Annotated in this window: 50 protein-coding genes, 2 pseudogenes and 2 CRISPR repeat arrays (1 of these 54 running past the window's edge); of the genes and pseudogenes, 27 read left to right on the top strand and 25 right to left on the bottom strand. The window is 37.0% G+C overall.

All coding sequences use genetic code 11. The features are described from left to right. Positions 1-155: 155 nt before the first annotated feature. Positions 156-526: direct repeats of the CRISPR family, unit length 32 nt; unit sequence ATTTCAATCCACGCACTCATATAGAGTGCGAC. 169 nt (positions 527-695) lie between these two features. The 9 genes from cas2 to BN1066_RS07015 all read right to left on the bottom strand — a co-directional run bounded on the left by cas2 (position 696) and on the right by BN1066_RS07015 (position 11,108). Then, positions 696-986 carry a CRISPR-associated endonuclease Cas2 gene (gene cas2, locus BN1066_RS07055; protein ID WP_077318733.1) on the bottom strand — a complete coding sequence of 97 codons (291 nt, stop codon included), beginning with the start codon at positions 984-986 and terminating at the stop codon, positions 696-698. Between the two features lie 9 nt (positions 987-995). Further along, complete coding sequence (gene cas1c, locus BN1066_RS07050; protein ID WP_077318732.1) at positions 996-2,027, bottom strand: type I-C CRISPR-associated endonuclease Cas1c; 1,032 nt, start codon at positions 2,025-2,027, stop codon at positions 996-998. Further along, positions 2,024-2,680 (bottom strand): CRISPR-associated protein Cas4, encoded by a 657-nt coding sequence (gene cas4 / locus BN1066_RS07045; RefSeq protein WP_077318731.1) that lies wholly within the window; start codon positions 2,678-2,680, stop codon positions 2,024-2,026. Before cas4 ends, cas1c begins: the two co-directional genes overlap by 4 nt. Beyond that, positions 2,670-3,515, bottom strand: a complete 846-nt coding sequence (gene cas7c / locus BN1066_RS07040) for a type I-C CRISPR-associated protein Cas7/Csd2 (protein ID WP_077318730.1) — start codon at positions 3,513-3,515, stop codon at positions 2,670-2,672. The genes cas4 and cas7c overlap by 11 nt, the downstream gene beginning before the upstream one ends. After that, on the bottom strand, positions 3,512-5,395 hold the full coding sequence (gene cas8c, locus BN1066_RS07035) for a type I-C CRISPR-associated protein Cas8c/Csd1 (protein WP_077318729.1): 1,884 nt from the start codon (positions 5,393-5,395) through the stop codon (positions 3,512-3,514). Before cas8c ends, cas7c begins: the two co-directional genes overlap by 4 nt. Then, positions 5,392-6,111: a type I-C CRISPR-associated protein Cas5c gene (gene cas5c, locus BN1066_RS07030; protein ID WP_077318728.1), complete on the bottom strand. Its 720-nt coding sequence runs from the start codon at positions 6,109-6,111 to the stop codon at positions 5,392-5,394. Before cas5c ends, cas8c begins: the two co-directional genes overlap by 4 nt. Positions 6,112-6,498: 387 nt before the next feature. After that, positions 6,499-6,780, bottom strand: a complete 282-nt coding sequence (locus BN1066_RS07025; protein ID WP_077318727.1) for a transposase — start codon at positions 6,778-6,780, stop codon at positions 6,499-6,501. A 230-nt stretch (positions 6,781-7,010) separates the two neighbouring features. After that, on the bottom strand, positions 7,011-9,407 hold the full coding sequence (locus tag BN1066_RS07020; protein ID WP_077318726.1) for a CRISPR-associated helicase/endonuclease Cas3: 2,397 nt from the start codon (positions 9,405-9,407) through the stop codon (positions 7,011-7,013). 382 nt (positions 9,408-9,789) lie between these two features. Beyond that, positions 9,790-10,153: a CRISPR direct-repeat array (repeat unit 32 nt; unit sequence GTCGCACTCTATATGAGTGCGTGGATTGAAAT). A 64-nt stretch (positions 10,154-10,217) separates the two neighbouring features. After that, positions 10,218-11,108, bottom strand: coding sequence for a LysR family transcriptional regulator (locus BN1066_RS07015; protein WP_425445269.1), 891 nt, complete (start codon positions 11,106-11,108; stop codon positions 10,218-10,220). A gap of 115 nt (positions 11,109-11,223) precedes the next feature. On the opposite strand from BN1066_RS07015, the gene BN1066_RS07010 reads away from it, so the two are divergent. The 20 genes from BN1066_RS07010 (at position 11,224) to yhbH (ending at position 33,177) form a co-directional block, all read left to right on the top strand. Continuing rightward, positions 11,224-12,243, top strand: a complete 1,020-nt coding sequence (locus BN1066_RS07010; protein WP_077318725.1) for a YeiH family protein — start codon at positions 11,224-11,226, stop codon at positions 12,241-12,243. 398 nt (positions 12,244-12,641) lie between these two features. Continuing rightward, positions 12,642-13,199 carry a maltose acetyltransferase domain-containing protein gene (locus tag BN1066_RS07005; protein WP_077318724.1) on the top strand — a complete coding sequence of 186 codons (558 nt, stop codon included), beginning with the start codon at positions 12,642-12,644 and terminating at the stop codon, positions 13,197-13,199. Between the two features lie 510 nt (positions 13,200-13,709). Beyond that, the gene (locus BN1066_RS07000) at positions 13,710-14,009 is read left to right on the top strand and encodes a phospholipase A2 family protein (RefSeq protein WP_179104310.1); all 300 of its coding nucleotides are present in this window, start codon (positions 13,710-13,712) and stop codon (positions 14,007-14,009) included. Between the two features lie 260 nt (positions 14,010-14,269). After that, positions 14,270-15,436 carry a TraB/GumN family protein gene (locus BN1066_RS06995; RefSeq protein WP_077318723.1) on the top strand — a complete coding sequence of 389 codons (1,167 nt, stop codon included), beginning with the start codon at positions 14,270-14,272 and terminating at the stop codon, positions 15,434-15,436. A 358-nt stretch (positions 15,437-15,794) separates the two neighbouring features. After that, positions 15,795-17,249, top strand: a complete 1,455-nt coding sequence (locus BN1066_RS06990) for a DASS family sodium-coupled anion symporter (protein WP_077318722.1) — start codon at positions 15,795-15,797, stop codon at positions 17,247-17,249. Positions 17,250-17,580: 331 nt separating this feature from the next. Beyond that, positions 17,581-18,306 carry a GntR family transcriptional regulator gene (locus tag BN1066_RS06985; RefSeq protein WP_077318721.1) on the top strand — a complete coding sequence of 242 codons (726 nt, stop codon included), beginning with the start codon at positions 17,581-17,583 and terminating at the stop codon, positions 18,304-18,306. A 540-nt stretch (positions 18,307-18,846) separates the two neighbouring features. Next, complete coding sequence (gene phnG / locus BN1066_RS06980) at positions 18,847-19,269, top strand: phosphonate C-P lyase system protein PhnG (RefSeq protein ID WP_077318720.1); 423 nt, start codon at positions 18,847-18,849, stop codon at positions 19,267-19,269. A gap of 25 nt (positions 19,270-19,294) precedes the next feature. Further along, entirely contained in the window at positions 19,295-19,894 is a 600-nt protein-coding gene (gene phnH / locus BN1066_RS06975) for a phosphonate C-P lyase system protein PhnH (RefSeq protein WP_077318719.1), read from the top strand. Further along, positions 19,895-21,010 carry a carbon-phosphorus lyase complex subunit PhnI gene (locus BN1066_RS06970; RefSeq protein WP_077318718.1) on the top strand — a complete coding sequence of 372 codons (1,116 nt, stop codon included), beginning with the start codon at positions 19,895-19,897 and terminating at the stop codon, positions 21,008-21,010. It abuts the gene before it with no gap. Beyond that, entirely contained in the window at positions 21,003-21,866 is an 864-nt protein-coding gene (locus tag BN1066_RS06965) for an alpha-D-ribose 1-methylphosphonate 5-phosphate C-P-lyase PhnJ (RefSeq protein ID WP_077318717.1), read from the top strand. The genes BN1066_RS06970 and BN1066_RS06965 overlap by 8 nt, the downstream gene beginning before the upstream one ends. After that, positions 21,859-22,698: an ATP-binding cassette domain-containing protein gene (locus BN1066_RS06960; RefSeq protein ID WP_077318716.1), complete on the top strand. Its 840-nt coding sequence runs from the start codon at positions 21,859-21,861 to the stop codon at positions 22,696-22,698. Before BN1066_RS06965 ends, BN1066_RS06960 begins: the two co-directional genes overlap by 8 nt. A gap of 13 nt (positions 22,699-22,711) precedes the next feature. Then, on the top strand, positions 22,712-23,896 hold the full coding sequence (gene phnM, locus BN1066_RS06955; RefSeq protein ID WP_077318715.1) for a phosphonate metabolism protein PhnM: 1,185 nt from the start codon (positions 22,712-22,714) through the stop codon (positions 23,894-23,896). A gap of 17 nt (positions 23,897-23,913) precedes the next feature. Continuing rightward, entirely contained in the window at positions 23,914-24,636 is a 723-nt protein-coding gene (gene phnL, locus BN1066_RS06950; protein WP_077318714.1) for a phosphonate C-P lyase system protein PhnL, read from the top strand. Next, positions 24,626-25,435, top strand: a complete 810-nt coding sequence (locus BN1066_RS06945; protein WP_077318713.1) for a PHP domain-containing protein — start codon at positions 24,626-24,628, stop codon at positions 25,433-25,435. The genes phnL and BN1066_RS06945 overlap by 11 nt, the downstream gene beginning before the upstream one ends. Before the next feature lie 404 nt (positions 25,436-25,839). Further along, positions 25,840-26,877 carry a PhnD/SsuA/transferrin family substrate-binding protein gene (locus BN1066_RS06940; protein WP_077318712.1) on the top strand — a complete coding sequence of 346 codons (1,038 nt, stop codon included), beginning with the start codon at positions 25,840-25,842 and terminating at the stop codon, positions 26,875-26,877. A gap of 350 nt (positions 26,878-27,227) precedes the next feature. Continuing rightward, positions 27,228-27,992, top strand: a complete 765-nt coding sequence (phnC, locus tag BN1066_RS06935) for a phosphonate ABC transporter ATP-binding protein (protein ID WP_077318711.1) — start codon at positions 27,228-27,230, stop codon at positions 27,990-27,992. 13 nt (positions 27,993-28,005) lie between these two features. Further along, on the top strand, positions 28,006-28,791 hold the full coding sequence (gene phnE, locus BN1066_RS06930; protein ID WP_077318710.1) for a phosphonate ABC transporter, permease protein PhnE: 786 nt from the start codon (positions 28,006-28,008) through the stop codon (positions 28,789-28,791). Further along, positions 28,791-29,648, top strand: coding sequence for an ABC transporter permease subunit (locus tag BN1066_RS06925; protein WP_077318709.1), 858 nt, complete (start codon positions 28,791-28,793; stop codon positions 29,646-29,648). The genes phnE and BN1066_RS06925 overlap by 1 nt, the downstream gene beginning before the upstream one ends. Positions 29,649-29,928: 280 nt before the next feature. Then, a complete protein-coding gene (locus BN1066_RS06920; RefSeq protein ID WP_077318708.1) occupies positions 29,929-31,824 on the top strand; it encodes a PrkA family serine protein kinase in 1,896 nt (631 codons plus the stop codon). A gap of 192 nt (positions 31,825-32,016) precedes the next feature. After that, entirely contained in the window at positions 32,017-33,177 is a 1,161-nt protein-coding gene (gene yhbH, locus BN1066_RS06915) for a sporulation protein YhbH (protein ID WP_077318707.1), read from the top strand. 56 nt (positions 33,178-33,233) lie between these two features. Here the strand turns inward: yhbH and ymzB are convergent, their stop codons facing one another. From ymzB to BN1066_RS06890, 5 genes are all read right to left on the bottom strand, one after another. Beyond that, positions 33,234-33,581: a protein YmzB gene (ymzB, locus tag BN1066_RS06910; protein WP_077318706.1), complete on the bottom strand. Its 348-nt coding sequence runs from the start codon at positions 33,579-33,581 to the stop codon at positions 33,234-33,236. A 522-nt stretch (positions 33,582-34,103) separates the two neighbouring features. Beyond that, on the bottom strand, positions 34,104-35,000 hold the full coding sequence (locus tag BN1066_RS06905) for a metal ABC transporter permease (RefSeq protein ID WP_077318705.1): 897 nt from the start codon (positions 34,998-35,000) through the stop codon (positions 34,104-34,106). Further along, entirely contained in the window at positions 34,997-35,866 is an 870-nt protein-coding gene (locus tag BN1066_RS06900; RefSeq protein WP_077318704.1) for a metal ABC transporter permease, read from the bottom strand. Before BN1066_RS06900 ends, BN1066_RS06905 begins: the two co-directional genes overlap by 4 nt. 1 nt (position 35,867) lies before the next feature. Then, positions 35,868-36,620, bottom strand: a complete 753-nt coding sequence (locus tag BN1066_RS06895) for a metal ABC transporter ATP-binding protein (protein ID WP_077318703.1) — start codon at positions 36,618-36,620, stop codon at positions 35,868-35,870. Positions 36,621-36,630: 10 nt separating this feature from the next. Continuing rightward, positions 36,631-37,563, bottom strand: a complete 933-nt coding sequence (locus BN1066_RS06890) for a metal ABC transporter solute-binding protein, Zn/Mn family (RefSeq protein ID WP_077318702.1) — start codon at positions 37,561-37,563, stop codon at positions 36,631-36,633. A 534-nt stretch (positions 37,564-38,097) separates the two neighbouring features. Between BN1066_RS06890 and BN1066_RS06885 the strand changes: the two genes are divergently transcribed. Both BN1066_RS06885 and BN1066_RS06880 read left to right on the top strand, forming a co-directional pair. Then, a complete protein-coding gene (locus BN1066_RS06885) occupies positions 38,098-39,507 on the top strand; it encodes a SpoVR family protein (RefSeq protein ID WP_077318701.1) in 1,410 nt (469 codons plus the stop codon). A gap of 1,119 nt (positions 39,508-40,626) precedes the next feature. After that, the gene (locus BN1066_RS06880) at positions 40,627-41,223 is read left to right on the top strand and encodes a YpjP family protein (RefSeq protein ID WP_077318700.1); all 597 of its coding nucleotides are present in this window, start codon (positions 40,627-40,629) and stop codon (positions 41,221-41,223) included. Positions 41,224-41,365: 142 nt separating this feature from the next. Here the strand turns inward: BN1066_RS06880 and BN1066_RS06875 are convergent, their stop codons facing one another. Beyond that, positions 41,366-42,067 (bottom strand): NAD-dependent protein deacylase, encoded by a 702-nt coding sequence (locus BN1066_RS06875; protein ID WP_077318699.1) that lies wholly within the window; start codon positions 42,065-42,067, stop codon positions 41,366-41,368. A gap of 489 nt (positions 42,068-42,556) precedes the next feature. After that, positions 42,557-43,624 (bottom strand): YkvI family membrane protein, encoded by a 1,068-nt coding sequence (locus BN1066_RS06870; RefSeq protein ID WP_077318698.1) that lies wholly within the window; start codon positions 43,622-43,624, stop codon positions 42,557-42,559. 564 nt (positions 43,625-44,188) lie between these two features. On the opposite strand from BN1066_RS06870, the gene BN1066_RS20150 reads away from it, so the two are divergent. Next, positions 44,189-44,377 (top strand): CNNM domain-containing protein, encoded by a 189-nt coding sequence (locus BN1066_RS20150; RefSeq protein WP_342745595.1) that lies wholly within the window; start codon positions 44,189-44,191, stop codon positions 44,375-44,377. A 522-nt stretch (positions 44,378-44,899) separates the two neighbouring features. Further along, a complete protein-coding gene (locus BN1066_RS06865) occupies positions 44,900-45,160 on the top strand; it encodes a metal-sensitive transcriptional regulator (RefSeq protein WP_077318697.1) in 261 nt (86 codons plus the stop codon). A gap of 767 nt (positions 45,161-45,927) precedes the next feature. Here BN1066_RS06865 and BN1066_RS06860 read toward each other — a convergent pair. Next, entirely contained in the window at positions 45,928-46,779 is an 852-nt protein-coding gene (locus BN1066_RS06860) for a polysaccharide deacetylase family protein (protein ID WP_179104308.1), read from the bottom strand. Between the two features lie 585 nt (positions 46,780-47,364). Between BN1066_RS06860 and BN1066_RS20680 the strand changes: the two are divergent. Next, positions 47,365-47,540, top strand: a pseudogene (locus BN1066_RS20680) (transposase); the annotation flags it as partial. A 245-nt stretch (positions 47,541-47,785) separates the two neighbouring features. Here BN1066_RS20680 and BN1066_RS21095 read toward each other — a convergent pair. Further along, positions 47,786-48,423 (bottom strand): annotated as a pseudogene (locus tag BN1066_RS21095) (HD domain-containing protein). A gap of 86 nt (positions 48,424-48,509) precedes the next feature. Here BN1066_RS21095 and BN1066_RS06845 point away from each other — a divergent pair. Next, complete coding sequence (locus BN1066_RS06845; RefSeq protein WP_077318695.1) at positions 48,510-48,845, top strand: L,D-transpeptidase; 336 nt, start codon at positions 48,510-48,512, stop codon at positions 48,843-48,845. Positions 48,846-48,852: 7 nt separating this feature from the next. Here the strand turns inward: BN1066_RS06845 and BN1066_RS20140 are convergent, their stop codons facing one another. The 6 genes from BN1066_RS20140 to BN1066_RS06820 all read right to left on the bottom strand — a co-directional run bounded on the left by BN1066_RS20140 (position 48,853) and on the right by BN1066_RS06820 (position 53,502). Beyond that, positions 48,853-49,026, bottom strand: coding sequence for a hypothetical protein (locus BN1066_RS20140; RefSeq protein ID WP_179104307.1), 174 nt, complete (start codon positions 49,024-49,026; stop codon positions 48,853-48,855). A gap of 570 nt (positions 49,027-49,596) precedes the next feature. After that, positions 49,597-50,709: a sensor histidine kinase gene (locus tag BN1066_RS06840; protein ID WP_245799720.1), complete on the bottom strand. Its 1,113-nt coding sequence runs from the start codon at positions 50,707-50,709 to the stop codon at positions 49,597-49,599. Beyond that, positions 50,693-51,379 (bottom strand): response regulator transcription factor, encoded by a 687-nt coding sequence (locus BN1066_RS06835; protein WP_077318694.1) that lies wholly within the window; start codon positions 51,377-51,379, stop codon positions 50,693-50,695. Before BN1066_RS06835 ends, BN1066_RS06840 begins: the two co-directional genes overlap by 17 nt. Positions 51,380-51,493: 114 nt before the next feature. After that, a complete protein-coding gene (locus BN1066_RS06830; RefSeq protein ID WP_077318693.1) occupies positions 51,494-52,102 on the bottom strand; it encodes a redoxin domain-containing protein in 609 nt (202 codons plus the stop codon). A 12-nt stretch (positions 52,103-52,114) separates the two neighbouring features. Then, positions 52,115-52,858, bottom strand: a complete 744-nt coding sequence (locus BN1066_RS06825; protein WP_077318692.1) for a cytochrome c biogenesis CcdA family protein — start codon at positions 52,856-52,858, stop codon at positions 52,115-52,117. A 236-nt stretch (positions 52,859-53,094) separates the two neighbouring features. Next, positions 53,095-53,502 carry a hypothetical protein gene (locus tag BN1066_RS06820; RefSeq protein WP_077318691.1) on the bottom strand — a complete coding sequence of 136 codons (408 nt, stop codon included), beginning with the start codon at positions 53,500-53,502 and terminating at the stop codon, positions 53,095-53,097. A gap of 675 nt (positions 53,503-54,177) precedes the next feature. Here BN1066_RS06820 and BN1066_RS06815 point away from each other — a divergent pair. Further along, positions 54,178-55,053 carry a LysR family transcriptional regulator gene (locus tag BN1066_RS06815; RefSeq protein WP_077318690.1) on the top strand — a complete coding sequence of 292 codons (876 nt, stop codon included), beginning with the start codon at positions 54,178-54,180 and terminating at the stop codon, positions 55,051-55,053. A 282-nt stretch (positions 55,054-55,335) separates the two neighbouring features. Here BN1066_RS06815 and BN1066_RS06810 read toward each other — a convergent pair whose 3' ends face one another. Continuing rightward, positions 55,336-57,671: the final stretch of a DUF4073 domain-containing protein gene (locus BN1066_RS06810; RefSeq protein WP_179104306.1), read on the bottom strand. The gene runs 3,442 nt beyond the window's last position; 2,336 of the gene's 5,778 nt are visible here — the last part of the coding sequence; the start codon falls outside the window, past its right edge; its stop codon occupies positions 55,336-55,338.

Below are 57,671 nucleotides of genomic sequence, written 5' to 3'. Positions count from 1 at the left end.
GTCTTTATAAGACGCCAGACGAATAGCTAACGAAAAGCACAGAAAAAAGGGTGTAGATCCTACCCTTTTTTCTGTGCTTTTCTTTTATTTTAACCAATACGTATCTAAATAGAGTGCGACTAAGGGTAAAACCTACACAGTGCAGCAAGTAAAGGATTTCAATCCACGCACTCATATAGAGTGCGACTAGCTCTTGGATGGCCAAGAAATACGGAAAGCTTTCAATTTCAATCCACGCACTCATATAGAGTGCGACTCAGCGCTGTTTATGCATCCAATCAGACGGTAAAACATTTCAATCCACGCACTCATATAGAGTGCGACACCCCGATGTACTAATCGATAAAGTTGTCGAGTATACAATTTCAATCCACGCACTCATATAGAGTGCGACGTAAAAGAACACGATACTTTACTTTATCCGTGTATTTCAATCCACGCACTCATATAGAGTGCGACTTAACAGGCAAGGACACTAAAACCATAATATATGGATTTCAATCCACGCACTCATATAGAGTGCGACTGCGATTTTGGCCAAAAGTAAACCAAAATCGCCAAATTTCTTAACATATTTAACCTTAACTTAACAAAAATTAGCCGTTTAAACAATGTATAACTTGCCACGCACCTAATTTCTTCCAAATATTCAGGTGCGAATCCCCCAGGAAAATCATGTGCACTTCACATTCGCACTAAAAGATTAGAGGTTCATCTAAGTTAACTGATTCTTTTGTACCTATATGCTCTACCTTTGTTTTATAATTATTACCTAAACGATAAAATCGTAAGCTATCCTTCTCTTCATCAATTAAATCCTTTAATTTAATTTTTAAAGCAGTAAATTGGGTATCGTCAACTATACATTCAAATACTGAGTTTTGCACTCGCTGCCCATAATTTTGACAAACCTTAGAGACTTTTCTTAACCGCTTGTTCCCACCATTACTTGAAGTATTCACATCATATGTAACCAATACTAACATAATTTTCACCTACTTCCATAAAAATGGTGGATATTCTTCTAGATCATCTCGTAAATATCTTGCTAATAATAAAGATTGGGAATAAGATACCAATCCCCATGTTATTTTTTCACCTAAATATGGATGTGTAATCTTTTCTTGCTTCTTCGTTTGCCATGCCGATAAAAACTTTTTTCTTCCTTCATCCGTCATTATTACGGAACCATTTTCTTTCAGCAGAAAATCTTCTTTTCTTATTGCCCTTTTATTAATTAACGAAAGAACAAAACGATCTGCGTAAATCCCTCTAAGTTCCTCCATCATATCTAAAGCTAACGAGGCTCTCCCTGGACGATCACGATGCAAAAAGCCGACATATGCATCTAAGCCTACTGTTTCTAATGCTTGAGCCATATCATTCGCAAGTAGGGTATAAGCAAATGACAATAATGCATTTACATTATCCAATGGAGGCCTTCTAGAACGAGTGGTAAAGAAAAAATCTTCTTTTTGTTGAAGTATCATCTGATCAAACAACTTATTATAATTAAATGCAGCTTGCCCTTCCCATCCCCTTAAAATTTCTAGATCTTGACAAGCTCTTACTTCTAGCATAATATTAGATAATTGTTTTGATACTTCTTTAAACGTTTCTACATCAATTCGTAAAGTGTGATCTCGTGTCATTCTTTCAATCATCCATTTATGGTTAAAAATCTTTCCTAATATAAAGTTGCGCGCTATAATAGCAGATTTATTTTCATCTTCAGATAGTTTATATTGCTTTTTTCTTAATACCACATTCCCTTTGCTTTCCCCTATTACCCTAGCAAGGAAGTTGCCATTAATCGTTAGAAAAACCAAAGAAATATTTCGTTTGGCACAATAGCCCATTAAAGCCGGACTTGCTCCCGTATATCCAAATGAAACGATAGATTCCAAGTTATGAAGAGGTAACCTAGCTACCTTCTTTTGCTCCTTTAATAAAACAATATTGTCGCCATCCAAAGATAAATACACATCAGGTTGAGTAATGAACAGCGTATTCAGAAGCTTCCTCATTGTGCTATTTTCCCTTCGATATAACTTTTTACCGACCTTTTATTCATCAATTTTGGTAAACAAATATGCTGAAGCGAGCAACTTTTACAAAAAGATCCTGTCTTTACTCTCGGTGTATATCTTTTTTGATAATAGTCATGCATTTCATTGGTTATATCTATGACTCTTTGCCTGAGATAATCAGTAAAAGGTACCTCTATTCTATGTTTTATTTCATGATAGTACATATATCCTTTGTCAATTTCACACACTAGCATTTCTTCTAAGCACATGGCTTGTGCGGTTAACTGTAAAATATCGGCATCGTCTTTCTTTGGCCTTCCTCGTTTATATTCTACAGGAAAAGGAAGGTATCTTCCTTTTTCCCCGTGAATTTCTACACCATTGGTATCTTGAATGAACTCTACGACATCGCAAATGCCATTCATTCGCAAGTCATTTGATTTAACGGGCAGTGCTCTAATAATCAGTTTGTTGCCTCGTTTTTCCCGTATCATTGGCTGATCAGCCTTCTGATGAAGATATTGTCCTTCAATTGTCTTTACATTTTCTTCCCATTGCTGTTCAATGTGGATAAGCGCCCATTGCCGTCGACAAAATTGAAAATGTTGAATGCCAGAAAGCATCAACCATTCTTCATCTTTATTTTCCATCTAATACCTCTACAGTTAGACCATCTAATTCATCTACTGCAATGGAGTAGTCATCATAGCTTTTAGGCGCTTCCGCTTTCGATTTAATTTTAATGGAACGATGTACTTTAGCAGACGAATATTGACCTAGTTTTGAATTATGTTCCCACCAATAAACATGATGAACCTCCATACTACCGTCCGGTCTTGCAGAAGAAGCATCATTTTCAAATAAATGCACGAGCGCTTGCTTCAATTTTTCAGCATCTTCTTTTGTAAAACCTGTTTTCTCAGCTAGTTGTGTATTAATACTTCCGTAAAATACATATAAACCAAAATCAACTCGATGTTTCATCCCCATTGTATCCGACCCTTTTTTATCACCCGTTACTGAATTAACACTTTTGGTAATTTGCATACTTGTAATATCAATCGGATCAACACTTATTGCTGTATGAATAGATACTGGTCCCCGAACACCTACTGAGACATCAGAACCTTTAAAAGCAAAGACTTGCCCAAAGCTTCGTACATCAATCCACTCTTCGCAAGCTAATTTGGCAAATGTCTCATTATCTTTTGCTTTGGAAGCTTTATTAAGTTCTGGATGAGCATCCGCACGCTCTTTCAAGCTTTTATAATGATCTACTTTATAATCATTTGATTGGACAAAAACCTTTTCTCCCATATCAATAAAACGGTTTCTAATCTTTCGTTTAATCGCAACATCCGATATTTCTCCATGCCCGTCATAATTTTGTCTTGGTCGGTTTCCGTTTAATGGGTCCCCATTCGGATTAGCATTCTTCACTGATAATACTACCGCAAAATCAATTTTATGATCTAATGTCGTCATTTCCCATTCTCCTCGTTATTGTTTTCTACTTTCTTTTTTTGATATAAATCTCTGCGTTGACTGTAAAAACCCAATAAATATTTCCCTGACAATGGTTTATCATTAAAATCCTCAATGGATAATCGTGAACCAACATCATCGATTAAACTAGCTAAATAATTACCCTTTTTCCCAAGTCTAACTTGATACGGTTGTAAACTTTCTTGTAATGTTTTCCACGTACGTGCTGGGTGCTGTGAAAATGAGTTCATATAACGAATTGCGTTTGTTGCTCGTGTTTCATCCTGGTCAAGTGCTCTTCTTTCTAAAACATCTGCAAGCGCCAATAGACGACCAAATAAATAATCACGATCATTAATTTCATTATCTAAAGCCACATCTAATCCCTCCCCTTTATTAATTAAGGCACAAGCTATGCTTAATGTTTTTTCCCACTCCCATTTTTCCATTGCCACCGGGTTAGAAGCACGATAAAATGCACTTCTGATAATATCTAGGGGTATTTCCCGATTATCAACAATGCATGGAATCATTCTCGAAATGAAGTCTTTGACAATCTTATCACTGGCTCGCGGACCATAAGCAGCAAACGCAATATCTTTTGTTGCTGGAGCTCCAAAAAATTGGATGTATTGATTTTCATCATTTTTACGATACCGATGCTCCCAGACACAGGTAGAATGCCAGTATTCTAGTCTTTGTAAATACAATTCTTTGTTCATATTCCGATAATATAAAACAGCTAAACGACCAGTAGTTGCTGAATCTAAGATCAAAATATTGACATTTGATTTCAGCGATAAATCATGTTTATAACCTGCAAATGCTTTAGCAACCTCATTTGCAAAATGTTGTAACGTATTTGATCTAATCGCTTGTTTAACAACTACATCCCGATGGATAGAGTAGGTATCCATCATTGGCGTCAATGTATTTAACTTGTCATTTCCCCATACAAGAAAAACGCGTTCATCTATCATGTACCCTTGACGACGAATAAGCCATTTTAAGGCATTGTGGGCTTTTTGCGAAACATCATAGCTAATATTTGCCGCTTCCTCACTTTTTTTGAACCTTCCTCTGAAGGTAAATCCAGTTTTATCATTTGCGGATATTAGCTTTGCTTTATCAGCAGCATGTCTTATTTTATTAGCATGTCTTTGCGTACTTGCCTGCATATTTCCCGTTACAAAACAAATATCTTCTTCAGCAACTTGTCCATTGTAATAACTAATAAACGATTTATATACTTCTTTATCATCCCAAACATTTGTTAAACGCTTATCGGGAGAATAGACATTAAAACGAATAAACGCACTCTCTTGTCCATCGCTAATAACAGAGAAAATTTTCGGTTTTTCCCCATGAATTGCTTCATATTTTTTATGCCATTTACTAATGAGATGGTTGTTTTCATCCAAAAAAATAACATTGTCTACAACTAAATCTTTGATTAATTGTCTCTTTTTTAGATACTTATAAATACTCTTTACTTTTGGATGGCCGTAAGAAGATGTTGCCCAATCCTTTAATTGTTCTATGTAGTAAGAAAAAGGCTCTTCTTTTTTTATTTTTCCTCCATACTTTACAAAATCCCCCGCAACATAATTTAATTTATCATGTAATGGATATGGAGCAATCTTTGATCCTGATCGACTTGCAGAATCTTCTGTACACGGAATTAATGTATTTACTTTATCAAGAACCATTGCCGAATGAAACTCCCCATCTTCTGTAACGGTTACCTCAATATGTGCATTTTGCGTTGTATGAGAAACGGGTAATAAAGTGAAATTTTTTTGATTACTTGTTTTCTCAACCTCACCTACCCGATCTAAATTAGATTCATAGGTTTCATATAGTTGATAGAGCCAGCTCATTTACTCACCTCCTCTGTCAATTCTTGTAACAGCTCCTCAGCTGACTGTATATTTGCTTGATTAAACTGCTTTGGCTTCATTTTTTTTATTGGTCGTATATGCTTACAATCCTCAGGCCTTGGAAACGTAATTGTGCCATGTTTCATAACGGGACTCCAGAGACGTACTTCCATCTGATTATTTCCTGTTTCATCGGGATAATTAATGCCATGAACCATCGTGCCAAAATGGATCTCCGCATACTCATCGTAAAATCCTTTCCCTGCTCCAAAAACACATGGTTCAACATATGCTTGACATTCCCTGGCTCCCAGGAATACATCTCGTCTGCCTCCTGCTTTTAAGGCTCGTTTTAAAATATTATGGTGCTTATGTTCGTTTCTATCATAAACCAAATCGGGACGGTTCATATTAAATTCAAAATGAGCCCTTACCTGGTATCTTACATTTTTTAAATAGGTATAGTTTGCTAATGTATTCCCACCATTATATTCAATCGGACGAATACCTTTTGACTCCATTTGAATTGGATTCATAATTCGCACCTCATCGACAATCATCAATAACGTCGGTTTCCAATAAATCGATTCAACAATACCTTTTAAGGCTTGATAGGTAGGAACTTGATAGGTTAACTTCTCTCCTCCTATCTTTGTAATTGGATCTGTAAAAAGAGCGTAATTCCCTGATACTTCAAACTCAATCCCATTTCGCATCGTCTCACCCCCTTTCACTATATTAATTCTAAAACTAACCTTTTCTTGATGCACATATTTTATTAATTAACTTTTTTTGAGAGTATGTGTAAGTAGAATTAACTTATTAATGAAAATAGAAAAATAAGACCCTTTTTATTAATGTTAGCTAAACAAAATTCACAGAAAAGGAGACTGCCCTATGAATCATCTTACTACAGATTCAATAAAGCAATAGCAAAAAACAGGATATAAAAGAAGCTTTTCGTCGTCATCTGGAAAAGCTGTCTATAGCTTCTAAATGAACTAACCATGTCTCTCAGTAAGAACGAAAAAGAATTCATTCCGTTAATTCCCTAAATGGCTTTTATGATCGTACTTTTAAAATAGAATACAGGAACTTATACCCTATTTTCTTCCTAAAATCAATGCTGCTTCTTTTAATATATAATTTTCTAATTGTAAACGTTGATTTTCTTTCTGAAGTTCGATTAATTCATATTTTTCTGGGTTCCCGGTTTTATATCTCCTACAAACCCCCATTTTCTGATAAATTTTAATCCAATTATTAAAGGTAGATGGGTTTAGGTTATATTCTTTAATAATATCCTTCTTAGGTTTACCGTTTTCATAAAGTTTAACTATTCGAGATTTAAATTCATCTGTAAATCTTCTTCTGATCTTTGACATCTAAAAGCCTCCTAAACTGTAATAAAATGAATAAGCTTTTTATAATTATTACACACAATTCTTGGAAATTCAATTAAAATTAAACAGTATATGAACACGTTTTTTATATCAATTAAATATGCTATAATAAATTTGTCGCAGTTAAGCGCGGATTGAAATATATATTGTTTTATTTGGGAAGTAACCTATCATTGTTTTTAGCAATACAAAGATAGGTTATTTTTACTCATCTATCCTATATTAAAACCAAACTCCTTACTATAAGCTCCTTCTTCTAATGCAAGAATTTTACCTTCAAAGAAAGGTACCAGACCATCGTTTTTCATTAATAACTCTAATTCACATGTATACAAATTAACCGTGTAGTACTGAGCTCTCTTCATGCATCTAGATAAATCCTCCATGGATATATTTCCGCTTAATTCTATTATAATATCTTTTCCTTCTCTATAAGGTACAATAACCGAAGTCGTATGATCATCTATTACCTGAAAATATTTCGCAGCTGTCCGATAGCTGTTTGTTATAAATAATGGAATCTGCTCGTTATGTTTACTGATATAAGCTTCCACATAACCTGATTCATGCTTTGGAGCCATTAACAACTCCATCATATCCTTATTTAAAGATGGGATATAATAATCTAAGTCATTAGAAAGCTCCGCATAAAGTTCTTGAAAATAACGTTCCATGGCTTTTGGTGATAACATATTACCACCATGGGCATTCTCATCCCGTTTCATATCAATTAAGATTCGCCTCGTTATTTGCTTTCCCACATCAATTTCTTTTAAAAATTTGAGCTGTTCTTCTTGGTGATCGATAACATATACTTGTTGTATATCTTTTTCTCCATGCCGATTACAGCGTCCGGCAGCTTGAGCAATTGAATCTAAACCAGCTAATGAACGGATGACACAATCAAAGCTAATGTCAACCCCGGCTTCGATTAATTGAGTACTAATACAAATAACAGGCGTTTTTGCTTTTAATTTGTTTCTTACTTCATGCAAAATATGATTTCGGTGAGCGGCGCACATAGATGTACTCAAGTGATAAACAGCTACTTTATCATCCATTTTATGTTCCAACTCTTGATATAGCGTTTTCACAACCGTTTTTGTGTTTAAGATCACTAACACATTTTGAACCTGGTTTATCTGTTCTTTAACAAAATCAGCTAATTCACTAGTAGCCATTCCTCCGTCTGTCGCTTTGTCGATAATTTCCACTCGTTTAAAAGCTTTCACCACATCGTCAAGGTTTTCTACTATTTCCGCATCCGTATTTATTTCTAGTTTATTTTTAACAAAATCCAAAGCAGGTTGTGTTGCAGTACAAAGGAGAAGACTAGATTTACCATAAGCTTTTAAAAAGTTAAGTGCCTGATTGAATAAAGAAATACATTTAACAGGTACTTTTTGCACCTCATCAAATACAATTACGGCCTCACTTAAATGATGCAAGCGGCGAATATGTCTACTTCCTTTGGCATAAAAAACATTTAAAAACTGTACCATCGTTGTGAAAATAATTGGTGCATCCCAATTATCCTTAGCTAACTTCAGTTTTTGTTGTTTTGTTACAACACCATCTTGATGCTCATCATTATCTTCTTCATCAAGAATGATATTAGAATGATGTTCTAAAACGTTTTCATTATCTTTTACTATTTTTCTTACTTCTTCAGCGTTCTGCTCAATAATCGTGGTAAATGGAACAACATATATAATGCGTTTTTTATTATGTAATAATGCATGCTTTAAAGCGTAGCGTAAACTGGCTAAAGTTTTCCCGCCGCCTGTAGGTATAGAAAGAGTATAAATACCAGAGGGATTCTCTGCAAACCTATCGCAATGTTCCGACATGCTTGAACGCAATTGATTAATTGGCGTATTTGCTTTTTCATGATGTTGAAAGGAGTTTATTTTGTCTTGTAATCTATCATAGTAATTTTGGAATAGTTCTTCATGATCTATAGAGGTTTGGTGTTTATTTTCTTCAAATAACCTTGTATTAGTGCGATCAGCATCAATTAATGTACTAAAAATAAACTTGGTTAAAAACATCAATTGTTTTTCACAAGATTCAGGAGGCTCATTTTGAATAAATAATAGTAACTCTTTTGTAGCTTGATCGACATAATAATGGAAATCACGTTCACTCATAACATATGTAAAAAAATTCTCAACCATATAATCATACTCAGGTATTTCTTTATCTCGGACGCGTGTTAAATATTTAGAATCTAACTCAGGTGTAAAAAAATCATGAAGATAGGAATGATGTGAGATAATAGCGTTTCCTACTACTTCTGCAACAATTGCTTTTTCAGGAACTATATGATCTTTATGAAACAAATCAAATAGTAGTTTTGCTCCCGCAGTAGAATGGTCTACACTCCCTCTCTTTGGAGGTGCATCGGGATGATGAACAGCTTGAATGATATATTCACGAAACGCATTACTGTACTTACCAAAATCATGTAACACACCTGCAAGTCCACATAAATATTTTATTCCCATAGGAGCACCATATTGCTCAGCCAACTCTTTTACTTCTATTAAATGGTCTTTTACCGTTTGAACGTTGTTGTCACTTTGACGAATATGGGCAATAAAATCCATTTTATCACAACCTAACCATCAATTTACTAGAATAATAAAGAAAATAAAGCTATACTACTTGAGTTGATTGTACCACACCTGATCAATCATGACTACAAGAATATGGGTATTTTTCCCTATTAAATTTAAATCTCTCTAATTTGTAAAAAATATTGAAATTAATTATTAATATAATACAATATGGGTAGATTGATATTAGATAAAATTTCTAGGTGTGAATGTGAAGTGCACATGATTTTACGGGGGGATTCGCACCTGCATATTTGGAAGAAATTAAGTTCGTGGCAAGTTATACATTGTTTAAAGGGCTAATTTTTGTTAAATTAAGGGTAAATATGTTATGAAATTTGGCGATTTTGGCTTACTTTTGACCAAAATCGCAGTCGCACTCTATATGAGTGCGTGGATTGAAATCGTTGAAGCGATCAAAAGCAATTGTGGTGAGTTTGTCGCACTCTATATGAGTGCGTGGATTGAAATATGAAATGAGTGTGGCACAAGTAAGAATAAAAGCTGGTCGCACTCTATATGAGTGCGTGGATTGAAATAATAAATCCAACGCTATTTCTAGCATGGTTGTTACGTCGCACTCTATATGAGTGCGTGGATTGAAATCACCTCTGTCCTTTGACTCTCTTTATCACACGGAGTCGCACTCTATATGAGTGCGTGGATTGAAATCAACACAAACTTTTTCTTTTGCTCCATATCTTGGTCGCACTCTATATGAGTGCGTGGATTGAAATCATCACCAATGCGAGTATCAGGAACAAAGCGCACGTCGTCGCACTCTATATGAGTGCGACATCACTATTCATACGGCCATTTCTTCTTCAACATGTTGAGAAAAGCTTCTACATTTTGCTTGCTTTTCATAATAGGAGAGAAAACATAGGAAAAAGTTCTTGTAAAATGAATACGCTGTAAGTTTAAAATTGCCAATTGCTTTAATGCAACATCCCGCTCTATAACACTGTGGGACAGTAGAGATAAGCCCATCCCTTTTATGACCGTTTCTTTAACTCCCTGATTACTGCTGATCGTTAGGATGGACTTTGTTTTCAATCCATTAGAACGAATAACATGTTCAAGGTATTCACGTGTACCCGAACCTTCTTCACGAGAGACCCATGGTTGATTCTGTAGGTCAGCGATCGTAACTTGTTTCTTGGCCGTTAACGGGTGATGGATGGAAGCAACAACATATAATTCATCTTGCATAAATGGATGTACAGTTAACTCTTTATTATTCGTTTGTCCCTCAATTAAGCCAATATCAACGTGAAATAATTGTACATGTCGTACAACTTCTTCTGTATTACCTATTATCACTTCAAGTTCAAGCTCTGGATAGGCATTATGTACATCTACTAATAAATTTGGCAAAATGTATTCCCCAATCGTGAAACTGGCACCAATTTTCAACTTGCCCTTGACGATTTGATGATGCGCTAAAATATCTCGTTTTGTTTGTTCGTAGATACGAATAATTTGTTTCGCCCTGTCGTATAACAACTCTCCCGTCGGTGATACTTGGAATGACTTTCGCGAGCGGACTACCAGCTTTGTTCCTAGTTCCTGCTCCAGATTTTTCATATGTAAGCTCACACTTGGCTGTGATATATGCAACTTTTCTGCTGCTTTGGTAAAGTTTTTAACTTCCACAAGGGTGACAAATGTTCGCAATGCATCGTAATACAATAGAGCCCCTCCTAATTATTAAATATATTAATAATAACAATTACTTATATGTATTTTACTAATAAACCAGCATTCGATAAAGTAAAATTAACGATAGATAAAGGAAGTGTTTGTAATGGGAAAAACGGTTGAGAACAATAGAGAAGACCGTTTGGCTTTTCTCAAAGGAATTGGGGTTACACTGTTCATAGCTATTTTAGCTAAATATGTAGCCCAATTGCCTTTGTTATCTGTTATGGGGCAGCTTGTCATTGCAATTATAATTGGAATGGTTTGGAGATCAACCATTGGGGTAAACGCGCATTGGCAATCCGGAATAACATTTTCAAATAAAAAATTACTTCGACTCGGGATTGTTCTATTAGGAATGCGATTAAATTTAGCAGACATCTATAACGCAGGGATAAAAGTGTTTATGATTGCGGCTGTTTGTCTTGTATTTACATTACTCGTAGTTTATGGCTTAACGCGTTGGTTTGGGGTTGGGAAACGACTTGGGATATTAACAGCATGCGGAACTGCAATTTGTGGTGCCGCTGCAGTGGTAGCTGTTAGTCCACAAGTTAAGGCAAAGGATGAGGAAACAGCTGTGGGAGCAGCTACTATTGCTGTTTTAGGAACGATCTTTACATTGATTTATAGTGTTATTTATTCCTTATTGCATTTATCTCCAACGGCTTATGGCGTTTTTACAGGAGCTACGTTACATGAAATAGCACATGTTATTGCCGCTGCTGATGTTGGCGGCAGTGAAGCGGTTGATCTGGCGGTAATTGTTAAACTTACGCGCGTCGCACTATTAGTTCCTGTCGTTATTGTTATCGGCTACTTATTTCAACGCAGTGGAGAAACAACGAATAAAAAAGTATCGCTGTCCATTATACCGTGGTTTATTTTAGGATTCCTGGCAATGAGTGGATTTAATACACTTGGTATTGTATCAGAGACGATAGCAAACCATATTGTTACGGTTGCTTATTTATTTATTGCAATGGCAATGGCTGGGCTTGGTTTAAATGTTGATATTAAGACTTTTCGAAGGTTGGGCATGAAATCATTCCTAGCAGGGGCTATCGGTACAATCCTATTAGTAATCCTAGGATATACGCTCGTTATCGTTTTTCAATTAAATTAAAGTTTACTCCGGATGCCGTATTTCTCTCCTTTAAAAAACCTGCTTTTTATTTTACGAACTGTATGAGAGAAACAGCGCCTAAACTCCTGATTCGTTGGAGGTGACAGGACAAGGAATGCTTCTTGAATAAGCATCGCGATTTTTCAAGGACAGACTTGCTACGGCAGCAATACAATGCGGTTTCTCAAAGGCAAGAAAGATTTCCGATTAAGCATTGCATCCTGAAAAGGAAATTTCTTTTCAAGGACAGAGTAAGCTTCGCAGGAATATATCGCAACTTTTCAAGGAAGCCTAGAATTATAGCCTTTGTTCTACTTCCTGGCAGTGGGGCACTACGGAATGAGTTTCACTTCTGTTTATGCTATTCTTTAACTATCATAAACAGAAGGAGCGTAACGATGAAAACAGAGAAGGACAAAATGATTGCTGGAGAATTATACAATCCATCAGATAAAACATTAGTAATTGATCGAGAGGTATGTCGGAGAAAAACACGCTTATATAATCAGACATTGGAATCGGAATTGGCAGAGCGAGAGAAAATGATCAAAAATTTATTTGGATCTACAGGACAGCATATTTATGTAGAACCTACATTTCGCTGTGACTACGGATATAATATTCATGTTGGTGATCATTTTTACGCAAATTTTGATTGTGTTATGTTAGATGTCTGTGAAATTAACATAGGAACTAACTGTATGTTGGCACCAGGTGTACATATTTATACAGCCACACATCCATTAGACCCGATAGCAAGAAACTCGGGAGTTGAATTTGGTAAGCCGGTTACCATTGGAGATAATGTTTGGATTGGTGGTCGCGCTGTTATTAATCCTGGAGTAACCATTGGTGATAATGCGGTGATTGCTTCTGGTACAGTTGTAGTTAAGGATGTTCCTGCGAATTCAGTAGTTGGAGGAAATCCTGCTCGTGTAATTAAACGTATAGAATAACAAGGTAGGCTTCTACCACCTTGTTTTAGTTCTCAGCGATAAACGATTTATCCTCTACTTTGTTGGTAATTCCGGTAAGTGCCAGACCTAATGCAATCATACTGGCTGAAAGGATTGTAATCTCCGTGTAGTCAATTTCCTGATGTAGTCAGAAAGCTCCAAAGGTAGCACCAATCCTGTTCGCTAAATTAAATACAGAAGTGGCTATTATTTCAGATAGGGACGGTGCTTCTTCTCCGCCAAGCATATTTTTTGAATGAAGAATAGGTGTTGTTTCAAAAGTTCAGGGTGCAGCAAATAAAAAACACATTACAAATTTTAATATCGTATATATATATTATTGTTTCGATCAAAAATGAAAACGATAAGCGTATTTCACGTTGCTATTAGAGTTATCACTTAAGGAGGTTCATGATTGTAGATGGATCTCATAAAATTACGTAGCGACAAGATAACTGTATAGGACACCCCTGCCTCTTTTTGAATATAGTATACGGAGGGGTGTTGGTAATGATGAAGCAACGTGGAAATATAAATAAAAAAGGTTTTTGCTTTCCACCAGGCTACAGATGGTGTGGACCTGGTTGTAATGGCCCCGGCGCGCCAATTAATGATGTAGACGCTCTTTGTAAAGCGCATGATGAATGTTACCGACGCTTACGAGATCCTTGTAAATGTGATCAAGAGTTTATGAATAAATTGCAAACTAAAATGAATGGAAAGACGGAAAAGGGAAGACATGCACGTATACTTTATAACTATATGAAACTTCAAACCGCATTCACTTGCAGGTTTAGAAGACTAAAATAATGTTTATGCTAAACCATGGGGGCTTCTTCATGGTTTTTCCCTTTTTAAGCCGTTTTGGCTCATGACATAAAATGGGCAATAAGTATTTTAATTCGTGAATAATTTTTCTATATAAAAATAAGAATGTTTAACGTATAATTGATTATAACAGATGTTCAAAAGGTTCTTTAACTGCCTTTTTGAACATGTATTTATAGGAGATATTTGGTATTTCGTTATTATGTCATTATTTGGATGATGAAGTTAAAGGAAGGTATTGTATGACTGAAGATAATATAACAAGAATACATATCGGTGATAAGGAATATATTTTGATTGGTACCGCTCATGTTTCCAAGCATAGTGCGGAACAGGTGAAGGAAGTAATTGAGATTGAAAAGCCTGACGCCGTATGTGTAGAGCTAGATGAACAGCGATATCAATCATTGAAAGACGAAAATAAGTGGAAGAATATGGACATTTTTAAGGTGATTAAAGAAAAGAAGGCTTCTTTATTATTGATGAATCTGGCTATCTCCTCTTTTCAAAAACGGATGGCAAAGCAATTTGGCATTAATCCAGGACAGGAAATGATACAAGGTATTGAATCAGCCAAAGAGATAGGGGCAGAGCTTGTACTGGCAGATCGTAACATTCAAATTACATTTTCACGGATTTGGCATAATATTGGTTTGAAAGGGAAAGCGTTACTGTTGACACAAGTGATTGCGAGTATTTTTAGCAATGAATCCATATCTGAGGAAGAACTGGAAAAAATGAAGCAGCAGGATACGATTAATACAATTCTTCAAGAATTCACCGATTCTTTTCCCAAGTTAAAAAAACCATTAATTGATGAAAGAGATCAATATTTAGCACAGAAAATTAAAGAAGCTCCTGGCAATAAAGTGGTAGCCGTGCTTGGTGCGGCCCATGTTCCGGGAATTACAGAGCAAATTCAAAAGGAGCATGACTTAACGAAACTACGAGAATTACCACCCAAATCAAAGTTGCCGAAACTTATTGGATGGTCAATCCCGGTATTTATTTTAGCAATTATTTTGTATACGTTTCTTTCTAATCCTGCAGCAGGCTGGGAACAAACGCTTAGCTGGATCATTTGGAATGGCGGGTTATCAGCGATTGGTGCGATTCTTGCATTAGGACATCCCTTGACCATCTTAACTGCATTTGTAGTTGCACCGATAACATCGCTTAATCCACTATTGGCAGCTGGCTGGTTTGCCGGTTTTGTGCAAGCGTATGTGCGCAGACCTCATGTTAGTGATTTTGAATCATTGTCCGAAGATGTGTTTACAGTGAAAGGATTTTGGCGAAATAAAGTAACGCGAGTTTTATTAATTGTGATGCTTGCCAATATAGGAAGTTCTTTAGGTACTTTTATTGGCGGTGTAGATGTAATTCGTGTGTTTTTAGAAAACATATAGCACGATCCCAATAGCGTGAGAACACGTTATTGGGATTTTTTGTGTATAAAAATTTTTGCATGTGCAACGTAGCATGTTGTAAAAGACAGGTGTTAACGCAGTTTTCCCTCCTATTTAATTGGACTCCGTTTTAGTTAGGCTGCTGTTAACCGCATTTTTCGTATTTTCTATGAACGATCAGGGCATGAATAATAAATAAATAACTGGTAGAATTAGTCTTTTTGCTTATTAAAATATCTATGTAGGTTAAAATTTGAACACATTGTGAATTATGTAACTAAGTAACGTATTATGCGATTATTGTTAACGATTTCAAGGGAAATATTTCCTTATAATGAAGATGAAGGGACAGGTTTTTATGAAAAATAAAAATTTAATTGGCATTATTTTAGCTTTTCTTGCATTATTCATTATTTTAATGTTACCAAACCCTGACTCACTTCCAATTGTTGGGCAAAGAGTGCTAGCTGTATTAGCATTTGCTGTTATCTTATGGGTAACTGAAGCAGTGCCTTATCCTGTTAGTGCATTGATGATTATTAGTTGGTTAGCGATTTTAGTTGGATTATCGCCAACGATTGACGATCCCTCCACGGTGTATGGAACAAAAGAAGCTTTAGGAATGGCAATTGCCGGATTTAGTTCTACAGCAGTGGGGCTTGTAGCAGGCGCTCTATTTTTAGCAGCTGCCATGGAAATAACCGGATTACACAAGCGAATTGCTTTATTTATTATGTCGAAAATAGGTACAAAGCCAAGCCGATTAGTAATAGGAACGATTGTGGTCAGCTTTGTACTTGCTTTATTTGTACCCAGTGCAACTGCACGTGCAGGTACGATCATTCCTATACTATTAGGCATTGTTGCGGCATTTGGGTTAACGAACACGAGTAAATTAGCAGCTTTATTAATCATTACTGCTGTTCAGTCGATTTCCATTTGGAATGTTGGAATTAAAACGGCTGCGGCGCAAAATATGGTAGCGTTAGGGTTTATCCATTCGAAATTTGGGATTGATGTTGCTTGGGGAAAATGGTTTTTATACGCTGCTCCATGGTCGATTCTCATGTCGATCCTATTGTTTTTTGTAATGACTAAGCTGATTAAGCCAGAACAAACCAACTTATCTGAAGGAAATAGTATTCAAACACAGTTAAAAGCTTTGGGAAAAATGAAGTCTAGTGAATGGCGATTGATCATTATTTCGATTGGTTTACTTCTTTTATGGTCAACAGAAGGATTTCTTCATCCATTAGATTCAACGACGGTTACAATTATAGCAGTTGCGATTACGCTTTTCCCAAAAGTCGGTATTTTTACTTGGAAAGAAGTACAAGCTAAGATTCCTTGGGGAACACTTGTTGTGTTTGCTACCGGTATTTCACTTGGTATGGTGTTATTAAGCACAGAAGCTGCTACCTGGCTATCTTCGAATACGTTTGAGGCAATGGGGTTAGCTGGAATGTCTGTTATTGCTTTAGTTGCTATTTTAGCATTATTTAATATTGTTATCCATTTAGGTTTTTCCAGTGCGACCAGCTTAGCATCAGCATTAATACCAATTGTTATCGCTCTAGTAACAGGAATGGAGCCGACGTCATTTAATGGGCCAGGACTGGTACTGATTATGCAATTTGTCATTAGTTTTGGGTTTTTACTTCCGGTCAATGCACCACAAAATATGCTCGCATACGGAACGGGAACATTTACAACAAAGCAATTGCTAAAATCAGGAATACCAATTACTGTTTTAGGCTATATTTTAATCATTATTTTTAGTGCGACGTATTGGCAATGGGTCGGCTTATTATAAAGGGAAACTTCAATTAGGGAGGTTCTTATCGCTCGCAGTTTGAAGTAGAACAAAGGCTAGAATCTCGGGCGTCCTTAAAAAAAGCGTTCTTCTTTTCAAGGTCAAGAAGTGCTATGATAGCGATACATCGCAGTTTTTCAAGATCAAGGAAAGCACGGAAGCGATACATCGCTATTTTTTCAAGGAGAGAAGCACCTCTTGAAGGAAGTGTCATCTCGTCAGGAGTTCTCCAGTTGATACGCGTTAAGCGAGCGCTTCTAGCTTTTCTTCTTTTAGTAAGCTTTGGTAAAGCGGAACAAGAATTTACTAAATTGTAAAGGGGGAAATGAACATGTCTGAAAGTAAGGAGACGCAGATCATTGATGATATAATGGAGCAAATTATTACGAAAATGATAAAGCCCGGGGAGAAGCTGCCTTCTGAAAACAGACTGGCAAATGAATATAAAGTACCGCGGATGACTGCTCGTAAGGCTCTTGCAACGTTAGAGGCGCGTGGATATATTTATTCTATCCACGGAAAAGGACGATTTTTAAAAAAAACATCAAAGCCAATCCAATTACACCTGACGGGAAATAAAAGTTTTACCGACAAAATGATTCAAACGGGTTATCATTTAACGACGAGAAATATGTATTGCAGTAAAATTAAATATGATCAAAAGATTTATGAAACCCTTCAAGCTGATGAAACAGCTTCTATTTATAAAATTGGCAGGCTGCGGATCATTGATGATGAACCAATTGCGATTCATCAAAGTTTTGTGGATCAAGCTAACTTTCCAAATATTGCGCAGGAAGGCTCGGAAATTATATCTATGTTTGCCTATTATCGAAAGCTTGGGTATAGCGAATTTAGAAGTAAGAAATCTTATTTAAGTGTAACTTACCCTACGTCTTATGAACAACAACTACTATCGTGCAACAGTATGGTTCCGCTCATTGTTGTAGAAAGCGATTGTATCGATGTGAAAACCGGAAAGGTATTAGAATATACAAAAATTTTATACCGAAGTGATAAATTTAAATATGATATATCAGTAGAAGAAAGCCAGTAAGGAGATCTAGCCTCATCCTTACTGGCTTTTATGTTTGTCTAGGAAACGATATCCGTTTTTACATGGTGGATAGTTTTTTTGAAAGTGCTTCGTCTAGCTCGTGCATTAGAACGAACTAGCAAAGACATCCATTTTATTCCTACAGGACAAGAAGGACTACGCCAACGATACATCACGGTTTTTCAAGGACAAGAAAAACTTCTTGATTAAGTATCGCACAAAAGCCTCTTTCTTTTTTCAGAACAAGGAAAGCTACAGCAGCGATACATCGCACGCAAAAAAAATCGTTCTTCTTAGTCAAGGAGAAAAGCCTGTTTGAATGAAGTTTCATTTTATCGCTTCACTTCAGAAGCTCTGTCGTTTGTACGCCGCTAACCTAGCGTTTTAAGCTTTTGTTCTACCTCTATCAGTGGGGAGGAAGAAAAAACACTACTAAATGAAGTTTCACTTTATTAAGTAAATTTACAAATACTTTACGATTTCTTTAAACACAGCAACTTGGCAACAAGTTACGATGGAATTGTAAAGGAGGATGTATGAATGAAGAGAAGGAGAAGAACGGAGATTCTTGTTCAAGGGAATGCTGATTTGGCTGAAAAATTAGCAAGTCAAATTAAGCAGGCATACACCTACAAGGTAATCGTTAAGCCACACTATGGATTAACCATGGTGAAAATGCGGGAGAGTGCAAAAAAATCGTTATTCTATATTGGTGAAGTACTAGTAACGGAAGCAAAAGTGGAGATAAATGAACAAATTGGAATTGGCATCGTTCAAGGGATGGAAGATGAGTTGGCAATGAACTTAGCGATTATTGATGCTGCCTATAATGCTAATTTACCAGAAACACAGATGTGGACGAATCTATTAGTCGTAGCAGAAGCAGAAATAAATCGTAAAAAAATCAAGCGACAGGCAGAGTTGTTAGAGACAAAGGTCAACTTTGAAACGATGGAAGTGTAAAAATATGAAGTGAAAGAGGGATAATATGGCAATTGATCAAGTTCATGACTTGCAACAAGTATATCGAAAAATATTAAACAGCATTTCACGTCCAGGTGTCATAGCTAATTTACACGACCAAGCAAGCGGGATAGATTATCAACTGCCTTGTTATGATGCGACATTATTAACGACCATGATGCTATTTGATGGAGAGGTAACCTTCCATGTTATTTCTGAACATAAACGGTCGATACAAGAAAAGATTTCCGCCTACACGTTAGCAACATATGCACCGTTACATGAGGCAGATTACATTATTGTGCTGGAGGATGCCAAAGAGTCATCCATTATCCAAGCATTAGATCAGTGTAAAAAAGGAAACTTAATCAACCCGCAAGATTCTTCTACGCTGATATTTGAAAGTAAGACAGCCCTTTCCAATGAAGTACAGCTTTTATTAACCGGACCAGGTATTTCTTATCAAAATCATTTGCAAACAAGTTTTACAAAAAGTGTCTGGCTAGCTCGTAATGAGTGTATAAAAGAATACCCGTTAGGTGTAGATGTGGTGTTGACGGATGCAAAGCTGCAAGTTGCTTGTATTCCAAGAACAACGAAGGTTGCATTGCTGGAGGTGGAATAGATGGGATATGTAGCTGTTAAAGGCGGAACGAATGCAATTGAAGCGTCCATTCAACGACTAACTTATGAGCGCTTGAAAGAAAAAGAAATAATTGAAGTTAATACCATTATGGCTACGATGCGTGCACTTGTTGATCAAGTGATGTCAGAAAGCAGCTTATATTCACCATTCCTTGCTGCTTTAGCTATTAAACAAGCAGAAGGCAGTATGGAAGAAGCTGTTTTTATCATGCGGGCACATCGTTCGACCTTACCCAGATTGTATTATAGCAAGACAGTCGAATCAGAATCTATGTTTGTAGAAAGGCGTATTTCGGCAAGCTTTAAAGACATACCCGGAGGACAGATTTTAGGTGCTACGACAGATTATACGCATCGTTTGCTTAATTTTAATTTGGCAAAGGAAAATTGGGAAGCTAATGAAGCTTGGCTAAAACAATATCAGAATAAGTTAAAAGAGATAGATCGAGAGACGGATAAGGTTATCTACTATCCAAAAGTAGTGGACTATCTACGAAAAGAAGGATTATTTGGAGACGATGATGAGAATAATACGGAGCCAATGGATATCACGAAGGAGAGTCTTTCTTTTCCAGCCTCTCGAAGTGCTCGATTACAAACCTTAACCCGTGGCGAGACAGGTGCAGTTACCGCTCTCGGCTATGCCTCCTTACGCGGTTATGGTCAAGTACATCCAACTGTTGGCGAAGTTCGGGTAGGCAAGCTGCCAATCTATGTCAGCCATCCAACTAAATTAGAACAAACGGAAGATGACTCTTACTTTATTGGTGAGATTAGAGTATCGGAAGTGGAGTCCTTTGTACCTATTACTGTAAAAAATGAACAAAATGAACCAGAACTGGATTTTGAGATTGGCTATGGAGTGTGTTATGGGCAAAACGAAACAAAGGCAATTGCGATGAGTATTTTAGATCAATGCTTAGAACACCCGGAAGCGGACTTTCCAACTCATGATGAAGAGTTTGTACTATTACATATCGATTCCGTGGAAGCAACAGGGTTTATTTCGCATTTAAAACTCCCACATTATGTGACTTTCCAATCAAAGTTGGATAGTGTCCGTGAGATAAAAAGAAAGGGAGAGAGTCATGAATAATACGACACATTTTGCATTTTTCGATGAGGGATCAAAGAAGGAGATTCGTCGTGCTACATTGAAGGCTGTTGCTATTCCAGGCTATCAAGTACCATTTGCGTCTCGAGAGATGCCAATTGCTAGAGGTTGGGGGACAGGTGGTTTACAACTTACCTTATCTTTAATTGGTAGAGAGGATACGTTAAAGGTAATTGACCAAGGAGCGGATGAATCGGTCAACGCTGTGAATATAAAAAAACTCGTTCAACAAACAACTGGTATTGAATTAACTGAGCATACCGAAGCTGCTACTCTCATTCAATCCAGACATCGTATTCCAGAGGTGCCACTAACAGAAGAGCAAATTCTAGTATTACAAGTCCCTACCCCTGAGCCTTTACGTGAAGTGGAAAAAAGGGAGTATGTAACGAAACGGCTGCATGCTGAGGAAGAATATAGCGGGGCATGGCTCTTGTTATTTGAGCAAATTATGAAATATGGAAAAACGGCAACCGGTGCGGATCATCCGGTTTATGTTAATCATCGGTATGTCATGGCTCCGAGCCCCATTCCTCGATTCGATAATCCGAAAATGAATGCATCAAAAGCACTGATTTTGTTAGGGGCAGGAAGAGAAAAGAAAATCTATGCTGTTCCACCATATACGGATGTTACATCACTCGCATTTGAAGATTATCCATTTGCTGTGGAGACTTTTTCCGGACAGGCATGTCATTTATGTGGTGCGACAGATGTATTTCTTGATGAATTAGTCAATGAGGAAACAGGAAAAACATATTACCAATGCAACGATACGAGTTATTGTCTAACTCGATTAAACGATACAGAAGACATGGAGGTACAGCATCATGCATGAAGAACCGATCTTACGTGTACGTCATTTAGAGAAACGTTTTGGCCCAGGTTGTCCCGTCTGTTTTCATAAAAAACGAAGAACATTAGAAAAAAATTATTGCACTCACTGCGGATCAGTCTATGCCTGTCAGGATATTTCATTTGACTTATTTCCGGGAGAGATCCTCGGCATCGTTGGAGAAAGTGGAAGTGGAAAATCTACGATGATGCAATGTCTTTATTTTGATGCAGAAGTAACATCTGGTGAGGCTTATATGGACCATGACGAATTGCTTGGTCAAAATGTGTTTACCTTATCATCACAGAAAAAACGGTATATCCGCAATCATAAGTATGGCATGGTGTATCAAAATCCTGTAAATGGATTAAAAATGAACTTTTCCTCAATCGGAAATATTGCTGAAAAACTGATTGCTGCTGGAAATCGGCATGTAGGGTCTATGGAAGCAACAGGTCATTCATTATTAGAAAATGTACAAATTCCCCTGTTTCGTTCTAAAGAAGAGCCGCAAAACTTTTCCGGAGGCATGCAGCAACGTGTGCAAATCGCTAAAGCATTGTCGAATAACCCACCGATTCTCTTTTTAGATGAAGTGACGACGGGCTTGGATTTATCAGTTCAAGCAAACGTACTCGATTTAATTAAAGAGATTCAGAGGGAGTGGGGGATTAGCATGATTGTAGTTTCCCATGATTTGGCAGTGATTCGCATGTTAGCTGATCGAACGATCGTGATGTTAAACGGGGCTATTATTGAAGGTGGATTAACGGATCAGATTTTGGAAGATCCTCAGCATGCGTATACGCAGCGATTAGTTTACTCGTTACTATAGGAGGGCGCCTATTGTGTATGTCATTCATAATGGAAAAGTAATTACCGAAGATGAGATTCTTGAAAATCATGCTGTTATCGTAGTCGGCGATATAATTGAAGCAATTATCCCAGAAGTAGAACTCAATCAATATAAAGCGGCAAAGCACATAAACGCCAATGGAGGCTATATATCACCGGGATTTATCGATATCCACTCTGATTATATTGAAACAATTGCCTCACCAAGACCGACCAGTATGATGGATTTTAATATTAGTTTACGAGAGGCGGAAAAAATCCTGATTGGTCATGGTATTACAACCATGTTCCATTCCTTATCATTTTATCGGGACGATGCTTTTGAGCATAAACCGATGCGTCTTCCGGAAAATGTCCAGCGCATGGTTGATGCGATTGCTAATACGCATTATGAGCTCCATTTAATTCGTCATCGATTACATGCTCGTTTTGAAATTGATAATATTTCAGAAGTAGATCAATTAATGGACAATATAGAAGCAGGAAAGGTTCACTTATTGTCGTTTATGGACCATACTCCCGGTCAAGGGCAATATCGTGATCTGGAAGTTTATCGGCAAACACTTCAAGGTTATCGCGATTTATCAGATGAGGCTGTACAGACCATTATTTTAGAACGGCAAAATGTGGAATTATTGACAATGGAACGAATGAGGGAAGTCGCGGAGTTAGCAATTTCTAAGGGGATTGCTGTAGCCTCTCACGATGATGATAATATCGAGAAGCTCCACCTCGTTAAATCGTTTGGAACGACAATTAGTGAATTTCCAATCACGCTGGAGGTAGCGAAAAAAGCACAAGATATTGGGCTACAAACTATTGCCGGAGCTCCTAATGTACTTCTCGGTGGTTCTCATTCTGGAAATCTATCCGCTGCTGAAGCCATTAAAGAAAATTGCATTGATATTTTATGCAGTGACTATTATCCGGCAGCATTATTACATGCTATTTTCGAGTTGAGTGAAACGCATGGAGAGAATTTACATGATATGTTTATGAAAGTAACGCTTAATCCAGCAAAAGCTGTTCGCATGGATCATGAAATAGGTTCTATCAAGCCGGGAAAAAAAGCAGACATCATTGTCATTGAACGAATGGATGATGGGTACCCAATGTTGACAGCGACAATGGTTGATGGTGCATTAATTACAACAACCAATTACCGGAAGAACGACTAAAGAGGAGGCTGAATCAGATGGTGATGCTGCAAATAAAAAATTTCGGCAAACGATTTACCATTCATCATTTAGGTAAAACAATGCAAGCAGTGGAGCATATTAATTTTTCACTAGAGCAAGGGGAGTTTGTTGGAATTGTTGGAAAAAGCGGCAGCGGGAAGTCGACGATCTTAAAAAGTATTTATCGAACCTATTTACCTGATACGGGAAATATTATTTATCATTCCAAACGGTATGGGTTAATTGATTTAGCATATGCAACCGAGCGTGAGATCCTTTATTTACGGAAGCATGAAATTGGCTATGTTTCACAATTTTTAAATGTCATGCCACGAACAACTTCAAGAGAGCTTGTCGAAAAAGCATTGTTAGAAATGGGGGAAACAGAAGAAGCGGCACAGAAAGAAGCAGAAAAGGCGTTACGTCATTTTGAACTAGATCGTAATCTGTGGGATACGTATCCGAATACATTTTCTGGGGGAGAGAAGTTGCGTTTAAATATTGCCATGGCAACAGTCAAAAAACCACGATTGCTTTTACTTGATGAGCCAACTGCCAGCCTTGATCAAGAATCGAAAGTAAAGGTACGAGAAATTATTGAAAAGTTAAAAGCCAGTGGCACAACCTTAGTAGGTATTTTTCATGATATTGAATTTATGGATGGGCTATGTGATCAAGTGTTTGATATGAAATTTAGTCAACTCCAACCTGTTAAAGAAGGTGTTATCCGTGAAGGCTGATCTTCATGTACATAGTAACTATTCAGATGGGTCAGATGATGTGCAAACCGTGTTAAAAAAAGCACGTGAAAATGGTGTTACAGTGTTAAGCTTCGTCGATCATGACAGCACGAATGGATTAAGCGAAAAACAAGCTCTTGGCGCTGAATATGGAATAAAGATTATTCCAGGTATAGAAATTTCCGCTTACGATTTTAAGCGTAACAGAAAGGTGCATGTGCTCGGTTATCATTATGATTCTAATGCTAAACAAATGGAAGCACTTTGCCAGACCATTAGGCAGAGGCGCAACGACCATACTTTGTGGCAAATAGAGCAATTAAAGGCGTCTGGTTATGAAATAGACCGGCAGGCTGTCATTGATTCTGCATATCCAAGTAATACGATCTTTAAGCAGCATGTCATGCGGCAATTAACAACAGCCCCATATCCATCAACAGCGTATCAACAACTGTATCAGCGCTTATTTAAAGGAAATGGTCCCGCCGCAGGGGATATAACATATGTCGATGCCTGTATAGCCGTTGAAGCAATTGTAGCCGATGGTGGGATTGCGGTATTGGCTCATCCGGGGCAGCTCGATTCATACGATATTATTCCGGAACTGATAGAAGCAGGCTTAGGGGGAATTGAAAGAAATCACCCTGATCATTCAGCTAATGACCACCAAAGAATTGAAAAAATAGCGGCTAACTATGACTTAATCATGACTGGAGGAACCGATTATCATGGTGAGTTTGGAAAACCGATAGAAATTGGCTCTATCTCAAGCCCTCCATCAGTAACCGAGAAGTACTAGTTATTCCACAGTTTAGTTGAACAAATTTGGCGAAAGATCTTAGAAAAAGTTCCACTAGATCTTAGACAGAGTGCTGGAAGTCCTTTACTACTATATTGGTAACAGGGAGTTTTCAGAGGCGAACTGCACCAAATGTTCTACTTACAATAGAATTTTTTCCCTTCATGCGTTGTACAGTTTTCACTATTGCTTTATTAACCAAATGTAAAGTTACTTAATTCCTAGTTAAAATAGTGTAAATATAATCTATCTTTGGAAAACGTATGTTTAAATAGTAGTGGATGAATAGCTTTCGCGGTAGAAGAAATGAGTTAAAGTCCCATGAATGAAATGGAATTCTTAGCTATTTTTGTCCAATATGTCAATTCTGATAACAAAATAATCAAACGAGAAGGAGCGTTACGATGAGAAAAGCATTAGCTAGATTAGGTGTTTTACTTTTATTAGTCATATTTGCAGTTGGTTGTTCAGATGGAAATGCGACGAAAGGTAAAGCTGAAGTGGATGATGTAATTGATATTGTTTGGTATCCAAATGAATCTGGTGAAGATCTAAAATCATCCCGTGACGAGATTGGGAAAGTTATTTCTGAAGCTACTGGTAAAGAAGTAAAGCATCATTTAACGACAGATTATGCTATTGCGATCGAGACATTAGTGAATAATAATGCGGATCTTGCTTTCATGGGAGCGCAAGGATACATTGAAGCAAAAGGCAAAAACGATGCGATCCAGCCGATTGCTGTACCGACTGGACCATCCGGTACATTAGATGATGCAGTATATCATAGCTGGTTAGCAGTAAACGTAGATGATCAAGAAAATTATAAAGTCAATGGAGAATATTCCCTCGATACGATAGCTGATAAGAAATTTTCATTTGTATCAAATAGCTCAACATCCGGATTTAAAGTTCCTGCTGCTAGCATTCTCTCTTATTTTACGGAGAAAGATGAGTATAAAGATTTGACAGAGGAAGACCTCATGGAAGGTGGGCCGCTGTTTTCACAAGTGTTATTTGGCAACTCTCATCAAGGTTCAGCAGTCAATTTGTTATCCGGAAATGCAGATATAGCTGCATTTTGTGATACATGTGTAGAAAATTATGTTGACGTTGCAGAAGGTGAAGCGAATACGGTTGGCTCTGTGTATCAAGTAAAGGATAATGCGGAAGAACCATTTAATAAAGTAACTGGTAAAGAATTTACATTAATGAGCGTAACCCCAGTGCTGAATGCACCATTTGCAGCCAATATGGATGCTTTAGGTGAAGGTGATTATAAGAAAATACAAGAGGCACTTACTTCAGATGATGTCGCTAATAATGAAGGTATTTTTGTTCCAGAGGAATCCGGTGACAGTGCATTATTCTTTAAAACAGATAAGGAACGTTTTGCTCCGGTAGAAGATGACTGGTTTGATCCTATTCGTGAATTAGAGTAACTAAAAAATCTTTTATAGTATAGGAAAGTATAAAACTTTAGGCTTTATCGTATAAGAAAAACGATTGCTTTAGCCATAAAGACTTGGTGACAAGCCAAGTTTTTCTAAGAGGATGTCCTTAAAAAGAGAATGGTTCAAAAAGCACTTGGGTTTTCTCCGTACGTGAGATGGATAAAATTTTAGCGTTGAAGTTAAATCGATGCAGCTGAATTTAATAGCGAAGTGTAAGGACAATTAGGAAGTCCCCTGTGTATGGATCTTTTTGACCATTTTAAACTCCTTTTTTGAACACATGGTTATGGGGACATCCTCTATATTCAAACATTCAAACAATTGGGAGGGAGCCTACCATGACGTTATTACAAATCGCAGGGCTTAGTAAATCGTATGATTCAGAAACAAAAGTATTGAAGGATATTTCATTTCATGTGAATGCTGGAGAATTTGTTTCAATTATTGGGCCTTCTGGTGCTGGAAAGTCAACGCTCTTACGATGTATTAATCGGTTAGTTTCGATTAGTGAGGGCGATATTATCTTTGACAATCAAAATGTTGCCAACCTAAAAAAGCGTGCTTTGCGGCAAGTAAGGACAAATATTGGCATGGTATTTCAGCATTATAATTTAGTACCACGTTTAACTGTAATTGAGAATGTATTGCATGGGCGATTCGGTTATAAATCCACCTTGCAAGGAATGCTGGGAAGATTTACGGAGGATGAAAAGGAACATGCCTTTTTCTTATTGCATAAATTGGGAATTGCAGAACATGCTTACAAGCGCTGTGACCAATTAAGTGGCGGACAGCAGCAACGGGTAGGGATTGCTCGAGCACTAATTCAAGATCCAAAGCTTGTTTTATGTGATGAGCCAATTGCTTCCCTAGATCCTAATTCTTCAAAGATAATTATGGATCATTTAAAATCGATCACTTCGGAATTGGGTATTACCTGTTTAGTGAATTTGCATCAAGTTGAGGTAGCTCAAGCATACTCCGATCGCATTATCGGCTTGAACCAAGGGGAAATTGTCTTTGATGGACCAAATTTACAGCTGACAGAGGATTGGATTCATCGAATTTATGGAATACAAACGCGGGAACTAATTACAGTGTAAGGGGAATTCTACGGTGAATGAAAAAGTGATGCAAAAACGAAAATGGCAAATAACCATCCTGTTGCTGACAGTAATAGCTATTACGTATTTATCTGCGGTAATAACTGATTTTAATTTTATTCGCGGATTTGCTGCGTTTCCGCAGGCAATTGGCTGGATGTTTGGTAATTTGTTAATTACACAAGAGTCGTTAGAGAAGCTGCCAACTATTTTGGAGAAGCTGAGTGAGACCATTTTTATGTCCATTGCAGCAACAACGACAGCCGCTGTTGTTGCCGTTTTTCTCGGAATAATGGGGTCCAAAACAACTAGTATCAATGGTTTCCTTAGTACGTTAGCTCGATTTATTGCATCTATATCTAGAAACATCCCGGTGGTCGCATGGGCGTTGATTTTACTACTTTCCTTTGGTCAAAATTCAGTAACCGGTTATTTAGCTTTATTTGTTGGTACGGTAGGTTTTTTAACGAGGGCATTTATTGAATCCATTGATGAGGCAAGCTATAGCTCTGTTGAGGCGTTGACCGCTACAGGTGCCACGTATTTTCATATTGTAAATAAAGCGGTAATTCCGCAAAGCCTGCCACAAATGATCAGTTGGATATTATTTATGATTGAAACAAATATCCGTAGTGCAACCCTTGTCGGAATTTTGACTGGAACCGGTATCGGATATACGTTTGATATGTATTATAAATCGATGAATTATAATGCAGTTGCGCTTGTTACCTTCAGTATTGTCCTTGCAGTAATTTTAATTGAATTAATGTCAAACTATATACGGAAGGTGATTATGTAATGGAAACTGTCACAAATCCAGCATATATAAAGCGTAAAAAAGATGGTCGTATATCCATAAAAGCACATAGCAAGCACCAACTGATCCTGCGTATCACCATTGCCTTATTAATAATCTTAACGATTGTTGGATTTTTATTTTTTGATTATACGGGTCTTGACTTAGGTACAGCGATAGCAGAGACAGCCTATAATTTACGGGTTATGTTTCTGGAGCCGGCACTGAATCACTTTACTTGGCAAGAAGCGATATATCAAGTTGGGGTGACACTAGGTCTAGCTGTTCTATCTACAGTAATAGGTGCAGTGATTGCACTATTTTTAGCATTATTGGCAGCAACTAACTTAACGAAGGAATGGCTGACAAAGATTGTTCGCGTTATGGTTGCATTTATTCGGGCGGTACCAACTGTGTTATGGGTGTTGATTTTTGCTATTGCTGCCGGACTTGGTAGTGAAGCAGCTGTGTTGGGGATGCTGTTTCATTCCATTGCCTATTTAGTAAAGGCTTTTTCGGAGGCATTCGAAGAGGTGGATAAAGGAATATTAGAAGCTTTACAAGCTACCGGTTCCAACTGGTGGCATGTGGTGACTCATGGGGTACTTCCTTCTACATGTACATATTTATTATCCTGGACCTTCTTGCGCTTTGAAATTAACTTCTCTGTAGCGGTTGCTATGGGGGCAGCCGCCGGCGCTGGCGGAATTGGGTTTGAATTATTTATGGCTTCCGGATTTTATTTTGATCTCAGTGAGGTTGGGCTTATTACGTATGCAATATTGCTTATTGCGATTATCCTTGAGATTCTATCAACAAGATTAAAAAATCGCTATTTCCCATCATCTGTACGCCATTAAAATCTTTTTTAACCGACGGTACTGCAAGGTATTCGTCGGTTTGTCTATTTTGATCATGACCGAAAAGTGATGAGTGAAGGTTAAGTTTTAACATAATGAGAAATTGTTCTTTTGGATTGCATTAAGGTCAGAGGAAAGCAATGCGAAAGGGCAGTGAACTTCCCATAGAAATCATGGATGAGAGGCGGATTGGACAGACGAAAGTTTCATTTTGCGGGTAATCATCCATCACCCCTCCGCATATAGTATGAGTAAACCGCGACCTTGATGGAGGGATCTAATGGATATATTAAATAAAGTGAAAAGCTATCGTGAAGAAGAGCAAAAGCTGAAATGGGAAGGAACATTCGCGGAATATTTAAAAATTTTAAAGAAAAAACCTGAAGTAGCACAAACTGCTCATTCCCGAATTTATAATATGATTAAAAATGCCGGAATTACAGAACAAGATGGTAAAAAAATCTATCACTTTTTTGAGGAGGAGATTTTTGGGTTAGAAGAAGCCATTGAAAGGTTAATTGAAGAATACTTTCACCCAGCTGCTAAACGTTTAGACGTCCGAAAGCGAATTTTATTGCTTATGGGACCAGTAAGCGGGGGAAAATCTACCATTGTAACAATGTTGAAACGAGGATTAGAGAAATATTCACGTACGGATGAGGGCGCTGTATACGCAATAAAATCTTGTCCCATGTATGAAGATCCCTTACATCTCATTCCACCACATTTACGCCAGGATTTTTATAATGAGTATGGGATTCGTATTGAAGGAAGCTTATCACCACTGAATACGATGCGATTGGAAAAGGAATATGATGGAAGGATTGAAGATGTTCGAGTGGAGCGGATTTTTCTATCAGAAGATAAGCGGGTGGGGATTGGCACCTTTAGTCCGTCCGACCCTAAATCGCAGGATATTGCTGATTTAACAGGAAGCATTGATTTTTCCACCATTGCAGAATACGGTTCTGAATCAGATCCCCGTGCGTATCGTTTTGATGGCGAACTGAATAAAGCAAATCGGGGAATGATGGAATTTCAAGAAATGCTTAAATGTGATGAAAAATTCTTATGGCATTTGCTGTCACTGACCCAAGAAGGAAATTTTAAAGCAGGCAGATTCGCCTTGATTAGTGCGGATGAATTAATTGTAGCTCACACGAATGAAGCGGAATATCGTTCATTTATTGCTAACAAAAAGAATGAGGCATTACATTCCCGAATTATTGTTATACCAATTCCATATAACTTAAAAGTCAGTCAAGAAGAACGAATTTATGAAAAGATGATTAAGGAAAGCGATATGGCTCATGTACACATTGCTCCACATGCTCTAAAAGCAGCCGCCATCTTTTCCATTTTGACGCGATTGGAGGATTCTAAAAAACCAGGCATTGACCTTATTAAGAAAATGCGCCTGTATGATGGAGAAAGTGTGGAAGGATTTAATCAAGCGGATGTAGATGAGTTAAAGAAGGAATTTCCCGTTGAAGGAATGAACGGAATTGATCCTCGTTATGTGATTAATCGAATTTCATCAGCGATTATTCGTAAAGATGTTCCCGCAATTAATGCATTAGATGTTTTACGCGCATTGAAGGACGGGTTAAGTCAGCACCCATCGATTTCTGACGAAGATAAAGAAACATATATGAATTATATTTCCATCGCTCGGAGGGAGTATGACGAAATTGCGAAAAAAGAAGTGCAAAAAGCATTTGTGTATTCTTATGAAGAATCAGCAAAAACATTAATGAATAATTATCTCGATAATGTAGAAGCTTTTTGTAATAAAAATAAATTAAAAGATCCGTTAACTGGTGAGGAAATGAATCCAGATGAAAAGTTGATGCGTTCGATTGAAGAACAAATTGGTATCTCTGAAAATGCGAAGAAATCGTTCCGTGAAGAAATTCTAATTCGTATTTCAGCATTTGCACGAAAAGGGAAGCGATTTGATTACAATTCGCATGAACGACTGCGTGAAGCGATTCAAAAAAAGCTGTTTGCCGATTTAAAAGATGTTGTCAAAATTACCACTTCTTCTAAAACACCAGATGAATCCCAATTGAAAAAAATTAATGAAGTCATTGCCAGATTAATTGATGAACATGGCTATAATTCTATTTCAGCCAATGAGTTATTACGTTATGTTGGAAGTTTATTAAATCGATAAGGAATTTGATTTGTTGTCGGAAAAAACCATCCTCTTCTTTAGTGGTTATGTTGCTGAAGGAGAGGATGTTCTTTACTTAGAAGTATCTTGACATGAATGTCCTAATAGTCCAAATAATGCAATAATTGAGGTGTGCATGCATAGAATATAAAAAACAATGGAAGATAGGATCACTTTTAAGGAGGGGAAAAGATGCAAGAGGAAAAAGGAAGTTTTGTCGTATCAAAAGAAAATTGGTCCCTCCATCGCAAAGGTTATCAAGACCAAAAGCGTCATATGGATAAGGTAAAGGATGCGATTAAAAATAATTTACCGGGCTTAGTAAGTGAAGAGAATATTATTATGTCGGATGGAAAAGAAGTTATAAAAATTCCGATCCGCTCCTTAGATGAATATAAAATACGCTATAACTACAATCATATAAAGCATGTTGGACAAGGAAAGGGAGATAGCCAAGTTGGCGATATTATAGGAAGAGCCCCGGGTGATAATGTACAAGGAGGAGGAAATGGAAAAAAGGCTGGTGATCAGCCAGGCACAGATTACTATGAAGCAGAAGTATCTGTAGAGGAAATTGAGAATGTCCTGTTTCATGAACTGGAATTACCTAATTTACAAGAAAAAGAACAAGCAGAAATCGTCACCGAAAAAATTGAATTTAATGATGTACGAAAAAAAGGGTTGATGGGAAATATTGATAAAAAACGGACGATTTTAACGGCGATTAAGCGAAATGCTAAAGCGGGAAAGCCCGGAATCACACCAATTAATCAGGATGATTTACGCTTTAAGACGTGGAATGAGGTAACAAAACCAGAGTCAAAAGCAGTTGTGTTAGCCATGATGGATACAAGTGCTTCGATGGGCATTTTTGAAAAGTATGCAGCTCGTAGCTTCTTTTATTGGATGACTCGTTTTTTACGTACCAAATATGAAACCGTGGAAATGGAATTTATTGCTCACCATACGGAAGCTAAAATTGTCTCAGAGGAGAATTTCTTTTCCAAAGGGGAAAGCGGTGGTACGATTTGCTCATCTGCTTATTACAAAGCATTGGAGCTAATCAATTCTAACTACCCTCCTTCTCGTTATAATATTTATCCGGTTCATTTTTCCGATGGTGATAATATGACATCTGATAACCCGACATGTATTGAACTAGTTAAAGAGATGATGAGCTTATCCAGTATGTTTGGTTATGGAGAGGTAAACAGTTACCATCGCAAATCAACTTTAATGCGAGCGTTTGAAGAGATTGATGATCCGAAATTTCGCTATTATATAATTAAAGAAAAAACGGATATTTACGAGGCATTAAAAGCAATATTTAAGAAAGAGACTGCTGTTATATAGATGAGAACCGGCATTGCTTTCGTGATTCGTATCATCTTAGTAGTGCCGGTGTTTCACTAGTTAAGAACTTCGATTGTGTATATCGCACGATCAGTAATCAATGAAAATTGCTCTCCATCAAACTGATATAAGGAAGTATCTTCTAAAGGTATTTCATATCTTGGATTAGGCAGCGGCTCGTAATGATGGGCGGCGTTTTCAATTTGACCAGAACCATTTAGCCGCAGTGTATATACTGGCTCATAATCATCGATTCTTCTCTTGTTCGTTGCATAGGAGATATTAGATAAATCGAGGAAAATTTCATCATAATCATCCAGTTCCTGTTTAGCAATTTTTATTCGCTTGCCATTCCATTTTTTTAATAGGGTGTTTAATTGCTCAATTGTTATAAATTGCTCCATGTTGATCCCTCCTTGTATAGCTTTTCCCGAAATGAAAATAAATCATACAAAAAAGTTCTATGCAATTATTTACGTAGATGTGTCCAGATGGAGGGCGCTTAATCTAAGATGAAAACAGCTGAACTGTTAAGTCTTTTTGTCGAGAGGAACCCCTTGCTAAACTTTTGAGCGTCAGTCGTCCTGTTGAATTCCGATAAGGTTGTTAAAGGAGATAATGTAGAAGTTAGAGGCGGATGTTAAGAGAAAACGATCAGAAACAGCCAAGGAAATGAGTTTATTCACCTTGGCTGTTTCTATTTAGCATAAATATATGCAGATCATAGGATAGGCTTGTTCATGTACGATAAGCAAAATTTTTCTCTTAAATGAAGGGTGTTTAGTGTTTAATTTTCCCTATTGAAGTTTCTAAGTTGGTTGATTACTCTCCCCCATTAGACTGCTTTTTCTCTTTTTTGAAATAAGGTCTCTCAAAGGTTGATATGGCTTCAACAAATTGACCAATTTACTTTATAAAATCCTGATCTACGCTTCTGCTTTCTGTTGTTCTATTGTCTTCCCGGACTTTCGCAATTTTTTTATAATCACACCTTGCTTTGGGCTAAATAAAAATGCTCCAAGAAAGAACACACCTGTCGCTACTGCCATGGAACCTGCAATAGATACATTGAATTGGACGGCAAACGAGTAGCCCAGTATCGCAGACAAGATGCCAATCACACCGCTTAAAATTAATAAGACTAGAAAGCGATCGGTTAATAAATAGGCGGTAGCCCCTGGAACGATCAACATTGCTACTACTAAAATAGCGCCGACACTATCAAAAGAAGCTACGGTTGACAATGACACCATTGTCATTAATAGGTAGTGGATCATTACTACCGGAACCCCAATTAAAGTAGCAAACTGCGGATCGAATGTTGACATTTTAATTTCTTTATAGAATAACGTAATTAAGAGTAAATTTATCGTTAATACACCGCCGAGCATCCATACAGCTATTGGACCGTAATCAGCCCCATTTATAGTTAGGGTATTCCAAGGGACAAAAGCAATTTCACCCATTAACGCATGCTGAATGTCTAAGTGTACTTGATCACCGATAAATGAAATAAGCACTACACCTAAGGCAAATAAAGAGGTAAAGACAACACCAATCGCAGCATCTGATTGCACCCCGGAGGAATTCAGCATTTCTACAAAAATAGCAGTTAAAATACCCACAATTCCTGCCCCAATTAACATCGGTATACCGCTAATCGTTTGAGTTATAAAAAAGGCGCCAACAATCCCCAGCAAAACGGTATGACTAATTGCATCAGCAATCATTGCCATCTTCCGTAGCACAAGAATGGCACCTGTTACGCCACAAGTGACACCGACAAGGCATCCGGTTAAAAGAATCCAAAATGTATATGTCATGATCGCTTCCCTCCTTTAAACAAAATCCCTTTTCTCGCTCCAAAAAATAAGGAAAAAAGAAAAATAATGGAAGCACTTAAAACGATGATTGGACCTGTAGGCAAATTATGAATGACTGTACTTAATACGGCTCCGCTTACACCGGATATGGCGCCAAATATTCCGGCCAGTATCGTCATCCAGCCGAGTCGATCTGTCCAGTATCTAGCTGATATGGGCGGCGTAATTAATAGTGCAGCGATTAACACAACCCCAACCATCTGAATACCGATCACGACAACGGCTACGACAAGAAATAATAGTACGCCGTTAAAAAAAGTTACCGGTAACCCCATACCTTTGGCAAATTGCGGATCAAAAATACTAATCTTAAATTCTTTAAAAAATAGTGCGGTGATGATAATTAAAACTAACGCACCAATGGCAATTAGTTCTACATCACTTTTTACCAGTGAAGCTGCTTGCCCAAAGATAAATGTATCCAATCCTGCATGGTTTCCTGCTGAGTGTTGTTGAATGTATGTTAACAGAACAATACCGAGACCGAAAAACACGGAAATAACAATACCGATGGCAGCATCTGTTTTAATGCGTGATTTGTCAACAATGGATTGAATAGAATGGGTTGCAATTAAACTAGTAACAGCAGCCCCTGCTAATAGAATTGGTACGGATTTCATTTGAAAGATAAGATAAGCCATACAGACCCCTGGAAGTGCGGCATGAGCCATCGCATCACTAATCAAGCTTTGTTTTTTTAACAGGACAAAGCTGCCGATGATACCACTGGCAAATCCAAGCAAGATGCTGCCGACCAGCACCCATTGCAGGTTGGCACTAGAAAATAAAGATGTTAATGTGTCCATCTCAGGTGCTCTCCTTTACTGCCTGAGCTTCTCTTTGTAAAAATGCAATTTTTCCTCCGTAAGCCGCTTCCAAATTGTCTAATGTAAACACCAAACTTGTTTTCCCGTAAGCAATCGGTGTCTTATTTAATAGAAGAACATGATCAAAATAATCATTCACTGTTTGCAAGTCATGATGTACGACTAAAACAGTTTTGCCATCGCGCTTCCACTCCTTCATTAATTCAATGATCGCTTTTTCTGTAGAAGCGTCCACTCCTGCAAATGGTTCATCCATAAAATAAATTTTTGCATCTTGTGCCATTGCTCGAGCAAGAAAGACGCGTTGCTGTTGTCCACCAGATAATTGACTAATCTGGCGGGAGGCATAGTCCTGCATGCCAACTCTTTCCAGGCAATGCTTCGCCCACGTAATTTCTTTTTTTGATACTCGCTTAAACAATCCGATATGTTTATATCTTCCCATTAGTACTACATCTAGTGCATTCGTTGGGAAATCCCAATCTACTTCGCTGCGCTGTGGTACATAGCCAATGATTTTCCTTTGTTCATGGATTGGCTTATCAAATACAGTTACATCTCCGGAAATCGTTGGTAGCAGTTGTAAAATGGACTTAATCAAAGTTGATTTACCAGCACCATTTGGACCAATTATCCCTGTCATTGACCCTTCTGGAACTGCAAAAGACACGTTTTCCAATGCTAATTGTTTATCATAGGTTACGGAAATATGATTGACTTTTAATGCATACATATAAATCACCTCATTTCAATGCATCAACAATGGTGTCAATATTATGTTTGAACATACCAATGTAAGTACCTTCTTCTGTTCCTTCTTTACCCATTGCGTCAGAAAAAAGCTCGCCACCGATCGATACTTCATGCCCTTCCTTTTTCGCACCTTCTACGACAGCATTAATAGATCGTTCTGATACACTACTTTCTATAAATACACCTTTAATATTTCTTTCTACTAATACATCAATAATCCGTTGAATATCGTTCACTCCATAATCAGACTCTGTGCTAAGCCCTTGTAAACCTATTACTTCAAAACCAAAAGCTTTTCCGAAGTAATTAAAAGCATCATGCGCGGTTACAAGCACACGACTTTCTTCAGGTAGTTCATTGAATTTCTTTTCTGCATAAGCCTGTAACTTGTCCAATTCTTTTAGATAGGCTTCGGTATTTTTCGTATATGTTTCTTTATTATCCGGATCCAATTCTATTAATCCATCTTGAACTGCTTCTACCGCGTATTTCCATAAATCGATATCAAACCAAACATGAGGATCACTAACCTTAGGATTATCAGGGTCATGTATTAATTTTTCCTTTGGTATATTTTCAGCCACAGGAATTGTCAGTTTTTCCTGCTTCATTTTGGCAAATATTTCTCCCATTTGTCCTTCTAAATGTAGCCCATTGTAGAAAATGATGTCAGCATCTGTCATTTTTTGAATGTCTCCTTGGACGGCGTTATATAAATGCGGATCTGTGCCTGGACCCATTAAGCTATTTACTTCGACGAAATCTCCTCCAATATTTTTTGCTATGTCACCAATTTGTGAGGTTGTCGTGACTATTTGATGTGGCTGTTCGCTTGATCCACTGGCATTTTTGGAATCTGTAGCACAACCAAAAGTACCAATAACAAGAAGTATAATAAAACTAAATAAAACGATCTTCTTCATTTTTATTCCCCTTTCTAATAATTTTTACCTAACGCAACAAGAACTTAAAAATTTACTAGCATCCGCTTGCTAGTTTATTGTTTCGTGTAATGAAAATGTTTTACAAAATATAAAAAGTTTCCTGTGTGCAAAATTATATGGGAACTTCCCAAAAATAGCAATAGTTTTTTTATAAATTATTAAAAAAATTTATAGATTTGTATAGATGAATTGAACTCGTAAAAACGAGAAGCACTGGTTCTCAAAATGTTAAAGGATTATAATATACGTATGAAATCTTTCAAATTAAGTCAAGAGGTCCCGCATCCAAATCGGGAGGTCTCGAAGTTGAGGGACCGCATTAAAGACGGAGAGAATTTCTCGAAGTTGGGGGATACCGAAGTTGAGTGGAAACATCCCATTACTAGTTTGTTAAGCAAGGAAGAAATAAGTCCATTAAAATAAGAATCAATAAATGAATCTGTTGAGCTTCTGACAGTCATCATTTCCCTTCTTGTTCATAAACTATACAAACTGCAACGGGGGGATAATCGAGTGACTGACACTAACAAAGAACTGCATGATGCAATTGCTGAAATTACAGAAATAGCTGCTGGTTTCGGGTTAGATTTTTATCCAATGCGTTATGAAATTTGTCCTGCTGATATTATCTACACATTTGGGGCGTACGGTATGCCAACACGATTTAGCCATTGGAGTTTTGGTAAACAGTTTCATCGTATGAAGCTGCAATATGATCTAGGGCTTAGCCAAATTTATGAACTGGTTATTAATTCGGATCCGTGCTATGCCTTTTTGTTAGATACAAATAGTTTAATTCAAAATAAATTAATCATCGCACATGTTTTGGCACATAGCGACTTTTTCAAAAATAATGTCCGCTTTTCCAATACGAGACGGGATATGGTCGAGAGTATGACAGCAACTGCCGAGCGAATAGCGTATTATGAAATGGTGTATGGAGAGCGGGAGGTGGAGGAATTTCTTGATGCCGTACTTGCTATTCAGGAGCATATTGACCCGTCACTCATTCGCCCGCCATCAATAAACGATAAGATGGAAGAAGAAACGAAGCCGGCTAGGAGAATCACACCATACGATGATCTGTGGGATTTAGATGAAGCACCTAAACAAGATGATACACGGGAAAAACAGAAACGGAAGAAGTTTCCGCCAAAGCCGGAGAAGGACCTGCTACTATTTCTTGAAGCATATAGCAAAGAACTGGATGATTGGCAACGAGATATATTAACGATGATGCGAGAGGAGATGTTATATTTTTGGCCACAATTAGAGACAAAAATAATGAATGAAGGCTGGGCATCGTATTGGCATCAACGAATATTACGAGAAATGGATTTAACTAGTGAGGAAACTATTGAATTTGCGACTCTAAATGCAGGTGTGGTGCAGCCTTCCAAACATCAAATTAATCCATATTATCTTGGATTAAAAATTTTAGAGGATATCGAGTACCGCTATGATCATCCGACAGAAGAAATGAAGCGATTAGGAATAAAGCCGAACTCAGGTCGGAAGAAATTATTTGAAGTCAGGGAGTTGGATTCTGATATTTCTTTCATTCGAAATTATTTGACGAAAGAGCTTGTGCAGCGTGAGGATTTATATCTCTTTGAGAAAAAAGGTAGAAATTATCAAATCACGACAAAAGATTATAAAAAAGTTCGTGATCAGCTTGTTGCAATGCGGATAAATGGCGGGTTTCCTTATATAACTGTAGAGAATGGTGATTATTTACGAAATGGGGAGTTATATCTTGTTCACCATTATGAAGGAACAGAGTTAGATGTCCATTATTTAGAACATGTTCTCCCTTATATTTATCGATTATGGGGGCGACATGTTTATCTGGAAACAGTTATTGAAGATAAAAAAATGCTTTATTGCTATGATGGAAAAAGAGCATTACATCGTCAGTTATAGCGCATGTTGTTAGTTAAGGCTATCAAATTCCCGAAAAAGAAACGGGGCTAGCTAACCGTTCCATTAAATCTGCGGAAAAAGAGTAGGATCATTAAACGCCTGTATTTATACAGGCGCATATTTGAATTTCAGCATAGAAATGAATTTCAAACCATACCACTTTTGTGGATAAACCAGAGTTGTCGCCTGCATAACGAATGTCAGGTTTGTTTTCTAAAGAGAAGCATATTACTGTTTTTTGTGAAGCATTTTCTTATCGTAATGAAAATCGGATACTTCATGAACGTACATGTAATTATAAAGCAAATTTTTATTGATTCGGCATTTAAGGTATCGTATTTTCTCTCATTTTAAAAAAGTTGCTTATTATTTTGTGAACTTTATGAGGAAAACAGCTCCTAAAATCTCGAATGTTTGGGCGGCAGGACAGAAGAAGTTACGGCAGCAATACATCGCAATCAGAAAGCGCTCTCCTTTTTAAGGATAAGGAAAGCTATGACAGCGACAGATCGCGTTTTTCAAGGACAAGAAAAGCTACGGCAGTGATGCATCGTGTGCAGAACAAGCGTTCTTCTTTTTCAAGGAGATAAGCCGATTTTTGAATGAGTTCTACTTTATCCGCATGTAACTTGGTAGTAAGACCTGCCTCTTCATGCTAAGAGGCGAAAATAGGAGGATAAGTGGCGGAACCAACTGCAAGTTAAATGTTCGATTCTGTTCATTCTCATAATTAGAGGGGGATAAAAGAAATCTCCCCACTGATTGAAGATTCACTTTATCCCTTCAGAAGCTTTTCGGTTTGTATTTGGTTAACCGAGCACTTGTACTTTTTTTAGTTGTTATTAGTAGGGATTTAAAGGGATGATGAAATTTCATTTTATTGCATAGTCTTTAACAATATATTAAATTGTTATAATTTTGTAGACAAATAAGTGAGAAGTGATAAAATTTAAGTAATAGAGGATATTTAAAAATCCGGTAAAAAGGAACGGCGATTTCGCTCATTGTTTTATTCATCTATCTAACTACAAGTAATTTATTCGCAGAACTCGTACCGAAGCGAATTTACCAGGATTTCCATTTTTAAAAAACATGTATTAAATAAAGGGGCACCAAATAATGAAGCAATGGATAAAGAAACTAGCCGTAATGCTCATTACAATTATGACACTTGGAATGTATGTTCCAGTATCATTAACGGCTGAAGCAAATGAAGATAAAGAGAACTATGATACTGATTCGAAGTTGGATGAATCCATCCAGACTACTGTAGCAGAAGAACCCTCATCTTCAATAGAAGAGGAACTTTCTACTTCGGCGATGGAGAAGCTTACGGAAAAGGTGAAGGAACAGACAATGCTTAAAATGGGACCGCGAATTGCCGGTCGGATTGGTGATGAATTTACAACTGTTATTTTGCCAAAAATTGAAGAAGTTATGCAAACGGTTATGTTAGATGAAAATGGAGAACCAATTTCTTATTATGGTATAACTGAACAACCTGCAAAGGGATACGGTGAGCGGATTTTTCATATTTATGATTATCATAACGAAGAAACGGTTGCTAAGTTTCATGTGCGCAGGGATCATCGACCTTTAGAGGGATATTGGTTTAATTTTCATTACCATTTAAAAGATGACGACTTTGAGAAGCATTATGAAGTTGGAGAAATTTTCTGGGATAAAAATACGCCGCCGAAATGGATGGCATCATGAAACTAAAGAGCCAGTGCGATAACAAGCACTGGCTCTTTATATGAAAGCACAAAAGCAAACGTTAAGAAGATAGGAATGGTCTGGAAGAGCCTTCTTTGAAAGAAAAAGCATTCTTCCAATTCCAAGTAAAAGAAACAAAATTTTAGTTGATTTCAGCTAATATTTCGCCGATTGCCCGATTATGAATAACTTGGTCAGCATAGTCATCAAGCTGAGTAGGTTCACGGTTAATAATCACAAGCCTTGCTCCATGCTCTTTTGCGATTAACGGAAATTGATTTGCCGGTGTTACACTTAAAGAAGATCCTAATACAATAAACAAATCTGCTTTTTCTGCTTCTTCTAATGCGAACTGAAAAGCTTCCATAGGTAAGGTTTCACCGAATAGGACAATGGAAGGACGTAAAACACCTCCACACGTGCAATAATAATCTTTATTTACGTACTCTTCACTGCTATATTCTTTACCACAAGATTGGCAGTGGAGCTTTTGCAGGGTACCGTGAAGTTCGGCAACTCGTTTACTTCCAGCCTGCTGATGAAAGCCGTCTACATTTTGCGTAATAATAGATTTTATTAAACCCTGTCTTTCCCAATCGGCTAAAATATAGTGTCCCTTATGCGGTTCATAAGCTTTAACTTTTAATACTCGTTCCCGATAGAAGTCAATAAATGCTTCTACATTCGTATTTAATGCTTCGGTTGTTGCAATTTTATTGGGGTCCTGTTGTTTCCAAAGTCCTTTATTGGCAGACCGAAAATCAGGTAATCCACTTTCGGTTGACATTCCTGCTCCAGTAAATACGACAGCATACTTTGATTCGTGAAGCCATTTTTTAAGCAACGTGCTTCCCTCCAAGTAAAGTGTTCTAGCATACATATACTATTATACTAAAACAATCGTCTGTCTCCCAATTTATTCCGTATTTAAGATGCCCTAAGCATCCCGCTTCAAAGATAATGGCACCTACATGCTCGATTTGTTCGGGTTGACAGGACAAGAAAAAACACGACAGCGATACATCGCGATTTTTCAAGGACGTTGCAAGTTCTACTTCTATCAATGGGGAATGAAGGAAAAGTCCTCTTGAAGGAAGTTTCGCTTTATCTAGATTGCACAACTTGTAAACTTTGATTTTCGTTCTTACATGATTTTTGTCTCGCATACATTACAAATCGCTTTTATGAATACCAAATCCTGTCAAAGTCTCCATATGTATTTAGTCAGTTAAATACTCAATGAGCAGATAAAAAAACATAATCATTCCCCTTGTTATTTTGTTGGTGCTATGAAACATTTCAATCAGTTACTTCCAAAAAAGGTTACTATATTTTAATAACTATTCTTTTCCGCTTTCCATGCTTTCATACGAAATGGAGCAATAATCAGAACAATTATTAAGAAGAAGCCTAAATACCCGATAATCGGATAAAAGAGCGAAACTAATTTGGTAAAACCAACAAAGCTTAAAGCAAAAGCAGCTAGAATCGTTATAATGCTAAATCGGCGAAATGCTGGTGTTCCATTTGGCATAAAGCGAGAACCTAGAGAAAAGAACATGCTGACAGCAGTGTTGAAAATCATTCCAAACAGAATAATGGAATAAATAATACCTAATACTGGCGATATGTCATCTGCAATTTTTAAAATTGGCATCTCATATTCAGCTACCATGCTTATATTGGAAAAGATAGCATAATGATTAAATACAATTAATATTCCAATTCCTAATCCACCTAATAGACCGCCAATTGTAGCCGTACGTTTATTCTTTTCCGCTCCGCCCATAACCAGCGCCATGGAAGCTCCTAAAGCAATGTTAAAGGATACATAATTAATCGCTGATAGTAACCAATGAGAAACAGCAGATGGCTGATCTGTTGCAATAAATTCCATTTCGCGTAATGGGGTGTCAACCGTAAATAAACTATACATGGAAATAACCATTACAGTAAGAATTAAAAAAGGTGCAATGCTTGCAATGATGGAAACAACCCGATGGACATCAAGCATAACAGTCAGCATAACAATAATAGTCATTAACGTAATTCCGACAAATGAGGGAAGCGAAAATTGCTGGTTGAGAATGGAACCAGCACCAGCAATCATGACGACACCAACACCAAATAGAGTAAAGACGATAATATAATCAACAATTACACCAATTTTTCGCCCGCTAATAAAGTAAATCACTTCTCTATGAGAGGTCGTTTGAGCTCGGCTTCCAAGTCTTGTCAGTATCATCCCTAAATAAGCGAATAAAATTGTAGCAATGATAGCGCCGATCGTTCCTTTATAACCAAAGCTTGTAAAGTATTGCAAAATTTCTTGACCAGAAGCAAACCCCGCCCCGACAATAATTCCAATAAATGCACTAGCTATTTGTAAAATTTTCTTCATAAAATCCTCCGTCATTCTAGATGTCATCTCTTGTTGTATATAATAAAAATATCTTTCCTATTTTATCATATTTTTCACCAAAGATTGAATCTTTTTACACAATTTTCTGTGCTTCGTGTTATTTTTGGATAGATTTTTAACTTTCTTTAGGAAGTGAATTTTCTTTCAATGTATCACTTTGACTTTATCTTCATAAAAAATCAATGTATGATAGAAGGGGACTAACATACCCTCATAAATAGTTAAGGTATATTTAAGAGGGAAAAATCGGAGTGATCGCTCACGATCATTGCGTTATGATTCATAACTTTTTTCTTTTCCGGGAGCGGGACAGCTTTGAATTACAAACAAAGGCGAAAAACGATGCTATCTAGGTAAATAACTTGCTTCGTTTAGTTTCCAAACCGATTAATTTATAATATCGATATTAATTGGAAATAATATAGTGAAGAATTCTATGTTGGGATTGCATCAGTAGTTTTGACAGTTACGATTATTATCTTGCAGAAGTAACTCCTAAGTCCGACGCTGCTGCTTTTCCTGATCGAATGGCATGTATAGTTTATCCGTTTTGTAGTGGTTATTTTTCGACTGTTAACAATGCTATTAAACGCAATTATTGGTTTTATTATTAAGCAGTTATCGAGAGGGGAAGAGTGGGATACATCGGTAGCGAGGGATGAAATTCGATCAGTGATGGATATTGCTCGAACCGAAGGAATATTTAAACAAGATGAGTTCCGCCGTAATTAAAGGCGTTATAGATTTTAGCAAATGAAATGTAAAGGATGCGTGAAAGACACCACGAGTTGACATTATAGCCCTATCTAGTAGCCTTCGTTTGAAGCAGTGCGAAATATTGCCATTCCGAATCCGTTTACACGTTATCCTGTTTATGAAGAAGGCATGGATACGAACATTCGTGTATTTCGTTCCAAGTATTTACTTTCCTGGTCGACGGCTCAAGATAAATCATGAAGAGTATATAGTGATATAGCAATCGTTAATTGTATTTAAAATTTCAGTCTGTCGATTAGGTGTTTAGGAAAAAGATTCAGGAAAAAAAGCATTCGGCAAACATTTTGGATAAATATGATGGTATGAAGAACGTAATTACTGAACTAGTCAGAGATCTATTAACAGTAAAAAAGAGAGATTAGCTAAAGTTTTATTATGTTGTTGAGATGAAAACACCCCACCATTTTAATAATTATTGTGTATAACAAAGCATTGCAGCATTTTATGTAATGGGAAAGAGGAGGATACAACAGAGGAATGGAATATGATACAAAAGTAATTAATCGAATGAAGCGTATTGAAGGTCAAATTCGGGGGATACAAAAAATGATGGAACAAAAAAAGGACTGTCGTGAAGTTGTTGCTCAAATGTCTGCTGCACGAAATGCGATAGATCGTACAGCGGCTTTAGTTGTTAGTCAAAACTTAGAGCGCTGTATTCGCGAAGAACAAAAAAATGGAGGTAATGCGGACGATCTTATCAAAGAGGCTGTTAACTTACTTGTAAAAAGTAGATAAGATTCGGCTAACCGTCACAATACGGTTGGCCCTATTTAAAGGATAAAATAAGCAATACATAATAATTTAACCTGTACTAGTCGGCAGCTAATAGTTTCAAACATAAAAGTTAGATTGAGTTTTTTCTTTTTTATAATAAATTAGGTAACGATCATGCTTGCTGCGGTATCGCTGATGACCAGCAAGCAGCAGTTTATCTTTCTTTGTGTAACCTTATTTTTTGTAAATATGCTTCATAGATTTCTTGAGGTATATTAGTTATCCAAGAAATGATAAACCATACAGGACCGCCAAAATACCAGCTAAAAAATAATACTGCAGATGGTAACATTTAAAATAAAAAACCAATAGTACTTCGACTTAAAGCTGAAATGTCCTAATGATAAGTACCGTCTTTAAACTTGAAGGTGCTTTTCTTATAATTTTCCTACTGGATGGTCAACCATATAGTTAGAATATGTATGGAACAGTATCAATCTCATAGAGTATTGTTTTCGAAAAACGCTATTAAACGAGTATTATTTTGTGTGCAACCTAGTAAATGAAATAATTAATAATAAAGCAACTACTATTCCGGATGGCCACCAAGTAGGGATATAATGAGTGCATAGGAATGATTTGTTCAATATAGGAAAAGGCCTGAACTCGGTGCAATACCGAATTCAGACCTTAGAAGTGGTACGGTCTAACTTTATGATGTTACTTTATAAAAGGGAGTTTTTTACAAACTGCTAGTATCTTCACTAATGCTTCGCTATAGGCGAATATTATTTTTGTCCTTCTATTTGAAAAAGTTCCGGAATGGTTACTAGCTCTATACCATCATTTTGCAGTTTCGGAATAATAATATCCAATGCCTCTACTGTACCAGATAAGTCTTGTGTCCAATGACCGCCATCATGAAATAAAATAACGGCACCAGGGTGAATATTGCTTAGGACATTTTTTTGAATTTGTTCAGCGGAAAGCTGTTGCCAGTCTGAGGAATCAACTGACCACATGATAGCAGATAAATTCATTTGTTCTAATACTTTTACTTGCTCGCGAGTTAAATTGCCATAAGGCGGCCGAAATAGCCTTGGTCTTATATTCACTATTTGTGCTATCGTATTTTCCGTATCTGAAATTTCTTTTTTCATTCGATCAATATTTGCTTCACTTAAATTTGGGTGCCAATAAGAATGATTTCCAATTGCATGCCCCTCTTCATGAATACGCTTTACAATATCGGGATAAGCTGCAGCTCTTGATCCCATCATAAAAAAAGTTGCTTTTGCGTTATGTTTTTTTAACGTATCTAATATAAGAGGTGTGTACTTTTGACTCGGGCCGTCATCAAAGGTAATGGCCATCTTTTTTGTATTGTTTGCTCGAATTGCAATACTATTAGGATATTCGCGCTGCAATGTCCAAAATGATACCGGTGTTTGCTCTCTGCTTGCTAACTCTGATCCTCCTTCAAGTTCTTCTACATGTTGCTGATTTTCATCATCATGGGTCATCAGCTTGCTGTCCCTCTCCTGTTTCGAAGGTTCTGTCTCGTTATTGTTGCATCCAGATAAGAAAAGAAATAAGCAAGAAAAAAATAGGACCAATCGGCAGTATCTTGTTATGTTCATTTTAATTCTCCTTTTGGATCTCATTTACACTAGTATTTTCCGAAGTTTGCAATTTCATGTATATCTTGAGCAATCAAATCAATGAAATGTGAAAATATCCCACATCTAATTGGCAAGTCTTGATCCCCATCTCGCAGAGCAAGAGGAATCAGAAGCGCTAGGTGGGGGTAACGGAAAGTCAAATGTCCGATTGGTTCTTAGCCTATAGGACAAGGAACGCTTCTTGAAGCAGTATCGTACGAAGAAAAAGTGAACTTCTTTTTCGAGGACACCCGTGCTTTTAGCTTGAGATCCCCCTTGTATGGGGGAATAAGAGAAAATCCCACTGATGGAAATTTTACTTTATTGCTGCATTGCCAAGTTCTTTTTTCGTTGCACGTTTACTCATGAAGCTGTACTTTTTATAGTGAAATATCAATAATCACTTTGTAAGAATCTATCTGGCATGTTCATATTATGTGCAAAAATGTTAGTATAGGCACTTTTGAAATCTATATAGAGGAAAGTTCTAGGTACAAAGAGTGGGAGGTGCCAGAAATGACAACGATTCCTTTTATTGCTATTGAAGGGCCGATCGGCGTTGGAAAAACAGCCCTTGAATGTGAAGAGAAAGCCACTATCTACGCTCAGCGCAAAGTCGAAGTAGAAAGTGAGTTCGGTCACAACAAGGGCAATCGGACGTTCCGCAGGTTTTCCTTGCGAGGCTCGACAAGGTGCATGTCGAGTTTGGGATTGTGGCATTAGCCCACAACTTACTAAAAGTAGCAGGTCTTCGGCTCGCTATTTTCATAAAAATGATTCCATTTAAAAAAGCAGCTAAGGAAATTTGTTTCATTTTCTTAGCTGCTTTACTTTTAAGAACTTATCGGACAGACCCTGATTTTTGCGACTTTTCAGATGTAGGTAATAGCAACGTTCTTCGGCCTATATTCCTTAGATTTAGAATAAATAAAAAGAAGATAGCCTGTCTATTCCATTGTTTAGAATATGTAATTGCCTATTTTTTTTAGTTCACTTTCCTTCCCATTCGATAAAAAAATCTTTGGAAGCTTTCCATCCATTGATGTCTTGCTACTGCGATTATTTTGCATAATCTGTATTTATCAAGTCTTTTAGCTTTAACAGTTTTTCATGAAAGTAATGAATGGATGTTGAATTTATTTTACGGTATCCTTCTTTTGTGATTGTTGTTTTCAGCTCAATTTGAGGATCATAGATAAGTTGTTTATTTGCACCAGCAAAGGCAAATGTTCGAGCAACGCCGATGGCGCCGATTGCACCCGAGACGATCGGCATTTGAACGACTTTTGCTACCACCGATTCAACTGGAGGTTCTTCACCGTCCTTTAATGAGATAGTAGCAATAATTGTCATGATTTGTGCTTCATCCAGCTTTAAAAGGTTCCAACCATTTTCCTACCCTTTACAAGCCTTTCTCTGCACTTTTATTCAATTTTTCATCTGCAATATCGTGAAGCAATGCTGCCATTTCACAGATAAAAAGACTGTTCTTTCTTTAAGGGCAATGGTTTTTGCCAATTTCGCCACTTGGACGATATGCCACCAATCGTGACCGCTTGCGTCCCCATTTAATTCTTGAAAAACAAACTGTTTCGTTTTTAAGATGACATCTTCTTTTTGCAAATTAATCAACCCTTTGCTTGCTGTCGAAATTCAAGTTTCACTCTATCACATATTCTACATAAAATACGCTAGGGAGGTGGTTTTGTTTGCCATATTTAATTGATGTTTCTGTCTTAAAGCATACGTTGACGCTTTTGAAAGATGGGCGTGTAGTAAAGCAATATCCAATTGGTGTTGGTAAAATGCTAACCCCGACTCCAGTTGGAACCTATACAATAGTAAATAAGGCGCCTAATCCTGGAGGACCATTTGGTGTCATGTGGATGGGACTTTCTAAACCACACTATGGGATCCACGGAACAAATCGTCCTTCATCAATTGGAAAAGACGTTTCGCATGGATGTATACGGATGTATAACAAGGATGTTTTAGAACTCTCTAAACTTGTACCAATTGGGACGCCAGTGCATCTTCATCCATAAATATTATTCATGGAAGATCATTAAGTGATGATTCATGCTTTTTTTCGAGCATTATCACTTCTTCTAGAAATATTTCAATTGTTCCAACAAATGCTGTTACTTTTTCAAAGTCATAGATATCTTGATAGGAGAGTAAAGATATATTTTTTTTGCCATTCCGAGTGTAGGTTCCGTATTCCATGTGGCTGCCTTTTCTGGCTACATCATGATAAAGAAATCTGAATGTATTTTTTTCTTTTTCTTCGACTGTACGGAGATCTTTTAAATTTTTCGAAGAAGTCTAGATGGGGGATAACGGAGAGTCAAATGTCCGATTGGTTCTTAGCCTACAGGACAAGGAAAGTTTCTTGAATGAAGTTTCTCTTTTTTTCGTCAGAAGCTTGGCGTTTGTATGTTGCTAACCGAGCATGTGCATTTTGTTCTACTAATAGGAAAGTATAAAATTTTATAGTTTATCCCGCATGTAAGGTGCCGTAGGACTTCCACTATAAGATCCTGAGTTGGTACAAAAGGGTCTAAGTGGAAGAAAACGGCACCTAAATGCCCGATTCGTTCAAACTAACATTCCGTGTAAAAAGCATTCCACGGAATGAAGCTTCACTTTATCGTATAAGAAAAACTACAGCTTTCGCTAAAGGCTTGGCGACAAGCCAAGTTTTTCTAATGGCAGTTTACCCGTTCATTAGGAGTTAGATTAGGGGAAAAATAGAGGCTAGCATTTTCAAGGTTTAATAAATCGCTCCCTAAGCTTTTACGCAGATCCTCCCATCTCCCTTTTTAACGGCAGTTTTACATAAAAGGTATTCTCGCCACAAGAGGAAGGTGCAACGCAAATCTTTCCATGGTGCTTTTCAACAATCTCCTTGGCGATTGCGAGTCCTAATCCAGCTCCTCCTGTGTCCCTGCTACGTGATGATTCAAGGCGATAAAAACGTTCAAAAATCTTATCCTTTTCCCTTTCCGGTATTGGCACACCTGGGCCTGAGACAGCAATACTGTACCATGCTCCTTCTTTACTTCCATGAATACGAATTGTGCCTGAGCCCTTATAATATTGGATTGCATTGTCTAATAGATTACTAACTACCTGCTGTATTCCTTCTGAGTGGATGAATAAATCTGCAGCCTCCACATGAAGTTTTAACTGCATATTTGCTTGCTTTAATGTCCACTGAAACATAGAAGTGCATTGCTCTAAGAGTGGTTTTATCGAAGCTATTTCTTTTCTAGTAGATGTTTTTGCAGTAGTCTGATCCCATTGTTTTAATTGGTCAAATTGATCCAATAAGGAGGTAAGACGCTGTGATTCTTGGTAGAGTGCTGTATACAATTTCTGATCTCCGACGATATCGCCAGATTCTAAAGCCATTAAATAACCGCTGAGATTGGATAGAGGTGTGCGAAATTCATGGGAGATATCTGAAACAAGTTTTTTCCGATCTGCTTCATTTCGATTTAACTGTGCGATTAGTTCATTATATTGTTGGACTAACTGACCAATTTCATCCTTTCTAACGATGGGGATCGGATTAGGATATTTCCCTTTTTTTAATAGTTGAGTCGCTTCTAAAAGGCTGCGAATAGGCTTTAATAAGCGTTTCGTTAAATAAAAGTACAGAGCAGATGCGATGAAAATAGCGATTACGACAAATAACCATACATAGCTTAACAAGGTTTGATTAAATTGCTGCTGCCTGAGTTCATCAAGGTTTCCAACACCTGCGGCTAAAAAGCAGGCAGTGTTATAAAGTGCCCAGCCACTAATAAATAAAGCAACACCAATAACTAAGAAATACAAAAATGTTAATCGCCAAAAAAAACTAACTGGTAGGAAGCTGGTTATTTTTTCAATTAGCTTGGACAAATTTATACCCCATTCCACGTACAGTTTGAATTCGTTTTGGCTTGGCAGGCTCTTCCTCAATTTTTTCTCTTAATTTTTTAATATGTGCATCAATGGTTCGATCCATCACGTTATTTTCTGAATGAGGGTAGAGTTCATTGACAAGCTGTTCTCGAGAAAGAACAATATTAGGATGCTGCATAAAAACATAAAGCAAGTTAAATTCAAATTTTGTTAGCTGAATTAGCTCATCATGAAGTAGCACTTCACCTTTTCTTGGTTTGATGCAAAGGCCGTTACTTACAATCTTTTGGCAAAATTGACCGGTACGGCGTAATACTGCCTCTATATGTGCGATGAGCTCATTTGGATCAAACGGTTTGGTCATATAATCGTCTGCTCCGATTCTTAAGCCGGTTATTTTTTCTTCAATGCTTGTTTTTGCTGACAGCATGATGATAGAGACTTCCCCATTTTCTAGCTCCTTCACCCATTTACAGAAGTCTTCACCACTTAATTTAGGAAGCATTAAATCAAGAATAATAAGACAGGGGTGATACTTTAAAAATACAGTCTTTGCTTCTTCGCCATCAGCCGCTTCTACAACCTCGTAGCCATTTTTTTCTAAATAAATACGTATCAGATTTCGTATCATTTTATCATCTTCAACGACCATAATTGTCTGTTTCATGATCTCACCTCAACATTAGTTTAACGAGTTAGAGGAGGAAATGATACTATAATGCAATTGCTTGTTCCAAATAGTGATCCTACATGTGTAAAGCGTTTTTTCGTACAGTACCTGCTATTCCATTTTTTCAAATTCTTGAACCATCAAATCATAGTTCATTGCGCCAAATGCTTTAAATTGGATTACTCCCTTACTATCGACCATAAAGGTAGTAGGAATAGGCTGAATTTGATATGTGTTGGCAACTTCAGTGTTCTCATCTTTTAAAATAGGGAATGTAAGATCATAATCATTAACAAAATTTTGGATGTTGATTAAGCTTCCCTCCGTTTCCGTTAAATTTACGGCTAGTATGTTGACATCTTTGTTCTCGTGAAATTTTTGCATATCAGGCATTTCAGCACGGCATGGCGGACACCATGTAGCCCAGAAGTTAATCATTACTCGTTCACCACGCAGATCGGATAATTGAATTGTTTCTCCTTCCAGAGTAGGAAGCTTAAAGTCAGGAGCAGTATTACCGACTTCCAGCCCCTCCTCACTGGCATCGCCTGTCTTCTCGGTCTCATTGCTTTGATTGACTTCAGATGTTATTTTATTTCCTGAAACGGAACTGTCTGAGCCGTTTGTTTCTTGAATCGTATCATTTGAGGAAAAAACAAAATCATAAAGCGCCCAACCAAACATTCCTACAATAATAATAATGAGTATCGCTTTTTTCATAAAAACTTCCTCCTAACCTAAGTTTACCAGCCACGTATCTTTTACAAGATTTAATAAAAATGCGGAAATTCTTGGCATTAATCCGAAAAATAATAGTATCCCCATAAGAATCATAATAACTGCACCAATCTTCATGATAATGCCACTATATTTAACAATCCACCGTGTTGAACCGAGGAAAAAGGTTAGAATGAGAAATGGCAACGCAAAACCAATAACATAGAAGAGCGTATACCATGCCCCTTGTGTCGGGTTAGCAGCTGCAACGACTAAGATGGACGCGAAAATTGGTCCAATACAAGGGGTCCAACCTGCAGCGAAGCCCATTCCAACAAAAATAGTGCCTAAATAGCCAACTGGTTTTTTCGAGAATTGAAATCGCTTCTCTTTCATAAATGAAGTAATTTTTAACCAGCCGCCAACAAATAATCCCATGATAATAATAAAAATCCCAGCAATTCGTTGGATAAATTCGCCGGATTCCCCAGCTAATAGTCCTTGTATCCATTGACCTAAGAACGAAACCCCTATTCCCAGGCTGATAAAGATGAGTGATACACCCAGCAAGAAGAAAATCGCATGAATAAGCAGTTTGCTTCTTATTTTGACATGATGATTTGTTTCTAGTTCTTTAACGCTCATTCCGGTTATATATGATAAATACGCCGGAAAAATCGGTAATGTACAGGGAGAAAGGAATGAAAGCATTCCCGCCCCTAATGCCAACCAGATTGTTAGATCAGCTGTCGCTGTCATAAAGACACCCTCTTTCTTCTAATTACAAATAAAACCATGCAAATCATACCAACAACAATATAAAGTAGTGGGTGGATCATATATCCGAAAATGGTTGTATATGGCAATAGATTGCTCAGAATCAGCTTTCCGATTACCCAACATAACGTGATGGTGATGATCAGTGTACGCTGTTGCAGACGTTCTCGTAAACGTAAAAATAAGAGAAGCAAGAACATCATTAATAGAAAATTTCCTCAAGCAAATTGGTTATTAAGCCAAACGATATCAATAAATTGATAGGTGAAAGATGCTGAAAGGAATACTGGAATAAAATGAAACAGCAATTCTTGGATATTCAGACCACGCTTTTTACGATGATAGCTTATTTGGATGAGTATCAGGAAAAGTGCCAAATAAAAGGCTTGGGCATTACTTGGATAAGCTAATACAGCAACAGGATCTGAGATAAACAAGGGGAATTGCCAAATAATTTTTGCCAGCCAAATAAAAAGGACAAAATTAATGATATAAGAAGTTAACTGCTCGATTACTTTTTTTCTTTCGTTCACTCCCAGTTTGCTACTTATATAATAAATAGCTAAACCAGCAGCAATACTTATTGTATTAATCGCAATCGTCATTAACACAGTAGTTGATAGCATATGCTGTCCTCCAAGTTCATACCAAATCTTCACCTAGTATAAAAAAGGAATATGAAAATTTGATGAAAGTAAAGATAAAATATAAAAAAGCTGTGTCTAGCTACAATGCCATCGCAAATGTTACAGAAAAATAAAGAAGTTTGATTAATAGTTTAGCAATAATAATAATAATTATAAACCTTCACAAAGATGTAAATAAAATAATTGTGTTACTATTATATTAATGCCAGACTATTCTTAGTACGTGGGAGGGTTTTATGAGCTTCATAGTGAAACAGGCTTATATCAAGGAGAAAGAAGGGTGACAAGTCTAGAGCAAATAGACATTGGACATGATCGGATGTTGTATTTATTGCTTAGAAAATTATATCGGTATCAACATGGTGGATCGCTTTTTTGAAATGATTAATCAGAAATTAGCGATGGTAAGATAATTTGTTTTTACATGTTATCTAAAAAGTTTGTTGTGTACCATTAAAAAAGAAAGCGCTTTGTTACAAGAGGTGAAACGTAACTTTAGACATCAATAAAATCTGAAATCTAGCGTAGAAGCAGACTCGACAGTGAAGAAATTAACGGATAAGGTACGTAACTAGACCAGGTTCGTTAAAGGCGTGGCTAGCCAAATTTTCGTTTTAAAAGGTAATAATCATTTAGGGGGAGCAGAGAAGGAAAGTGGAAATCAAGCATTTACAGTATTTTATGGAAGTTACGAAAACAGGGAGTTTTACGCAAGCTGCGAATCAATTGTACATCACCCAGCCAGCGATTAGTCGAATTATAAAATCACTTGAAGAAGAACTTGGGTTTCCATTATTTATCCGTTCACGAAAAAAATTAGTGTTAACAGAAGCCGGTAAAGTATTGCATGAGCATGCTAAAAAAATAGATAAACAATATCAGGCGATGTTATTTGACTTAGAGCAGTTTCAACAACTGAAAAAAGGTCATATGCGTATCGGTTTGCCATCGATTACAAATGCATTTTTCTTTTCGCAATTCATTGCCTCCTTCCATCGAAGATATCCAGATATTACGTTTCAATTGGAAGAAGATGGGTCAAAACGGATTGAAGAAAAGGTGAACGAAGGCGAGTTGGATTTTGGAGTTGTCGTTTTACCTACACAGGATGATTTTGCCACTTATACATTTATTCAAGAAGGATTAAAATTGATTGTCCCAACTACCCATCGTTTCGCGCATAAAAAGAAGATTACATTAAACGAGTTGAAAGAAGAATCCTTTATTATGTTTAATAACGACTTTTCTTTACGTGAAAGTATCGTGTCTGCTTGTAAGGATACAGGATTTGAGCCTAAGATCATTTTGGAGACATCACAGTTGGATTTCATTGAAGAAATGGTAGCATCCAATGTTGGGATTACCTTCTTACCAGATAGTACTTGTAGAGAGCTAACAGATAAGGTTACATCTATTTCTGTTGCTAATCCAACGATAAAATGGGAATTAGCGTTAATTTGGAAAAAAGATGGGCATCTTTCCTCTGTCATGCAGGAATTTGTACGGTTTGCTAAGGAAACATTAATCTAATTTTTTTCTGCTTTTTTTATTAGTAGTGGGCTTTTTTTAAGTAGGATAAACGCATTTTTTCTGTCTTAAGCTCATCCAGTGAATGAACGGACTTCGTATATGTTTTGCATCAGCATTTTTCATAACTCAATGCAGCGCTTTTATTACTTATAAGAGAAAAACCTATAGACAAGAAGTTTTTAAGTGACTTGTCTACAGGTTTTTTTATTGGTTGAGGTGTTTTTCACAACGTCCCCTTTTTAATACATGGATAGTAGTCAGTTGGACTTGGAAAGTACATCTTTATTTACCATAAAGAAATTTAGCATCTCCCCATATAGCGGCGTCATTTCCCTTTCCATTGCCGCCATCTGTAACCACTAATTTTAATTGTTTTGCTCCAGCAATATTCACCTTCATCAATTTTTGAGCTGTATCTTTTTTCATAACATCCGTTTCCTCTACAAGCTTGCCATCTACATAAACTTTAAATGCTACAGATCCTTTATTATTAGCTTCTCTAGATACACCTACATAACTTGTAAAAAAGCTATAATTTTTGCCAGTTAAATCATAAATCGTTTCTGAATGAGCATGCGTTCCTATACCTTTTTCATAAGTGACTTCTTTTTCACCATCCCAGAGACGAAGCGGTGTACTATTAATGGTTAAATCCTTTTTAGTACTACGCCATCCTGATCTTGCTGATACCCACTCCATATCACTTGCATAGTCAAAATTCTCTTTTTGAGCTGGTGTCACTGTTAGTTTAACTATTTTTGTTGACAAATTTCCATTACTATCTACTACTTTATATTCTATTTGAAACTCACCTACACTATTATCAACATAGTTTGTAGTATACGTAATTTTTGAGGTTAAATCACCATCTTCAACATCTGTTGCTGTAACTTTAGCTAAAATATCATCAAAATTTACTTGATTTCCTTCGGTAAAAGTTACATCTGTAGCATGGATTACAGGACTTTTTCCCTTAAATTTTTGTAGCTGTGTAATTGCAGAATTTATATCATGATAAGCATTGTCTATTTCCGTTTGTTCAGCTCTTTCATTGCTTAGAACAGATTTTCCGACACTTAATTTTTCTTGAAGTACTTTCCATGAATCTTTTTCATAATCTTCTTCTTTTAAACGCTCTGCTTTTTCTACAGCTTCGCTAAGCTTAGAAGTATTTACAGGAATAACATTTTTATCCGCCATTAGGAATTTAGAATCTCCCCATATAGCACTGTCATTTCCCCCTCCATTGCCGCCATCTGTAACCACTAATTTTAATTGTTTTGCGCCAGCAATGTTCACCTTTATAAATTCTTGAGCTGTATCTTTTTTCATAACCTCCGTTTCTTTTACTAGCTTTCCATCTACATAAACCTTGAATACTACAGAGGTCCTGTTATTACCATCTCTAGACCCACCTACATAACTTGTAAAATAGCCATAATCTTTACCAGTTAAATCATAAATAGTCTCTGAATAAGCATGCGTTCCTATCCCTTTTTCATAAGTGACTTCTTTTTCCCCATCCCAGAGACGAAGCGGTGTACCACTAATGGTTAAATCCTTTTTAGTACTGCCCCATCCTGATTTTGCTGATACCCAATCCGTATCTGATACATATATGCTGCTATTTACTACGATAAGCTTTACAGTCTTTTCTGTTTTGTACCCTTCACTATCTGTTACGCTGTACACAATATCAAAGTTTCCTGTGCTTCCTTTTTTATAATTTGTAGTATACGTAACCTTTGAAGTTAAATCTCCATCTTCCATATCTGTTGCTTTAACTTTTTTTAGGATTTCATCAAAATGAACCACATCATCTTTTTCATAAGCTACATTAGTAGCTTCAATGACAGGTGCTGAATCTTTTGATACAAACTTAGCATCTGCCCATACGGAATGATCAGAATTGTTATTTCCATTTGAATCTACTACAAGTTTTACTTCTTTTGCATCTTTAATATCAACATTTACATATTTATATGGAGTTTTTGAAGTAACAACTCCAGAATCATATTTTAAATCTCCATCTACGTAAACTTTAAATATAACACTAGCTCCTGAGTTGTATGCAGTATCATCTAGCCCAACATAACTTTGGAAATTGGTATATCCAGTATTTTCCACATTATATATTATCTCTGAGGCTGCATGAGCTGTTATACCCTTTTTAAAGGTATCTTTTCCATATTTTGAATGTAAAACAATAGGACCACCGCTAACATTCGTATCTTTCTTAATGCTTCTCCATCCGCTCTTTCCGCTCTTATAATCAAGATCACTTAAGTAATCCATATCACTTACTACTTCTACTTCTTTTGTAATGGTTGTTTCATCATCACCTTGTGAAATTTTATAGGTAACAGAATATATCCCTTTTTTATTTACATCTACCGTATTTTTCACTACTTCAATATTGCTACGAATATCTTTTCCATCCGGATCTTTTACTGTAATATAATCCATTGGATGAAACTCTTTATAAAGAGGAATCGTAATTTTAGATGTAAAGCTTAATTCTTTATAATCACTAGGAGGAATTACACCTTTACCTGCAATTCTTACTAATACATCCATATCACTTATAAACGTAGGTGGATTGCTTTCTGAATATCTTA

Origin of the sequence: Virgibacillus proomii (genome assembly GCF_900162615.1) — a bacterium.
Lineage (GTDB): Bacteria > Bacillota > Bacilli > Bacillales > Amphibacillaceae > Virgibacillus > Virgibacillus proomii.
The sequence above is the reverse complement of the archived record's forward strand: the minus strand, read 5'-3'. Positions and strand labels throughout refer to the sequence as shown.

Excerpts from the sequence above, each read along its gene's own strand:
- cas2 (WP_077318733.1), bottom strand. The coding sequence starts at position 986 with ATGTTAGTATTGGTTACATATGATGTGAATACTTCAAGTAATGGTGGG.
- cas1c (WP_077318732.1), bottom strand. The coding sequence starts at position 2,027 with ATGAGGAAGCTTCTGAATACGCTGTTCATTACTCAACCTGATGTGTAT.
- cas4 (WP_077318731.1), bottom strand. The coding sequence starts at position 2,680 with ATGGAAAATAAAGATGAAGAATGGTTGATGCTTTCTGGCATTCAACAT.
- cas7c (WP_077318730.1), bottom strand. The coding sequence starts at position 3,515 with ATGACGACATTAGATCATAAAATTGATTTTGCGGTAGTATTATCAGTG.
- cas8c (WP_077318729.1), bottom strand. The coding sequence starts at position 5,395 with ATGAGCTGGCTCTATCAACTATATGAAACCTATGAATCTAATTTAGAT.
- cas5c (WP_077318728.1), bottom strand. The coding sequence starts at position 6,111 with ATGCGAAATGGGATTGAGTTTGAAGTATCAGGGAATTACGCTCTTTTT.
- BN1066_RS07025 (WP_077318727.1), bottom strand. The coding sequence starts at position 6,780 with ATGTCAAAGATCAGAAGAAGATTTACAGATGAATTTAAATCTCGAATA.
- BN1066_RS07020 (WP_077318726.1), bottom strand. The coding sequence starts at position 9,407 with ATGGATTTTATTGCCCATATTCGTCAAAGTGACAACAACGTTCAAACG.
- BN1066_RS07010 (WP_077318725.1), top strand. The coding sequence starts at position 11,224 with ATGGGAAAAACGGTTGAGAACAATAGAGAAGACCGTTTGGCTTTTCTC.
- BN1066_RS07005 (WP_077318724.1), top strand. The coding sequence starts at position 12,642 with ATGAAAACAGAGAAGGACAAAATGATTGCTGGAGAATTATACAATCCA.
- BN1066_RS07000 (WP_179104310.1), top strand. The coding sequence starts at position 13,710 with ATGATGAAGCAACGTGGAAATATAAATAAAAAAGGTTTTTGCTTTCCA.
- BN1066_RS06995 (WP_077318723.1), top strand. The coding sequence starts at position 14,270 with ATGACTGAAGATAATATAACAAGAATACATATCGGTGATAAGGAATAT.
- BN1066_RS06990 (WP_077318722.1), top strand. The coding sequence starts at position 15,795 with ATGAAAAATAAAAATTTAATTGGCATTATTTTAGCTTTTCTTGCATTA.
- BN1066_RS06985 (WP_077318721.1), top strand. The coding sequence starts at position 17,581 with ATGTCTGAAAGTAAGGAGACGCAGATCATTGATGATATAATGGAGCAA.
- phnG (WP_077318720.1), top strand. The coding sequence starts at position 18,847 with ATGAAGAGAAGGAGAAGAACGGAGATTCTTGTTCAAGGGAATGCTGAT.
- phnH (WP_077318719.1), top strand. The coding sequence starts at position 19,295 with ATGGCAATTGATCAAGTTCATGACTTGCAACAAGTATATCGAAAAATA.
- BN1066_RS06970 (WP_077318718.1), top strand. The coding sequence starts at position 19,895 with ATGGGATATGTAGCTGTTAAAGGCGGAACGAATGCAATTGAAGCGTCC.
- BN1066_RS06965 (WP_077318717.1), top strand. The coding sequence starts at position 21,003 with ATGAATAATACGACACATTTTGCATTTTTCGATGAGGGATCAAAGAAG.
- BN1066_RS06960 (WP_077318716.1), top strand. The coding sequence starts at position 21,859 with ATGCATGAAGAACCGATCTTACGTGTACGTCATTTAGAGAAACGTTTT.
- phnL (WP_077318714.1), top strand. The coding sequence starts at position 23,914 with ATGGTGATGCTGCAAATAAAAAATTTCGGCAAACGATTTACCATTCAT.
- BN1066_RS06940 (WP_077318712.1), top strand. The coding sequence starts at position 25,840 with ATGAGAAAAGCATTAGCTAGATTAGGTGTTTTACTTTTATTAGTCATA.
- phnC (WP_077318711.1), top strand. The coding sequence starts at position 27,228 with ATGACGTTATTACAAATCGCAGGGCTTAGTAAATCGTATGATTCAGAA.
- BN1066_RS06925 (WP_077318709.1), top strand. The coding sequence starts at position 28,791 with ATGGAAACTGTCACAAATCCAGCATATATAAAGCGTAAAAAAGATGGT.
- BN1066_RS06920 (WP_077318708.1), top strand. The coding sequence starts at position 29,929 with ATGGATATATTAAATAAAGTGAAAAGCTATCGTGAAGAAGAGCAAAAG.
- yhbH (WP_077318707.1), top strand. The coding sequence starts at position 32,017 with ATGCAAGAGGAAAAAGGAAGTTTTGTCGTATCAAAAGAAAATTGGTCC.
- ymzB (WP_077318706.1), bottom strand. The coding sequence starts at position 33,581 with ATGGAGCAATTTATAACAATTGAGCAATTAAACACCCTATTAAAAAAA.
- BN1066_RS06905 (WP_077318705.1), bottom strand. The coding sequence starts at position 35,000 with ATGACATATACATTTTGGATTCTTTTAACCGGATGCCTTGTCGGTGTC.
- BN1066_RS06900 (WP_077318704.1), bottom strand. The coding sequence starts at position 35,866 with ATGGACACATTAACATCTTTATTTTCTAGTGCCAACCTGCAATGGGTG.
- BN1066_RS06895 (WP_077318703.1), bottom strand. The coding sequence starts at position 36,620 with ATGTATGCATTAAAAGTCAATCATATTTCCGTAACCTATGATAAACAA.
- BN1066_RS06890 (WP_077318702.1), bottom strand. The coding sequence starts at position 37,563 with ATGAAGAAGATCGTTTTATTTAGTTTTATTATACTTCTTGTTATTGGT.
- BN1066_RS06880 (WP_077318700.1), top strand. The coding sequence starts at position 40,627 with ATGAAGCAATGGATAAAGAAACTAGCCGTAATGCTCATTACAATTATG.
- BN1066_RS06870 (WP_077318698.1), bottom strand. The coding sequence starts at position 43,624 with ATGAAGAAAATTTTACAAATAGCTAGTGCATTTATTGGAATTATTGTC.
- BN1066_RS06865 (WP_077318697.1), top strand. The coding sequence starts at position 44,900 with ATGGAATATGATACAAAAGTAATTAATCGAATGAAGCGTATTGAAGGT.
- BN1066_RS06860 (WP_179104308.1), bottom strand. The coding sequence starts at position 46,779 with ATGAACATAACAAGATACTGCCGATTGGTCCTATTTTTTTCTTGCTTA.
- BN1066_RS20140 (WP_179104307.1), bottom strand. The coding sequence starts at position 49,026 with ATGGAATACGGAACCTACACTCGGAATGGCAAAAAAAATATATCTTTA.
- BN1066_RS06835 (WP_077318694.1), bottom strand. The coding sequence starts at position 51,379 with ATGAAACAGACAATTATGGTCGTTGAAGATGATAAAATGATACGAAAT.
- BN1066_RS06830 (WP_077318693.1), bottom strand. The coding sequence starts at position 52,102 with ATGAAAAAAGCGATACTCATTATTATTATTGTAGGAATGTTTGGTTGG.
- BN1066_RS06825 (WP_077318692.1), bottom strand. The coding sequence starts at position 52,858 with ATGACAGCGACAGCTGATCTAACAATCTGGTTGGCATTAGGGGCGGGA.
- BN1066_RS06820 (WP_077318691.1), bottom strand. The coding sequence starts at position 53,502 with ATGCTATCAACTACTGTGTTAATGACGATTGCGATTAATACAATAAGT.